Source organism: Staphylococcus sp. LKG3-1, from assembly GCF_048568385.1.
In the GTDB taxonomy this organism is placed as follows: Bacteria; Bacillota; Bacilli; order Staphylococcales; family Staphylococcaceae; genus Staphylococcus; species Staphylococcus saprophyticus.
Window position 1 is genome coordinate 1,268,773 of record NZ_CP183796.1, and the last position, 57,671, is coordinate 1,326,443.

53 protein-coding genes and 1 riboswitch (1 of these 54 running past the window's edge) are annotated in these 57,671 nt (G+C 33.5%); of the genes, 21 read left to right on the plus strand and 32 right to left on the minus strand.

Features of this window, described 5'->3' with window-relative positions; translation table 11 throughout:
* Positions 1-72: 72 nt before the first annotated feature.
* The 4 genes from ACM595_RS06425 to ACM595_RS06440 all read right to left on the minus strand — a co-directional run bounded on the left by ACM595_RS06425 (position 73) and on the right by ACM595_RS06440 (position 3,947).
* The gene (locus ACM595_RS06425; protein WP_002482566.1) at positions 73-420 is read right to left on the minus strand and encodes a transcriptional regulator, SarA/Rot family; all 348 of its coding nucleotides are present in this window, start codon (positions 418-420) and stop codon (positions 73-75) included.
* A 107-nt stretch (positions 421-527) separates the two neighbouring features.
* Positions 528-1,700 (minus strand): IS256-like element IS256 family transposase, encoded by a 1,173-nt coding sequence (locus tag ACM595_RS06430; protein WP_000195429.1) that lies wholly within the window; start codon positions 1,698-1,700, stop codon positions 528-530.
* Between the two features lie 820 nt (positions 1,701-2,520).
* Positions 2,521-2,880: a hypothetical protein gene (locus ACM595_RS06435; protein ID WP_011302556.1), complete on the minus strand. Its 360-nt coding sequence runs from the start codon at positions 2,878-2,880 to the stop codon at positions 2,521-2,523.
* Between the two features lie 14 nt (positions 2,881-2,894).
* On the minus strand, positions 2,895-3,947 hold the full coding sequence (locus tag ACM595_RS06440) for an LLM class flavin-dependent oxidoreductase (RefSeq protein ID WP_002482564.1): 1,053 nt from the start codon (positions 3,945-3,947) through the stop codon (positions 2,895-2,897).
* 514 nt (positions 3,948-4,461) lie between these two features.
* On the opposite strand from ACM595_RS06440, the gene ACM595_RS06445 reads away from it, so the two are divergent.
* Positions 4,462-5,187 (plus strand): CHAP domain-containing protein, encoded by a 726-nt coding sequence (locus ACM595_RS06445; RefSeq protein ID WP_002482563.1) that lies wholly within the window; start codon positions 4,462-4,464, stop codon positions 5,185-5,187.
* 816 nt (positions 5,188-6,003) lie between these two features.
* Here ACM595_RS06445 and nhaC read toward each other — a convergent pair.
* Both nhaC and ACM595_RS06455 read right to left on the minus strand, forming a co-directional pair.
* A complete protein-coding gene (gene nhaC, locus ACM595_RS06450; protein WP_041079138.1) occupies positions 6,004-7,401 on the minus strand; it encodes a Na+/H+ antiporter NhaC in 1,398 nt (465 codons plus the stop codon).
* Between the two features lie 28 nt (positions 7,402-7,429).
* Complete coding sequence (locus tag ACM595_RS06455; RefSeq protein ID WP_037537878.1) at positions 7,430-8,500, minus strand: NAD/NADP-dependent octopine/nopaline dehydrogenase family protein; 1,071 nt, start codon at positions 8,498-8,500, stop codon at positions 7,430-7,432.
* Positions 8,501-8,784: 284 nt separating this feature from the next.
* On the opposite strand from ACM595_RS06455, the gene ACM595_RS06460 reads away from it, so the two are divergent.
* The 5 genes from ACM595_RS06460 (at position 8,785) to ACM595_RS06480 (ending at position 12,031) form a co-directional block, all read left to right on the plus strand.
* On the plus strand, positions 8,785-9,156 hold the full coding sequence (locus ACM595_RS06460) for a DUF4870 domain-containing protein (protein WP_002482560.1): 372 nt from the start codon (positions 8,785-8,787) through the stop codon (positions 9,154-9,156).
* A gap of 331 nt (positions 9,157-9,487) precedes the next feature.
* Entirely contained in the window at positions 9,488-9,955 is a 468-nt protein-coding gene (locus tag ACM595_RS06465) for a CHAP domain-containing protein (RefSeq protein ID WP_002482559.1), read from the plus strand.
* Between the two features lie 224 nt (positions 9,956-10,179).
* The gene (locus ACM595_RS06470) at positions 10,180-10,500 is read left to right on the plus strand and encodes a DMT family transporter (protein WP_419744480.1); all 321 of its coding nucleotides are present in this window, start codon (positions 10,180-10,182) and stop codon (positions 10,498-10,500) included.
* On the plus strand, positions 10,500-10,814 hold the full coding sequence (locus ACM595_RS06475; RefSeq protein ID WP_002482557.1) for a DMT family transporter: 315 nt from the start codon (positions 10,500-10,502) through the stop codon (positions 10,812-10,814). Before ACM595_RS06470 ends, ACM595_RS06475 begins: the two co-directional genes overlap by 1 nt.
* 260 nt (positions 10,815-11,074) lie before the next feature.
* Positions 11,075-12,031, plus strand: a complete 957-nt coding sequence (locus ACM595_RS06480; protein WP_419744481.1) for a 2-hydroxyacid dehydrogenase family protein — start codon at positions 11,075-11,077, stop codon at positions 12,029-12,031.
* Between the two features lie 60 nt (positions 12,032-12,091).
* On the opposite strand, the gene ACM595_RS06485 is transcribed toward ACM595_RS06480, so the two are convergent.
* From ACM595_RS06485 to ACM595_RS06515, 7 genes are all read right to left on the minus strand, one after another.
* Positions 12,092-13,216 carry an FAD-dependent monooxygenase gene (locus tag ACM595_RS06485; protein ID WP_037537876.1) on the minus strand — a complete coding sequence of 375 codons (1,125 nt, stop codon included), beginning with the start codon at positions 13,214-13,216 and terminating at the stop codon, positions 12,092-12,094.
* Between the two features lie 77 nt (positions 13,217-13,293).
* On the minus strand, positions 13,294-14,070 hold the full coding sequence (locus ACM595_RS06490; protein ID WP_037537874.1) for an N-acetylglucosaminidase: 777 nt from the start codon (positions 14,068-14,070) through the stop codon (positions 13,294-13,296).
* Positions 14,071-14,096: 26 nt separating this feature from the next.
* Entirely contained in the window at positions 14,097-14,330 is a 234-nt protein-coding gene (locus ACM595_RS06495) for a hypothetical protein (RefSeq protein ID WP_011302547.1), read from the minus strand.
* Positions 14,331-14,568: 238 nt separating this feature from the next.
* A complete protein-coding gene (locus tag ACM595_RS06500) occupies positions 14,569-15,036 on the minus strand; it encodes a DUF1641 domain-containing protein (RefSeq protein ID WP_002482553.1) in 468 nt (155 codons plus the stop codon).
* Positions 15,036-17,990: a formate dehydrogenase subunit alpha gene (fdhF, locus tag ACM595_RS06505; protein WP_002482552.1), complete on the minus strand. Its 2,955-nt coding sequence runs from the start codon at positions 17,988-17,990 to the stop codon at positions 15,036-15,038. The genes ACM595_RS06500 and fdhF overlap by 1 nt, the downstream gene beginning before the upstream one ends.
* Positions 17,991-18,310: 320 nt before the next feature.
* A complete protein-coding gene (locus ACM595_RS06510) occupies positions 18,311-19,264 on the minus strand; it encodes an LCP family protein (RefSeq protein WP_037537872.1) in 954 nt (317 codons plus the stop codon).
* Positions 19,265-19,404: 140 nt separating this feature from the next.
* The gene (locus ACM595_RS06515; RefSeq protein WP_002482550.1) at positions 19,405-20,196 is read right to left on the minus strand and encodes an inositol monophosphatase family protein; all 792 of its coding nucleotides are present in this window, start codon (positions 20,194-20,196) and stop codon (positions 19,405-19,407) included.
* Positions 20,197-20,647: 451 nt separating this feature from the next.
* On the opposite strand from ACM595_RS06515, the gene ACM595_RS06520 reads away from it, so the two are divergent.
* The 6 genes from ACM595_RS06520 to ACM595_RS06545 all read left to right on the plus strand — a co-directional run bounded on the left by ACM595_RS06520 (position 20,648) and on the right by ACM595_RS06545 (position 26,315).
* Entirely contained in the window at positions 20,648-21,340 is a 693-nt protein-coding gene (locus ACM595_RS06520) for a helix-turn-helix transcriptional regulator (RefSeq protein WP_002482549.1), read from the plus strand.
* A 216-nt stretch (positions 21,341-21,556) separates the two neighbouring features.
* The gene (locus ACM595_RS06525; protein WP_011302542.1) at positions 21,557-21,886 is read left to right on the plus strand and encodes a hypothetical protein; all 330 of its coding nucleotides are present in this window, start codon (positions 21,557-21,559) and stop codon (positions 21,884-21,886) included.
* A 97-nt stretch (positions 21,887-21,983) separates the two neighbouring features.
* Positions 21,984-23,033: a MupG family TIM beta-alpha barrel fold protein gene (locus tag ACM595_RS06530; RefSeq protein WP_041079144.1), complete on the plus strand. Its 1,050-nt coding sequence runs from the start codon at positions 21,984-21,986 to the stop codon at positions 23,031-23,033.
* 5 nt (positions 23,034-23,038) lie between these two features.
* Positions 23,039-23,926 (plus strand): N-acetylmuramic acid 6-phosphate etherase, encoded by an 888-nt coding sequence (murQ, locus tag ACM595_RS06535; RefSeq protein ID WP_037537869.1) that lies wholly within the window; start codon positions 23,039-23,041, stop codon positions 23,924-23,926.
* Between the two features lie 72 nt (positions 23,927-23,998).
* On the plus strand, positions 23,999-25,438 hold the full coding sequence (locus tag ACM595_RS06540; protein WP_002482546.1) for a PTS transporter subunit EIIC: 1,440 nt from the start codon (positions 23,999-24,001) through the stop codon (positions 25,436-25,438).
* 1 nt (position 25,439) lies between these two features.
* On the plus strand, positions 25,440-26,315 hold the full coding sequence (locus tag ACM595_RS06545) for a MurR/RpiR family transcriptional regulator (RefSeq protein ID WP_041079145.1): 876 nt from the start codon (positions 25,440-25,442) through the stop codon (positions 26,313-26,315).
* Between the two features lie 95 nt (positions 26,316-26,410).
* Here ACM595_RS06545 and ACM595_RS06550 read toward each other — a convergent pair whose 3' ends face one another.
* Together ACM595_RS06550 and ACM595_RS06555 are read right to left on the minus strand one after the other, a co-directional pair.
* On the minus strand, positions 26,411-27,844 hold the full coding sequence (locus ACM595_RS06550; RefSeq protein WP_069821531.1) for an alkaline phosphatase: 1,434 nt from the start codon (positions 27,842-27,844) through the stop codon (positions 26,411-26,413).
* Between the two features lie 257 nt (positions 27,845-28,101).
* A complete protein-coding gene (locus ACM595_RS06555) occupies positions 28,102-29,490 on the minus strand; it encodes an amino acid permease (protein ID WP_037537857.1) in 1,389 nt (462 codons plus the stop codon).
* A gap of 431 nt (positions 29,491-29,921) precedes the next feature.
* Between ACM595_RS06555 and ACM595_RS06560 the strand changes: the two genes are divergently transcribed.
* The 3 genes from ACM595_RS06560 to ACM595_RS06570 are packed head-to-tail and all read left to right on the plus strand — an operon-like array spanning position 29,922 to position 31,365.
* Entirely contained in the window at positions 29,922-30,767 is an 846-nt protein-coding gene (locus ACM595_RS06560) for a formate/nitrite transporter family protein (RefSeq protein ID WP_069820435.1), read from the plus strand.
* A 56-nt stretch (positions 30,768-30,823) separates the two neighbouring features.
* The gene (locus tag ACM595_RS06565; RefSeq protein WP_002482541.1) at positions 30,824-31,183 is read left to right on the plus strand and encodes a hypothetical protein; all 360 of its coding nucleotides are present in this window, start codon (positions 30,824-30,826) and stop codon (positions 31,181-31,183) included.
* Positions 31,180-31,365 (plus strand): hypothetical protein, encoded by a 186-nt coding sequence (locus ACM595_RS06570; RefSeq protein ID WP_002482540.1) that lies wholly within the window; start codon positions 31,180-31,182, stop codon positions 31,363-31,365. Before ACM595_RS06565 ends, ACM595_RS06570 begins: the two co-directional genes overlap by 4 nt.
* Positions 31,366-31,412: 47 nt before the next feature.
* Here ACM595_RS06570 and ACM595_RS06575 read toward each other — a convergent pair whose 3' ends face one another.
* The 3 genes from ACM595_RS06575 to ACM595_RS06585 form a co-directional block, all read right to left on the minus strand.
* Positions 31,413-31,604 carry a hypothetical protein gene (locus tag ACM595_RS06575; RefSeq protein ID WP_002482539.1) on the minus strand — a complete coding sequence of 64 codons (192 nt, stop codon included), beginning with the start codon at positions 31,602-31,604 and terminating at the stop codon, positions 31,413-31,415.
* Between the two features lie 4 nt (positions 31,605-31,608).
* Positions 31,609-32,253: an HAD-IA family hydrolase gene (locus ACM595_RS06580; protein WP_002482538.1), complete on the minus strand. Its 645-nt coding sequence runs from the start codon at positions 32,251-32,253 to the stop codon at positions 31,609-31,611.
* A 186-nt stretch (positions 32,254-32,439) separates the two neighbouring features.
* Positions 32,440-33,354 (minus strand): bile acid:sodium symporter family protein, encoded by a 915-nt coding sequence (locus ACM595_RS06585; RefSeq protein ID WP_069821532.1) that lies wholly within the window; start codon positions 33,352-33,354, stop codon positions 32,440-32,442.
* Positions 33,355-33,612: 258 nt separating this feature from the next.
* Here ACM595_RS06585 and ACM595_RS06590 point away from each other — a divergent pair, with 258 nt between their 5' ends.
* The gene (locus tag ACM595_RS06590; RefSeq protein WP_002482536.1) at positions 33,613-34,143 is read left to right on the plus strand and encodes a hypothetical protein; all 531 of its coding nucleotides are present in this window, start codon (positions 33,613-33,615) and stop codon (positions 34,141-34,143) included.
* Positions 34,144-34,403: 260 nt separating this feature from the next.
* Here the strand turns inward: ACM595_RS06590 and ACM595_RS06595 are convergent, their stop codons facing one another.
* Positions 34,404-35,990, minus strand: a complete 1,587-nt coding sequence (locus ACM595_RS06595) for an alpha-glucoside-specific PTS transporter subunit IIBC (RefSeq protein ID WP_115338411.1) — start codon at positions 35,988-35,990, stop codon at positions 34,404-34,406.
* Between the two features lie 215 nt (positions 35,991-36,205).
* Between ACM595_RS06595 and ACM595_RS06600 the strand changes: the two genes are divergently transcribed.
* The gene (locus tag ACM595_RS06600; protein ID WP_002482534.1) at positions 36,206-36,973 is read left to right on the plus strand and encodes a MurR/RpiR family transcriptional regulator; all 768 of its coding nucleotides are present in this window, start codon (positions 36,206-36,208) and stop codon (positions 36,971-36,973) included.
* Positions 36,974-37,063: 90 nt separating this feature from the next.
* Here ACM595_RS06600 and ACM595_RS06605 read toward each other — a convergent pair whose 3' ends face one another.
* The 8 genes from ACM595_RS06605 to hutU all read right to left on the minus strand — a co-directional run bounded on the left by ACM595_RS06605 (position 37,064) and on the right by hutU (position 46,674).
* Entirely contained in the window at positions 37,064-37,570 is a 507-nt protein-coding gene (locus tag ACM595_RS06605) for an SRPBCC family protein (protein ID WP_037537852.1), read from the minus strand.
* Between the two features lie 363 nt (positions 37,571-37,933).
* Positions 37,934-39,226 carry a Na+/H+ antiporter NhaC family protein gene (locus ACM595_RS06610; RefSeq protein ID WP_041079151.1) on the minus strand — a complete coding sequence of 431 codons (1,293 nt, stop codon included), beginning with the start codon at positions 39,224-39,226 and terminating at the stop codon, positions 37,934-37,936.
* 115 nt (positions 39,227-39,341) lie between these two features.
* Positions 39,342-39,442: riboswitch (SAM riboswitch) on the minus strand.
* Between the two features lie 130 nt (positions 39,443-39,572).
* Positions 39,573-40,184 (minus strand): flavin reductase family protein, encoded by a 612-nt coding sequence (locus ACM595_RS06615; RefSeq protein ID WP_002482531.1) that lies wholly within the window; start codon positions 40,182-40,184, stop codon positions 39,573-39,575.
* 207 nt (positions 40,185-40,391) lie between these two features.
* Positions 40,392-41,273 carry an SDR family oxidoreductase gene (locus ACM595_RS06620; protein WP_002482530.1) on the minus strand — a complete coding sequence of 294 codons (882 nt, stop codon included), beginning with the start codon at positions 41,271-41,273 and terminating at the stop codon, positions 40,392-40,394.
* 80 nt (positions 41,274-41,353) lie between these two features.
* Positions 41,354-42,478 carry an amidohydrolase gene (locus ACM595_RS06625; protein ID WP_002482529.1) on the minus strand — a complete coding sequence of 375 codons (1,125 nt, stop codon included), beginning with the start codon at positions 42,476-42,478 and terminating at the stop codon, positions 41,354-41,356.
* Complete coding sequence (locus ACM595_RS06630) at positions 42,478-43,656, minus strand: SulP family inorganic anion transporter (protein WP_069821535.1); 1,179 nt, start codon at positions 43,654-43,656, stop codon at positions 42,478-42,480. The genes ACM595_RS06625 and ACM595_RS06630 overlap by 1 nt, the downstream gene beginning before the upstream one ends.
* A 118-nt stretch (positions 43,657-43,774) precedes the next feature.
* Positions 43,775-45,013, minus strand: coding sequence for an imidazolonepropionase (gene hutI, locus ACM595_RS06635; RefSeq protein WP_041079154.1), 1,239 nt, complete (start codon positions 45,011-45,013; stop codon positions 43,775-43,777).
* The gene (gene hutU, locus ACM595_RS06640) at positions 45,013-46,674 is read right to left on the minus strand and encodes a urocanate hydratase (RefSeq protein WP_069838156.1); all 1,662 of its coding nucleotides are present in this window, start codon (positions 46,672-46,674) and stop codon (positions 45,013-45,015) included. The genes hutI and hutU overlap by 1 nt, the downstream gene beginning before the upstream one ends.
* 226 nt (positions 46,675-46,900) lie before the next feature.
* On the opposite strand from hutU, the gene ACM595_RS06645 reads away from it, so the two are divergent.
* Entirely contained in the window at positions 46,901-47,776 is an 876-nt protein-coding gene (locus ACM595_RS06645) for a LysR family transcriptional regulator (protein WP_002482525.1), read from the plus strand.
* Here ACM595_RS06645 and hutG read toward each other — a convergent pair.
* Positions 47,766-48,695, minus strand: coding sequence for a formimidoylglutamase (gene hutG, locus ACM595_RS06650; protein WP_002482524.1), 930 nt, complete (start codon positions 48,693-48,695; stop codon positions 47,766-47,768). The two genes, ACM595_RS06645 and hutG, sit on opposite strands and share 11 nt — an antisense overlap.
* Before the next feature lie 255 nt (positions 48,696-48,950).
* Here hutG and ACM595_RS06655 point away from each other — a divergent pair, with 255 nt between their 5' ends.
* On the plus strand, positions 48,951-50,174 hold the full coding sequence (locus tag ACM595_RS06655; protein ID WP_002482523.1) for a type II CAAX prenyl endopeptidase Rce1 family protein: 1,224 nt from the start codon (positions 48,951-48,953) through the stop codon (positions 50,172-50,174).
* 375 nt (positions 50,175-50,549) lie between these two features.
* On the opposite strand, the gene ACM595_RS06660 is transcribed toward ACM595_RS06655, so the two are convergent.
* Complete coding sequence (locus tag ACM595_RS06660; RefSeq protein ID WP_002482522.1) at positions 50,550-51,251, minus strand: ribose 5-phosphate isomerase A; 702 nt, start codon at positions 51,249-51,251, stop codon at positions 50,550-50,552.
* A 159-nt stretch (positions 51,252-51,410) separates the two neighbouring features.
* Between ACM595_RS06660 and ACM595_RS06665 the strand changes: the two genes are divergently transcribed.
* Positions 51,411-52,067, plus strand: coding sequence for an MOSC domain-containing protein (locus ACM595_RS06665; protein WP_002482521.1), 657 nt, complete (start codon positions 51,411-51,413; stop codon positions 52,065-52,067).
* 129 nt (positions 52,068-52,196) lie between these two features.
* On the opposite strand, the gene ACM595_RS06670 is transcribed toward ACM595_RS06665, so the two are convergent.
* From ACM595_RS06670 to ACM595_RS06680, 3 genes are all read right to left on the minus strand, one after another.
* Complete coding sequence (locus ACM595_RS06670) at positions 52,197-53,213, minus strand: aldose epimerase family protein (protein ID WP_041079160.1); 1,017 nt, start codon at positions 53,211-53,213, stop codon at positions 52,197-52,199.
* Between the two features lie 600 nt (positions 53,214-53,813).
* Positions 53,814-55,052, minus strand: coding sequence for an ABC transporter permease (locus tag ACM595_RS06675; protein ID WP_037537849.1), 1,239 nt, complete (start codon positions 55,050-55,052; stop codon positions 53,814-53,816).
* Complete coding sequence (locus ACM595_RS06680; protein WP_037537848.1) at positions 55,045-55,944, minus strand: ABC transporter ATP-binding protein; 900 nt, start codon at positions 55,942-55,944, stop codon at positions 55,045-55,047. The genes ACM595_RS06675 and ACM595_RS06680 overlap by 8 nt, the downstream gene beginning before the upstream one ends.
* A gap of 229 nt (positions 55,945-56,173) precedes the next feature.
* On the opposite strand from ACM595_RS06680, the gene ACM595_RS06685 reads away from it, so the two are divergent.
* Positions 56,174-57,671 carry the 5' portion of a ribulokinase gene (locus ACM595_RS06685; protein WP_041079163.1) on the plus strand. Its footprint extends 119 nt past the window's final position, so 1,498 of the gene's 1,617 nt are visible here — the first part of the coding sequence; the start codon lies at positions 56,174-56,176; the stop codon falls past the right edge of the window.

The following is a 57,671-nucleotide window of genomic DNA, read 5'->3' on the forward strand; positions in this document are numbered from 1 at the left end:
ATTGCATTTTCAAAATATTAGTCTTGTTATGGCTTACGCAAAATTTTTCATTTTATAGGGATTCTATCATGATTATAATGAGCGTTGTAATGCTTCAATCATTTCATTAATGCTTTTACGTTGTTGCTCATTCACATAAACTACAACTGTTCTTTCGTCTATTTCACTTCTTTTTTTACTTAAGAAATTCATTTTTATTAATTTTTGCAAAGCTTTCGTTAAATAATACGGTTGTAGTTCTGAGTGTTTTGCAATATCTTTTGCAGTAATTTCATTATCTTCACAATTATAAATATAATTTAAGATAAATATTTCTTCATAATTTAATTTATACTCTCGTTTACTGAACTTAAAAAATTTTTTCCCCTGTTGATACGTAGATATAAGCTCATTTAATGATTTAAATGTTTGTGAATTCATACAACCACTCCTTATGTTTTTTCTTGATGTTAATATCTGTTTTAGTGATGCTTAACAAGTCAAGTCCAGACTCCTGTGTAAAATGCTATACAATGTTTTTACCATTTCTACTTATCAAAATTGATGTATTTTCTTGAAGAATAAATCCATTCATCATGTAGGTCCATAAGAACGGCTCCAATTAAGCGATTGGCTGATGTTTGATTGGGGAAGATGCGAATAATCTTTTCTCTTCTGCGTACTTCTTGATTCAGTCGTTCAATTAGATTGGTACTCTTTAGTCGATTGTGGGAATTTCCTTGTACGGTATATTGAAAGGCGTCTTCGAATCCATCATCCAATGATGCGCAAGCTTTTGAATATTTTGGTTGATCGATATAATCATGAATCAATCGATTTTTAGCCTCACGCGCTAAGTTAATATCTGTGAACTTAAAAATTCCTTTAACAGCTTCTCTGAAAGATTTTGAATTTTTTTTAGGAATGGTGGTAAAGATATTTCTTAGGAAGTGAACTTGGCATCTTTGCCAACTTACGTTGGTGAAGGATTTTCTAATGGCAGAGACTAATCCTTTGTGCGCATCAGAAATAACGAGTTCCGTACCTTGTAAACCGCGTTCTTTTAGGTATTCAAAAAATGTTGTCCAGGTCTCTTCGCTTTCGCCACTTTGAATCATGAAGCCGATAATTTCACGGTCGCCATCTTTGGTTATTCCAATCGCTATATGACAGCTTTTTGAGAGTACTCGATTTTCTTCTCGTACTTTTATATAGAGTACATCGGTCATTAAGTAAGGATAATTTTTTTCTGATAATAAACGATTCTGCCACTCGTTAACCATAGGTTCTAGCTGTTCTGTTAAGCTAGAAACGAAGGACTTAGAGACGGATTTACCACAAAGTTCTTCCACAATTTTTGATACTTTACGAGTTGAAACGCCTGATACATACATTTCCAACATTGAAGCCATGAGGGCTTTTTCGTTTCGTTGATAACGTTCAAACACTGTGGGTGAAAAATGGCCATCACGTGTTCTGGGTACTTTTAATTCTAGCGTGCCTACACGTGTCGTAAAGCTGCGCTCATAATAGCCATTTCGTTGACTTTGTCGGTTTTCTGTTCGTTCATATTCTTTTGCTTGAATATATTCTGTTCGTTGATTTTCCATTAGTTGATTAAATACCGTTGTTAAAATATTTTTAGAAACGTCATCCTTTACAGAATATTCAATAATGCTTTGAATCTCTTCGCTTTTCAGTGTAAAATGTACTTGGGTCATGTAAAAGTCCTCCTGGGTATGTTTTTGTCGTTAAAAACATTGTACCGTAAAAGGACTGTTATATGGCCTTTTTACTTTTACACAATTATACGGACTTTATCGCTTAACAATATTAATACATTAATTTTATCCCATTTTCTAAAACGAATTCAATATGACCAACTATGTGAAATATTAAAATTTCATACTATTTTTTTAATATTTACTTTTCATTTTCAAATTTTATTAAGCTATTCATTCTTTTTATTACTAAAAAAAGAATGTGTTATCCATTGTAAATATCAAATCTTCTAACTTACAAAATGCATAGTGTTTTTGTATGAAAATTTTTCAATAAAAAAAGGCTATTTACTTTTCGTTAAAAACGCAAATAGCCATTAGCATATAGAGAAAAACACTAAATAAATTTGTAGTGAATTTGCCTATTTTTATATTTTTCTTTATATGCATGTGTCATCAATAAACGATCTAAAAAATTTTTCTGTAATACTCAATATGCTTAACTCAAATTATAATTTATTAGCGACATACTAATGATGCGCTAAATGACTGAATTGCTTTTTAATTTATCAAACATCCTATTTTTCATATCCTATCGACAGCAATTTAAATTGACTCTAGTGAGAAAAGCATTAGCCGAAGACTGTTGGCTAAGACCGTACCTTCGGAAAATGGGCATAAAAAAACTGCCAACAAGGTCGGAGACTTTGTTGGCAGTCTTAGGTTATTTATCTTTCATTAAAAAAGTAAGTAACTTCTAGTATCTAGATATACCAATGTATGGTTACATCCTTCACTTTATAGTCAAAAATGAAGCAACTTATTTTTTCTTACAGTCAAATGTGTCTAAGAAGCTTAATGCTGCTAATCCAGTTAAATCTAAAGCATGTTTAGCGCCTGCTTTACCATGACCTGCTTCAAAGTGTTTATATGCTGCTACACCTAATACTGCGATTGTTAGCAATGAACCAAGACGTGATAATCTTTTACTTGCAAAACTTAATACGAAGAATACTGCACTTAACGCTTCAACAGCACCTGCTAATGGTACTGCATTTGCTGGTAAGTTGAATACTTCAACAAACGTATCTTTCATAGATTGGTCACCTTTTATTTTAGGTTTTGCCGCACCATATAATTCTTTAGCTAATTTTAAATTTGTTAAATAACGTAATATCATTACAAAATCTCCTTTTATTTGTTTTCAAAATATTTATCTACAATAGGTTTTACACGTTCAGCCAATAATTTAATCGTATTGATTGTTCTTTCATGAGGAATAGATCCCACTGGGGTATGCAACATAAAACGTGTAATGCCTAATGCTTCAACTGTTTCAATGATTTTATTTGCTACAGTTTCTGGACTGCCAACATACAATGCACCTTGTGATCCAGCCTCACGTTCAAAACTATTTTCATCATACATTGGCCAACCACGTTCTTTTGCCAATATATCATGACTTGCCTTTACTGATGGGAAGAATTCACGTTTAGCTTGTTCATCGGTTTCAGCAATATAACCCCATGAATGTGTTGCAATAGGTAAAGCTTTAATATCATGTCCATAAGATTCTGCTATAGATTTATACATATCTATATTTCTTTTGAACCTTTTTGGATCACCACCAATTATAGCATAAGTTATTGGTAAACCTAACGCTCCTGCTTTTAATGAAGATTCTGGTGTACCACCTGTTGCTATTGTAATTGGTAGGGGTCGATGTTCTGCCCTTGGATAAACACCTAGATTTTCTATAGACGGTCGGATTTGTCCTTCCCAATTAACAATTTCATTACGATTAATGTGCATTAATAAATCAATCTTCTCATTAAAGAGCTTTTCATAATCTTTCAAATTATAACCAAATAATGGAAAAGACTCTATAAATGAACCTCTACCTACCATTATTTCAGCACGTCCATTAGAAACTGCATCTAATGTAGAAAAACGTTCATATACACGTACTGGGTCATCCGATGACAATACAGTTACAGCACTACTCAGTTTAATATGATGTGTATTTGTTGCAGCAGCTGCTAACACAGTAACTGGATCTGATACAGCGTAATCTGGTCTATGATGCTCTCCTAAGCCATAAACATCAAGTCCATATTGATCAGCGGTTTCAACTTCTTCTATTATGTTACGAATTCTTTGCGCATTTGATATACCAGGTTGAGTACCTACTTCTGTGTGCAAATCCATATTATCTGCAAAAGAAGTTAAACCTAATTCTATTTTCATTCATTCACCTCTCAAATTAGTATAATTTTTATACTCAATATCATAATCTCTTCTCCATTAAGTGTCAATATCATTGCTCAAACAAAACTAAAACATTTATTTAGGTACAAATTACATTTAACTTAATATAATTAGTAAATCATAAAATGGTCGCAAAGTAATTTTTTGTTATTTTAAATATATAAATAGTCTCATATTCTCCCATTTGTAATTTTCTGTTATTTTACAGCTTTGTAATATAATAAAGTGCTATTTTACACTTTATTATACTAAAACATGATACCACCGGTCTTTAGTCCTATGTCACACCTCGATTTATTTGTTACATAAAGGGGTTAATTATTAGAACTAAATTACAAAATGATAACAACGCACACAAATCACTTATTTTTTGGTAAAGTAATTCTTGTCGTTGAAACAGCGAATAAAAATTATAAAAATTGTCGTTTAGAGACTGGGATAAAATTAAAACTAAATTTTAAATTATTTACTATTCTTAGGAGGATATTTAACAATGAAAAAAATCGCTACAGCTACTATCGCTACTGCAGGAATCGCTACTTTTGCTTTTGCACAACATGATGCAGATGCAGCAGAAAACAACAATAGTGGGTACAACCCAAATGACCCAAGTTCATATAGCTATTCTTATACTATAGATCAACAAGGTCAATACCACTACACTTGGCAAGGTAACTGGAACCCAAGCAACAGTGACCAAGGTCACACTAGCAACGGTTACAGCAATGCTAACTCAACTAACAATAATGCAACTCAATCATATACAACTAATAACCAAGGTACTGGTGGTAAAGGTGCAGTTTCTCACTCTACTTCAAACAGCAATGTTAAAGTAAGTACAACTAGCGCGCCATCAAATTCAAATGGTTCAAACTCAATTTCTAATACTTCAGGTTCTTCAAACAACTTATACACAGCTGGACAATGTACATATTATGTATATGACAAAGTTGGCGGTAAAATTGGTTCAACTTGGGGTAACGCTAACAACTGGGCAAGCGCAGCTGCTGCTTCAGGTTACACAGTAAACAACTCACCTGCTTCAGGTTCAATCTTACAATCAACTGCTGGTGGATATGGCCACGTAGCATACGTTGAAAATGTAAACAGCGACGGTTCAATCAACGTTTCTGAAATGAACTATGGCCAAGGTGCTGGAGTTGTTACTTCACGTACAATCTCTGCAAGCGAAGCTTCAGGTTACAACTACATTCACTAATTTTAGTGTCATCAAAAAGACAATCCATATGGATTGTCTTTTTTTGTTATCCATTAAACCTTGAACTTTAATTGTTTTTTATCTCAACCACATTCAACAGTACTTTTTTAATATAAAGTGAACAGAAATCAAATCTTCTAATAAAGATTTCGTAGTCCTACCTGCCCCTCAAGAATGACTAGGATTGAAAAAGAGTCTAAAACATCTATTTATGTCCCAGACTCTCGTTTTCATTATATTTTATTCAAGTCTTTATGTTGACGCAGTTGCCATCATATTTATAATAAATTAAAACTATATTTTCTATAATCATCAATCCATATTAACTAAATTTGAAATTAGGATTTCTAAACTAGAAACTTAAATATATGGTCGCGTTAATAAATCGGTTCTATAATGTAATATCGCTACAATATACAGAACAAAACCGATTATAAAATAGATAATAGAAGGATATTTAAAATCTTTATCTACATTAGTAGGATTAACGATGCCCTTTGTATATAAGTAATATCGCTACAATGATTACTATGTACAATTCGGACTCATCTCATCCTTATTTATGTATTGCCTAATTATATATTTTTAAACCTCTTATTTAAGATTCATATAAATAATTGTTCATGTTTTATTAAAAGCAGTCTTTTTATACCCTTCATTAATTTTTAATTAAATAACTTTATTTAAAAGTTATTACTTTCATACAGCAAGTATCATATGGCTACTTATTTATAATAAAAAAACAGCTCGATGACTCACAATATGACATCGAACTGCTTTAAATCATTGCATTTTAATTACCATACTCATATTACATTATTCATTTGGCTGTGCTTTTTTAATTCCTATTCCACTAAATCCATAGAATATCGCAAATACGATACATAGATAACATGGTACTGTCCATATAAAGAATTGATCAACTGTAACACCTAATTGTTGGGTATAATAAATACCTGATGTTCCCCATGGAATTAAAGGTATAATCATTGTACCTGAGTCCTCTAATGTTCTAGATAAATTAGATCTATCAAGTCCCATTTTATTATACATTTCCATCATTAATACACCGACCATGATAATCACTACAGATGCTACGCCTGCAGCAAGTACCATCATAAGTCCACCTAAAACAGTTGCAAGCACTAATTGGCCGACTGTATTAATATTTTTAGATATTTTTTGTAAAATGACATCTAAACAACCTGCCCTTTCGACAATACCAGCAAATGCATAACCACAAAATATGGTAACGATAATTTCGGTCATACTCATAATGCCGCCTTGTTCTATTAAACTCACTGCACTATTCGTTAAATCCCCACTATTCACTGACACCATTTCTTTATTAAACCCATCAAATGTTGCTTTGAAACCGTCGACAATTTTAAATCCATTGTTAAAAGCACCAACAATGATGGCACTTAATGCTGAAATGAGCATCGCTGGTACAGTTGACATTTTCATCAGCAAACAAATAATGATTACAATTAATGGAATCCATACAAAGAAATTAATATTGTATATTTGTGACAACTCTTTTAACAATGCGTTAACTTGAGCTTTGTTCGTATTACCTCCAAATTGTCTTCCAGCAAAGAACCATACGACAAGACCTATAATAGAAGCTGGTACAGTTGTCCAAATCATGGCTCTTATATGAGAAAAGATATTCACTTTCGTAACTAAAGCTGCCAGATTGGTTGTATCAGATAAAGGCGACATTTTGTCACCGAATACTGCGCCAGCAATAATTGCACCAGCTGCCATACCGGGTGTGATATGTAATTGTGTTGCGATGGCCATCAATGCAATACCCGCAGTAGAGGCAGAACCCCATGCTGTTCCAGTCGCAACTGAAGTAACAGCGCAAATAATAAATGCTGAAACTAAAAAGTAGTTAGGATTTAAAAACTCTAGACCATAATAAATTAATGCCGGAACAGTGCCAGAATACATCCATGTACCAACAATAATACCCACTGCTAAGATAATGAATAATGCTGGCATTGCAGTAGATAAACGCTTCGTTATTCCTTCTTCTAAATCCTGCCATTTTAATCCTACTCTTCTAGCTATTAAAGCAGCATAAGCAGATGAAAGTATCAATAGTGGTTGTATCGGTATATCAAATACTACAAAACCTGTAATAACGATAATAATCATTACTAGTATCGTTGAAATTGATTCCAAAAATGTTGGTTGTCTTTTCATACACAAGTCCCCTTTGTCATATGATTCATTATTCAAACCCTAGTTTATCTTTACCTAATTCATCGATTGTTAGACCTTCTTCAAAAAAGTCACGCTCTAATATTGTTGATGCAAGCACAATGATCGCATCAATATTAGGTGTTGCAACGTCAATTTCACGCCCTAGGCTAGACCACAATACTAATCCAAATGCAATGTCTTCAGTTAAATAACGATTTTTCACATGATTTGGGCCTTTAATCTGTGAAAATACAGGACTCGTATTAAATAACCTATTCAATGGTTCGTCTTCATCTTGTCTTTCTAGATAACCTCTTTCAATACGTGCCTCTTTTGCAGTAGATAATTCAAAACCTAGCTTACGCCCTAAAGTTAGTCTTTCTAATTCAACTGCATGTAATAATCTAACCGTATGCTTCGTAATACCTTCTTCATATAAAGCAAAACTATCCGCATAATCGATGCGACCAATATTTAATAAAGTTGGTCCCGGATGTACCTCTGGGTTACCATTCTCTAAATTTGTTTTCCATAAACTTTCTTCTTTGACGATATTTGGATATAATTTTTCAATTTTATCGAAACACTCACTCAAATACTCTTTATCATAGGTTGAAAAATGTACTTTTCTAACATTTAGTGATAAATCTACACGTGCTTCTTCAAAATTAACTCGCGTACCATAAGTTAATGTATTTACTTCTGCAAAATGAGGTAACACGTCTATATGCATATCTTCAAGTACATTCATAAATCGAATAGACCCCATAGAAGCTGCAATATTAAAGAAAATAAGTTGTTCTTTTTTAACAAAAGGTGCCATTGTTTGTGCATAGTGTTCAATGAATGAAGATGGAATAACAATTTGGATCACTTCAGCATCCTGAAGGACATATTCCATATCATCACTAATATCCGTAAATTCAACAAAGCTCTCTTCACCTTCATTATTAAAAGTGAATCCACCCTGTTCAAATGCTTTATCAAATTTATTGATTGATTGGTTTCTACAATATAGCTTAACTTCATGTCCCTTACTAATCATATCTAATGCAGCCGTCACTGCACCATTACCTGAACCCACGATAGCTATTTTCATAATTTACCTTCTTTCTTTTTATTTTTGAATACTGTCCATTTTAGTCATTACTTACAACTATAGCCTATAAGGAAATTTAATAAACACTGGTTTACAATTTAAATTTCCGGTTATAGTTAAATAAGGATGCGATAAATCACATTATCATATTTTAACAAGTATACACATTGCGTTACAGTCATATTTAAAATTAAATGAAAAACTCAAGCGATATACTATTATTTTTCAAAATTTGATATAGTTAATCTATCTATAAGTCTTAGGATAAAGGAGGTTTAACTAATATGGCAGAAACAGATTATAATCAACAAACTTATACAAATGTAAACCAAGAGCCTAATTCAGATGCGAGATTAATGGCAACATTAATTTATGTATTAAGTTTCTTTACTTCTTTAATCGCACCATTAATTATTTGGTTAATTAAACGCGAGGATTCACCGTTTGTCGATAGAGCAGGTAAAAATTATTTCAACTTCTTACTTTCATACGTTATTTGGTCAATAATTGGAACTATCACGATGTTGATATTAATAGGCTTTGTATTACTACCAATTATTGTAATACTGAACTTTATTTTTACAATTGTAGCTGCAGTAAAAGCGTATAATGGAGAAGATTATTTACCGCCACTATCTATAAGATTCTTTAAATAATCTAAACACAATTTTGTGATTCTTTACAGCTACTGTAATAATGATAGCTTTTTGAAATACAAAAAATTTGTAAAAACCTTATATTAACGCGTTTTATTTCGTATTACGACTTGATACGATTCTGTAACCTTACATCTCGTTTATTACAACGATATGTGAGGTTTTTTTAATTGTTTTACAAAAGCGTAACAATCCACACAAAGCTTGATTCATCTGTTAGAGTATTACTTGTCGTTGAAAGCAAACCGCAAAATTAATCAACATTCAAATTCAACACAAATGAATTGAATCACATATAACTATTTATAATCTTTGGGAGGATTTTTTAATTATGAAAAAATTAGTAACAGCAACAACTTTAACAGCAGGTATTGGCGCAGCAATCGTAGGTTTAGATCACGGAAATGAAGCAGACGCAGCAGAACAAACACAACCAACTAACCAAAGCACAACACAATCTACTTCAGGTTCAAGTGCTAACTTATATACAGCTGGTCAATGTACTTGGTACGTATACGATAAAGTAGGCGGAAACATTGGTTCAACTTGGGGCAATGCGAACAACTGGGCTTCAGCAGCATCTTCAGCAGGTTACACTGTAAACAACTCACCTGAAGCTGGTTCAATTTTACAATCTACTGCTGGTGGTTATGGTCACGTAGCATACGTTGAAAATGTAAATAGCGACGGTTCTGTAGAAGTTTCAGAAATGAACTACAACGGTGGACCATTCTCAGTTAGTGAACGTACTATTTCTGCTGGTGAAGCAAGTTCTTACAACTATATCCACTTAAACTAAGTCTTTAAATGACTTTAAAATATAATATTGAATGATGTAAGAGCCCGGGACATTTTGTTTCGGGCTCTTATTTTAGTATTGCGGATAAATGCGTCAATTCAAGAAATATATTTTTCTAATAATATGATTGTAATACAATTCTGCTTTCACATCTTATAACATTGAACTCTATCCAAATATTTGAGAAAATATAATAATTTAGTGATTATAAGGAGGCACATCAAATGCAGTGGTTCAAAGTGATCTTAGCTGGACTCATTGAAATTGTATGGGTGACTGGTTTAAATACTGCCGACTCATTACTTAGTTGGACAGGAACGTTTATTGTAATTATTATCAGTTTCTTTCTTGTTATATCTGCTTGTAAATACTTACCCGTTGGTACCGTATACGCTGTATTCGTTGGTATCGGTGCAGTAGGTACAGTAATTGTAGACATGATCTTTTATGGTGATCCATTCGATTTAGTAAAAATCAGCTTAATTATCATATTAATTATTGGCATCATAGGGTTGAAATTAACTACAGAGGAGGCTGATGGCTAATGGCATGGATTATTTTATTAATCGCCGGACTATTAGAAGTTGTTGGCGTAGTTATATTAAATGAAATTTCACGCACCAAAAAGAAATGGCTTGTCATTCTATTAGCAGTTGCATTTATCTGTAGTTTCAGTACTTTGAAGCTTGCTATGAATGATATACCTATGGGCACCGCTTATGCTATTTGGAGCGGCATTGGTACTGGTGGCGGTACTTTGGTAGGGATGTTTTTATATAATGAGTCAAAAAACGCAAAAAGAATCTTCTTTATTGCTTTAATCATCCTATCTATTGTCGGTTTAAAAATCGTTAGTTAAATCTTTCAACAACCGTGGTATAGCACTATTCTCAGTCCTGTACAATTTGACAGTTTTTAACTATTTAGAGTGGTAAGTTAAGGTCTAATTATATTTTAGTCCTAACTGACACTCTTTTTTATTTATTAAAATGTACTTTAACACCCCTATTATTAAGCGATTTTTTCTATTTAAAGTCGACTTTTTTATAATTCACAATATTATTATTTGTTTGCACAATAGAATTTTACTATACTTGAGTGTAAAGGAAGTGATTATACATGGTAAAAGTTTATATTGCAGGTCCAATACCTGAAGTGGGTCTTAACTTATTGAAAGACCAAGGCTTTGAGGTAGATATGTATGAAGGAACAGGTATCATTGATAAAGAAACACTTAAACAAGGTGTTAAAGATGCTGACGCATTAATTAGCTTGCTGTCTACTTCTGTAGACAAAGAAGTGATTGATGCAGCTAACAACCTAAAAATCATCACAAATTATGGTGCGGGTTTCAATAATGTTGATATTGATTATGCACGACAACAAAATATCGATGTTACCAATACACCTAAAGCATCTACCAATTCTACAGCCGAGTTAACTTTTGCACTTGTACTCGCAGTGGCAAGAAGAATTCCAGAAGGCGACAAGTTATGTCGAACAACTGGTTTTGATGGATGGGCGCCACTATTTTTCCGCGGTAGAGAAGTTTCTGGAAAAACAATTGGTATCATCGGTCTAGGTGAAATAGGTAGTGCTGTTGCTAGACGTGCCAAAGCTTTCGACATGAACATTTTATATACTGGACCACATCAAAAAGTTGATAAAGAGCGAAAGATTGGTGCTAAATATGTTGATTTAGAAACATTATTAAAAAATGCAGACTTTGTTACAATTAATGCTGCTTATAATCCAAGCCTTCATCACCAAATTGACAAAGCGCAATTTGAAATGATGAAACCAACGAGTTACCTAATTAATGCTTCAAGAGGACCTATTGTTCACGAAAAAGCTTTAGTACAAGCATTGAAAGATAAAGAAATTGAAGGTGCCGCTTTAGATGTCTTCGAATTCGAACCGGAGATTAATGATGAACTTAAAACATTAGATAATGTCGTTATCACTCCGCACATAGGTAATGCTACATTTGAATCACGTGATATGATGTCTAAAATCGTAGCTAATGATACAATTAGTAAATTGAACAATGACCAACCTAAATTTATTGTGAACTAAAATACTTCAATCACAAAAAACCCCGAAACAACAGTCAAACTGTGTTTCGGGGTTTTATTTTTATTTGTTTTTCGATTTGTATATAAACTTAGTTTGCGCTGCAACAAGACGATTAGGCATGATTTTAGCTATGCTATTTCTTAATGAAATAACGATTTTATTGCTTCTTTGAGCTAATTTGCCAATTTTTCTAGATCGCTTAATGACTTTTTTGGTATGCTCCACACGGATTTTATCGTATCTTTGTAATGCTGCTTCAAATGGATAAGCTTGTAAACAATTAGCTAGTACGATAGCATCTTCCATTGCTTGACCAGCGCCTTGTCCCATATTTGGCGTTGTTGCATGTGCCGCATCGCCTAATAAAATCACGCGCTGATAGACGAAAGTTTTTAGTGGTTGTAAATCATAAATATCATGTAATAGAATATCTGTTTCACTTTGTTTATCTAACACTTTTCTAACTTCATTTGGAAAATGATTAAATCTAGCTTGTAAATGTGGCTTACCATAGGATTGCATTGTCGCATCATTTTCTTTCGCATTGATTGAAATAAACCAATAAGCTTGATTATTTATTAACGGTACGACACCTACTCTACCTTTTGCAGACCAATACTCTTTTGCAACATTATCAGACTTAATATCGATATCTTCTACAAGACCTCTAAACACCGTATATCCTTGATACTGTGTTTTACTATTAGGTGCTACAGTATGTCTTATGTTCGAATGAAGTCCATCAGCACCAATACATAAATCAAATGCTTCTGCTTCTTGTGCTTCAAAATGCATCACAACTTTTAAAGCATTATTATCAACATGCGTAACATGGTGATTAGTATAAATAGCAGATTCAGGAACGTATGATTTAATTACATCAATTAAACTTTGACGCGTCATTGTTAAATTCACTGTGTTTTTCTTCAATTTTGCTTTACTTAACACATTATCTTTATCATCTAATATTTCCATAACATTGATAACTTGACCTATGTTTTTAATACCTTTTGCTAAATCATGTTTCCCAAGTTTGTCAATGACATTACCACCGATACCAATGCCTGCACCGACTTCTGTAATAGTGCTATTTTTTTCAAAAACTTTAACTTCGTGTCCTTGTTCACACAATAATGCTGCAGCTGTTAATCCACCGATTCCAGCACCCACTATAGCTATTTTCATCTTTTAATTCACTCCAAATTTCCCAATTTCTTCATTATTAATATGACTCTCTTTCAAATGTTTTGTTATATCTTCATTTATAGATAGTAGTCTTTATTAATATGATCTTTTTTTATACCTAGTTGATGATAATAATGTTTCATAAACGTAGCAATGTTCTCATCCCATTCAATATCACTTGCATATTGATGTTCTCCTGGTGACTTAGGATTCCAGCGCATTTGGTACAAGGAGAGTTGATTATTTTCAAAGTAGTTACCTCTCACAAAGCGCGCACCACCCATAATTGCCTTTTCAGGTGATGTCCATTTTTGTTTTTTTGCAAAACTGCTACCTGTATGAACTGCATTCTCATCAAAAGCACCAATGCCGTAAAAATTAAAATATGTTTTACCATCATCTTCAATGCCCTTAGCAAGCTCTGATTTGCCATTTCCTGTCTCAACAAGTGCATGACTTACAAGGTACAAGACATTCACTTCATATTTATCTTGAGCATCTAAAAATGCTTGCCCTTTATTTTTTAAAATACCTTTATCTTTTAAAATACTATTGAGTTCTTCTTCAGACATGGACACTTTTTCAGAAATATCCATATGATTTAAGTTATCTTTGTCACTATTTACATCCATTGCTTTTTCTACATCTTTTTTAGACGCTTCAACAAATCGCCCATTTTTCTCTGTCATATTTAATGTACCAGCACCTACTTGTTTTTCAACCGCTTCATCAAAAGTATGTGTTTTTTCGTCATCAAATAAACGGGTTTCATTAACAATAAATAAGATTGCAAAAACAACTAATATTAAAATTATAATAAACATAGGTATTTTACCCTTTATGTTGTCATTCATTTCGTGAAAAACTCCTCATCTTGCACTTATTTTGTTAATGTAACATAAGCAAATATAATAGCAATTAAAACTATTACAAATGAAATATTGATTATAATTTTCATCGCTGTTCGCTCTCTAAATAATGTATTAAATATGGTTAAGCTTATTGCAAGAGACGCAACAAACATGGTTATTGCCATTGCTATATTTAAAGTGATCAAAAATACTATACCAATCACTAATAATACATTTGAAATAATAGCTAAGATTTTTACCATTTTCGGGCTGATAAGACTTCCACTCCTTGCTATAAATAATTGATTAAAAATTAATACCGACATTAGAAATTGTATCACATTTAGCTTTGTTTCAATATGTCATTTTATAAAACAAAAAAAGGAACGTGCTAGAAACCAAAATGATTATTTGATCTCTTATGCACATTCCTCATTATTGAACTTATAAATTGTAACGCTCATTAAATATCTAATGAATTATGCTTTACAAGGCCCATGGTTAATCTCTAGACATACCTCTTAACATATTTAACATATACGTTAAACTACGGTTCATTTCATCGTCTTTCAAGATACCCATCAATCCAGTAATTGACGTTTTTTGATTTGGATTTGCCTTATTAGCAACACTTAATCCTTTGTTTACTTTATTTAACATTGTTGTTAAATCATCCACATTTAAATCACCAAGTAAAAATACAAGTGATGCCATGTTTGAAATTAAACCAGTGTATTGCTCTTTATTTAATTCTACAGCGAATTTATTGGCAATCACACCTCTACTCTTAACCGCACCAGACATTGCATCTAATAGCTTAGCATCGTCTAGTGTACTAATGATATTGATTGCTTTTAAAATACTATCCTTATTAGCAACAATTGCATCTGTCACTTCAGTTAAACTTTCTTCCTTGAGTTCTGCTTCTGATTTTTGCATGCGTTTAATCTGTGTGATTCTCTCAGCCATTATCTATCCACCTGACTTCCTGGGAAAGTATAATCTTCACGCTTCCATTTATCTTGAACACGAACACTATATTGCGGTTGACGTTGCTTATTAACACGGAAGTTCGTAGGATTCAATGGTGATTTACCTCTACGTGTCTTCACTTCCATACGACAACTTGTACGTTTATATGATGGTGTATCTGTATCTTTATCAACATCACTATTAGTTAATAGATTAATCGCACCATGATCACCATGTGCCATTGCATTGTTATTTAACGGAATATAAATTTCTTTGCCTTTTACTCTATCTGTGACATGTGCTACAAGCTCAACTTCACCCGTTTCAGAAATCAATTTAATTTCTGCACCTTCATGGATACCTCTATCCTCTGCAAGCTCTGGTGAGACTTCAACGAAAGCATTAGGTACTTTATATTCAAGTCCAGGTACTTTATAAGTCATATTACCTTCATGGAAATGTTCTAATAATCTACCATTATTTACATGCAAATCATATTCTTCATTCACTTTAAAGAAATTATCAAATGTTAATGGATAGAAATTAGCTTTCTTATCTTCAAAATTAAACCCTTCAAGATAAAGTATTGGCTCATCCGTACCATCTTCAGCTACTGGCCATTGTAAACTATTGTATCCTTCTAATCTATCATAATTCACACCAGAATAAAGTGGTGTTAGACGTGCAATCTCGTCCATGATTTGACTTGGATGTGTATAATTCCAATCATATCCCATTGCCTTAGCAACTGCTTGTATAATTTGCCAATCTGGTTTTGAATCACCTTTTTGTTCTAGTGCTTGGAACAAACGTTGGATACGGCGTTCCGTATTCGTAAAAGTACCTGTTTTTTCTAATGATGGGCTTGCTGGTAATACGACATCTGCATAAGTAGCAGTGAATGTAAAGAACTCATCTTGTACAACTAGGAAACCAACTTTCTCTAAAGCAGCTTGTACAAAGTTAATATTAGAATCAACAATACCCGTATCTTCACCATATAAATATAATGAATCAATTTCGCCATTGTGGATACCTTCCATCATTTGATGGTTATCTTTTCCTACTTGTTTTGGTAATGTTTCACCATATTCACGTTCGAATTTAGCTCTAATTTCATCATCAGTCACTTTTTGATAGCCAGGGAATTGGTCTGGCATGCTTCCCATATCACTACATCCTTGTACGTTATTATGTCCACGTAAAGGATACGCACCTGAACCTGGTTTTCTGTAGTTACCTGTCGCTAATAACAAGTTAGAAATCGCAGTCGATGTATCACTACCGATATCTTGTTGTGTAACACCCATAGCCCATGCTATAGAGACAGATTTAGCATCTGCAACTTGATGTGCAAAATCAATTAACGCATCTTTAGAGATACCTGTTGTTTCTTCCGCAAATTCCATTGTGTATGGCGCTAATGATTTGTAATATTCATCAAAATGATTTACCCATTCATTAATGAATGCTTTGTCATGTAAATCTTCATCGATAATATATTTTGTCACTGCTGATAACCATACTAAGTCTGTACCTGGTTTTGGTTGATAGAAATTATCAGCACGTTCCGCCATTTCATGCTTACGAATATCAAATACATTTAATGTATTATTATAAAGTTTATGACCACGTTTAATTCGTGACGCGATAACTGGATGTGCTTCAGCTGTATTTGTACCTATCAAGACGACCATATCAGCTATTTCAAGATCTTCAATTGAACCAGAGTCACCACCATGACCGACTGTTCTAAATAAACCTTTAGTAGCAGGCGCTTGGCAATAACGTGAACAGTTATCCACATTATTCGTACCAATGACTTGTCTAGCTAATTTTTGCATTAAATATGACTCTTCGTTCGTTGCTTTGGATGATGAAATAAATGCTAAACCATCTGAACCATGAGTTCCTTTTACTTTATTAAAGTTTTCAGCTACTACTGCGAGTGCTTCTTCCCATTCCACTTCTTCAAACTGACCATTTTTACGCACTAATGGCTTTGTTAAACGTTCATCAGAATCAACATAATCCCAACCAAATTTACCTTTAACACAAGAAGAGATTTTATTTGCTGGTGATTCATGTTGTGGTTGCACTTTTAATACTTCACGATCTTTTGTCCAAACATCGAAAGAACAACCTACACCGCAATATGTACATACAGTTTTAGTTTTTTCGATGCGTTCCTCACGCATTGCCGCTTCTGAATCTGAAACAGCAAATAATGGACCGTATCCTGGTTCTGCTTTTTTCGTTAAATCAATCATTGCCGCTAATGAACCAGGTTCTAGGTCAGTCATATAACCTGCATTACCTTCCATATTAACTTCCAACATCGCGTTACATGGACAAACTGTTGCACATTGTCCACATCCCACGCAAGAAGAATCATTTATAGAAGTATCGTTATCCCATATAACGCGCGGTTGTTGACGTTCCCAGTCAATTGTTAAAGTTTCATTTACTTGTACGTCTTGACATACTTCCACACAACGTCCACACAGGATACATTGATTTGGATCATAACGGTAGAATGGGCCATAATCTTTTTCGTATGGCTTCTCTTTATATTCATATGTTTGATGTTCAAGACCCCATTGGTCCATCGTATTATGAATTTCACAATCACCATTGTTGTAATCACACACCGTACAATAAAGCATATGTTTTTCTAAAATGCGATCTAATGCTTCTTTTTGGCTGGCTTGTACTTTGTCATTTTGCGTATTAACAATCATTGGTCTATCAATTGTGGTACTACAAGCACGTTCCATTTTACCGTCGATTTCTACAGTACAGGTATCACATGTTTGGATAGGACCTAATGATTCGTTGTAACATATTGAAGGCACAAATGTATCTTGTGATTTAATAAACTGTAGTAAATTGGTTCCAGGTTCAACAAGATAATCTTTGCCGTCTAACGAGACAATCAAATGTTCTTGCATAGTCTTCACCCCTATTATATATTTTCGCCCATGTATTTAACTTCATAAGATGTTTTGTAACATTACATCTAAAAGCCCCACACTTTTTAAAATAATGTTAATACTATTGTATAGGTATTTTTCTCAATTGTTAAGGTATTTCATTATATTCTTTATTTTTTTATTAAATAGCACAATGTTTAACAGCGCTATGCATCAGATTCTATTCAATCTACAATCTCATTGATTATTAAAATAGCTTTTTTGTACTCAATTAAAAACGCGTGAAAAACCACTCTGATTTTTAAATCAGATTTGATTTCTCACGCGCTATTCTTATATTAAATACCTAAATTATCTTTTATGTTTGTCTCAATTTCATTTAATGAATTTTCACTAGGTACAAAGTAATATAGTCCGTCATCTTGAATGCCACCTTGGCCTTCTAATTGATGTCTATTTACATTGTCATTTGCATCTTTATAATTACTTCTTACTTTATTTAATTCACCGACTGATAAATCTGTCTTCACATTATCTTCAACATGATTCATTAAAGAATTAAAATGCGTAATAGAACTCACACTTGTAAGTTTATTGGCAAGGCCTTGAATAACGAGTTGTTGACGTTCTTGACGTCCAAAATCGCCACCAGCTCCATCTTCTTTACGACTTCTGATAAACGCCATGGCTTCTTTACCATCCATTTTAGACCGTTCACCTTCAGTAAATTGATAACCGTCATAAGAGAAAGTTGCGTTACTTGTTACTGTAATACCACCAACAGTGTCAATCATATCTTGCATACCATCCATATCAATTGTTGCGTAATGGTCAATCGGTACATTTAATAATTTTTCTAGAGACTTCACTGCCATGTCAGGCCCACCATATGCATATGCGTGGTTAATTTTTTCAGTTGTCCCTTTACCAACAATATCTGCTTGTGTATCTCTAGGTATACTAACGATTTCAGTTGTTTTCTTTTCTGGATTAACGGATAGTACCATAATCGTGTCACTACGTTGTCCACCGCCGTTAGCATTTCTTTCGGCATTAGAATCTACGCCAAATAATGCAATAGTAAATGGATCTCCATCATCCAAATTCACATTTTTATCTCTTAATGATGATTTATCTCTATCAAGAGGGTTATGGATAGATCCTCCAACAGAAAATATTTTATAGCCAAGATATATGACTGCAATTAATGCTAGCATCACTAATATGCCTATAAACCACAAGAAAACTTTTGTCGGTAAGCCCATTTTTTTATTTTTTTCAGAACGATTCACTCTTATCATTCTCCATTTCTATGTCAATTTTCTACTCTATTTAATAATACATTATATAGTAATATAATAAATAAGACATAGTTCTTTAGACCTATTATTTATTTAATAAATAATAAAACTAAAACATTTTTTGTGATTTCCTAATTTTTATATCCATTACCTGAATTAAGTACATCTAACATATGTGTATGACAAGCTTTATTACTAATAATAAACGGACCTGCTGTTGAAAAATCTAACTTTGTATTATCCAATGTGGTCATTTTCAAGCCAAGTTCACTTGCAAATAAAAATTGTGCTGCTATGTCCCATGGCTTCGGATTCGTGTTGACATGTGCACCAAACTGACCTTTAATTACACGTATTGAATCTAGTCCACATGAGCCAATACAACGGTATCCAAATGATGCCTCGTTCAAATCTTGAATCGTTTCATCATTAATTACTAATGGATTATAAGAAATAATCGCATCTTTTAACTCGATATCTTCTGGCGATGATAATGGCTCGCTATTTACATAAGCTCCGAATCCTTTGACTGCTTTATAAAGTTTGCCATGTGGATAATCATAAATATATGACAGCATAGGCTCACCTTCTACAAAATACCCTAAGATAATACAATAATCTTCTTGTTGCTTAACTAAGTTGGTTGTACCATCGATTGGATCCATAATCCAAACATGACCTTCTTTAGCATTGATTTCACTATTAGACTTCTCTTCTGCAAATAACTGATGACTAGGATAATGTTCTTTTAAAAATGACTCGAACTTTTGTTGAATGGATTTATCTACATTGGTCACTAAATCAAACCTGTTTTTTTTAGTACTTGTAACCATATCATTGATTAACTTTGGAATAATGTCATCTAACGTATTAAACCAAGCATGAATTGAATCATCTATTTTAATAAGTTGTTCTTTTTCCATATGAGATACACCTCTTCATTTAAATAATATAAACCGAACCTATATACGCTATATAATTGTTTTATTTTATCACAGAATCCGCATTGAAATACATGTTATTTGGCTACGATTAAAATACAGTTAATCAAAATACCATTTATATACTCAATAATTACAAAATAAAACCGACTAGCGTCGCTAGCCGGTTAAATAGAAAGGAAAGTAAGTAATAAATATTGAAGATGTTTGATTAGTAACTCGAACAAATAGATGTTAACAAAACTATATGTAATAGCCTACCCCTTTGCCATCTATTCGCTACCCCTTTGTTACTAATTATATACTAACATAACCTCCTCATAAATGTAAGCGTTTTCTTTAAATTTCTCGAAAAAATTTTTCTAAATGTCGTCATTGTCACTTTTGTGATATAATAAATGTAATATGTAATCATTTGGGAGGTAACTTTCTAATGAATAAACGCGAAAGACAAAATAAACTTGTTCTAGCTATTCAAGAGAATAGACAGATTACTGCTTCAGAATTAGCGACGGATTTAAATGTATCTAAAAGGACGATTTTAAGAGACATTCAAGATTTAGAAGATCAAGGTGTTAAGATTTTGGCAAAACATGGTAAGTTGGGTGGTTACCAATTGCAAGAAACACCAAATAGTTATGAAATTGAGCTAACTGAAAACCAATTATCTGCTTTATTCCTAGTTTTGAATGAAAGTCAATCTTATTCAACACTGCCTTATAAAGAAGAAATAAATGCAATTATTAAAAAATGCTTAAATTTACCTTATACAAAAATGAGACGTTATTTAAAAAAATTAGATCGTTATATTAAATTTGATCATAGTGAACATCTCAATTTACCCCATATATTCTCAGAGGTACTCATCTACTGTACAGAAAGAAATGTGATGGCCGTGGAATATAATAATCGTACTGATATTGTAACTGAAAATGTTATTTTCATTGGATTACTTTGTGATGAAGGACTTTGGAAGGCTGTCATTTTTGAAATTGGACTTGGTAAAACAAATGAAATACCGATTGTTGATATTCATGATATTTCGTATTCTTTTGGCAAAACAATCAAAACACAAGATATTACCGTCAATAATTATCAACAATTTTTAAATCCAACTGAGTCCTAATGTTCAGTTGGATTTTCTTTATCCATATATTTAATAAAATATAATTATCTATACCTCCACTACTCAGTTAATTCTGTACTCTACTTCTTCTAATTAACCTACTTTTAGACACTACTAAAAACTTCATCTATAATTCTGCCATCGCATTGTAAAATTTTAAAAACCCTTCGCTTATTTATTGTTTATTATGCCACAATTTAACGAAAGGATGATTCTATGTATCACCTAGAATTTCACAACTTAGAAAAACGTATAACCAAGTTACTCAATTTAATCGAGATATATAAATTTGCTTATGTTACCAATCATAAAAAGAAACTTCAATATAAACAGGATGTTCATGATTTTATAGAGCAAGAATATACTGAATTTAAACAAGATGCTTTGTATCAATTATCCCTTTTTCATTATAATTACTTTACTTTTTTAAGCAATCAAATGGAACAACCGCTCGACGAATTAACGATCGGCAATACCACGAAACATATCGAACTTATCCAACAACGTTTAATGCATATCCATCAAGTACTTTCCTATTATTTGTAATAAAATTTCATTTTAAATAAAAATAGAAATTCAAATTGTAATACTTTTTCATATGTTGTACAATGAAACCGATTACAGCATTAAAGGAGTGGTAAAAATGCATGGTTTTTCTATTTATCTTGGTCAATCCATCGATAAATCATATATAAGACGCATGGTTGATTTAGGATACACGACTATTTTCACTTCAGTTCAAATTCCTGAAGACAATGAGAATACTAAATATCGCTATTTGGGAGAACTTTTAGACTATCTATCAAACGATCAGCTGACTTATATGATTGATATCAATCCTTCATTGCTGAATCAATCTTTCTATCAATTCTTGAAGCAATATCAGCAGGCGCATTTTATTATTCGCGTAGATCATAGTACTTCTATTGATATTGTTAATGAAATTATTGAAAATGGATTCCAATGTTGTCTCAATGCCAGTATTGTATCCGAACAATTGTTGCAACAGTTATATACTCAGTTAAATGATTTTAGTTATATATGCTATTGTCATAACTATTATCCTCGTCCAGATACTGGATTAACGACAGATTTTGTTAACGCTCAAAATAAATTAATTTTGAAATTTAATCCTAATGCCAATATCTATGGCTTTATAGTTGGAACTACAAAACGTGGCCCACTTTATAGAGGATTACCAACACTCGAATGCTCGAGATATATGCACCCCCTTAAAAGTGCTCAACTATTACTAGATCAATCAGTAAACCATATCATGGTTGGCGATACACAAATAACACAACGATACGCTCATAAACTCATATCACTTTTAACACAAAGACATTTCACTTTATCTATCACATTAAAAGACTTACAAGTTGAATCCATATTATCAAAACGACATAGCGTCCGTATCGATAACCCAGCAAATGTACTGCGCTCACAAGAAGCACGTCATTATTGTCAATCAGATATAAAACCTCAATTTAATCATATCCGAAAAACAGGCGCTATTACCGTAGACAACCAACTCAATGGTCGCTATCAAGGAGAACTGCAAATTATCAAGACAGATTTACAACCTCACGAACATATCAATGTTGTTGGTCAAATTATTGACGATGATATACCGCTCATTGATTGCTTACGTCCTAATGATACCTTTGAATTTATTATACAAACAAGGAGCTGAAATTTATGAATAATTCTATGACTGAAGCAAGAAATGAAGCAACCATGCATTTAGATGAAATGTCCATTATACAAGCCTTAGAAACTATGAATGCTGAAGATCAAAAAGTACCCCAACAAATTCATGATATATTACCAAAATTAGCAGAAGTAATTAAAGTTACAACGGAACAATTTAAACAAGGTGGTCGCATCATTTATATCGGGGCTGGAACCAGTGGTCGTTTAGGTGTCCTCGATGCAGCAGAATGTGTACCGACTTTTAATACTTCAACTAATGAAGTTATTGGACTCATAGCTGGTGGACAACGTGCAATGACAGTAGCAGTTGAAGGTGCAGAAGATAGTGAGTCGCTTGCGCGTGAAGACTTAAAACATATACATCTAAATGAAAAAGATGTTGTTATTGGTATTGCAGCTAGCGGCAGCACGCCCTATGTTATGGGCGGACTCAAATGTGCTACAGAGATTGGAGCACACACAGTCGCTATATCTTGTAACACAAACACCAAAATAAGTGACCTAGCACAATATCCAATCGAAGTGAATGTAGGACCAGAAGTGTTAACTGGCTCAACAAGATTGAAATCTGGAACAGCGCAAAAGTTAATATTGAATATGATTTCCACAATTACAATGGTAGGTGTTGGTAAAGTTTACGATAACCTCATGGTAGATGTAAAAGCAACAAACCAAAAGTTAATAGATCGTTCCATACGGATTATTCAAGACATATGTGACATTTCATATGATCAAGCGCAATCACTTTATGAATCCGCTGATCAAAACTTAAAAGTAGCCGTCGTCATGCATCTCTGCGATATTAATAAATCTGAAGCCGTTACTCGACTTAACGATAATAATCATATCATTAAAAAAGCAATACAGAATTAATTCACCACGATATCACTAAGCAAATTTATTCAAGAATGATTACCTGTATTCAATATAAGAGGAGGTTATATTATGACAAAAGAGCAAATATTAGCAGAACATATCATTGACGCGGTTGGTGGCATCGATAATATGGATAATATCATTAATTGTATGACTCGCGTTAGAATTAAAGTACTCGATGAAGATAAAATTGATTACGAACAACTAAAATCAATTAAAGGTGTTATGGGCGTAGTTAAAGATGACCGTGTACAAGTCGTTGTAGGGCCAGGAACGGTTAATAAAGTGGCATCTCACATGTCCGAATTAAGCGGTGCCCCTTTAGGAGAAACAATCAAACATAAATCGAAAGACTACCGTGCAAATGCCGAAGCACAAGCCCAAGCAAATAAATCTGAATTCCAAAGTAAACAAAAACGTGGTAAATTCAATAAATTATTAAAGACCATAGCTAATATTTTCATACCTTTAATTCCTGCATTTATTGGTGCGGGTTTAATTGGTGGTATCGCCGCTGTATTAAGTAACTTATTAGCAGCAGGACAAATTTCTGGCGAGTGGGTAACTCAACTTGTTACGGTATTTAACGTTATCAAAGATGGTATGTTAGCTTACCTCGCTATCTTCACTGGCATCAATGCTGCAAAAGAATTTGGTGCTACACCTGGTTTAGGTGGCGTCATCGGTGGTACAACATTATTGACGGGATTAACAGACAAAAATATGATTACTAATATTTTTACTGGTGAACCCCTTCAACCTGGCCAAGGTGGTATTATTGGCGTAATCTTTGCAGTTTGGTTACTCAGTATTATAGAGAAACGTCTACATAAAATCGTCCCTAATTCAATCGACATTATTGTTACGCCTACAATCACTTTATTTATCATTGGTTTGTTAACAATCTTTATATTTATGCCTTTAGCTGGGTTCGTTTCTGACGGACTTGTTACTGTGATTAACGGCATCATCGATATTGGCGGCGTCTTTAGCGGCTTTATTATCGGTGCATTCTTCCTACCATTAGTTATGTTAGGATTACATCATATGTTTACGCCTATTCACATTGAAATGATTAATCAAACAGGTGCTACTTATTTACTTCCTATTGCAGCAATGGCAGGTGCTGGACAAGTTGGTGCAGCGCTTGCACTTTGGGTAAGATGTCGTAAAAATACAACCTTAAGAGACACACTGAAAGGTGCTTTGCCAGTAGGATTTTTAGGCATTGGAGAGCCATTAATTTATGGTGTGACATTACCACTAGGCAAGCCATTCATTACTGCTTGTATTGGTGGCGGTATTGGCGGTGCAGTCATAGGTGGTATTGGTCACATAGGCGCAACTGCAATTGGACCAAGTGGTATTTCTTTATTACCTTTGATTTCAGATCATATGTATTTAGGTTACATTGCAGGACTACTCGCAGCATATGCAGGTGGTTTCATATTCACCTATTTCTTTGGTACAACGAAAGCTATGCGAGAATCTGATACACTAGGTGATTAAAATGACCAACGTACTTTATAAAATTGATAGCAATTATAATCAATTAACTAAAAGCGAGAAAAAAATCGCTGACTTCATACTAAATACACCGCATAAAATGATAAATATGTCTGTCCAAGATTTATCAAATGAAATTGATACAAGTACAGCATCCATTGTTAGATTTAGTAAGAAAATAACTGGAAAAGGATTTCAAGAGCTTAAAATCGCTATATCTCGTTATTTACCTAATAATGCAATTAACAATAATCATCTAGAACTTGTAGATAATGAATCTGTAGATACACTTAAAAACAAAATGTTATCTCGTGTCACTGATACGATGAATTATGTATCTAATCATATTGATGACCAAATGATAGATTACATATGTGATACGATGAAGCGTGCACGTACAATCTTTCTATTTGGCTATGGTGCCTCTCTCGTGATAGTGACTGACCTTTTCCAAAAATTATCGCGCATAGGACTTAATGTTCGTCTACTTCAAGAGACGCATTTATTCATGTCGACGCTAGCTACCCATGATGAACGTGACTGTATTATTTTTGTTACGAATCAAGGTAGTCATAGCGAAATGCAATCCATGGCAAAAGTCGCTAAAGATTATACGATACCTATTATTACAATTTCTAGTTCAAATGATAATCCAGTTGCTAAAATATCAGATTACACCATTATTTATGGTCAAACAGATGAAAATGAATTGCGCATGGCTGCCACGACATCTCTATTCGCACAATTGTTTACTGTTGATATTTTATATTATCGCTATATTGCCTTAAATTACCAAAGTGCACTGGATTCAATTACACAATCTAAAATGGCTTTAGATAATTATCGTAAGCATTTATCTACCATTCGGTTTAAACACTAATTACTTTTTACAAATAAAACACTTTCCCTAATGATCACATTGTATTGTGAACTTAGAGAAAGTGTTTTATTTGTTTTCTTAGTTATGAAATTGAATTAAGATGATTGATCATTTTTGAAAAAATCAAAGATGTTTTTGGCATTATCTGTATTATCAATGTTACCTTGGAATCGGTCACTACCTGCACCAAATGCATAAGTATTTACATCTTCACCAGTATGACCATACGTTGTCCATCCAGTGTTAGACTTATCGTTAATTGGTTTTTGTACTGCATCTTGTAGTTTTTGTAATTGATCTTTATATTTTTCGTCATCTTCATCAAGATCTTTTAATTTTTTAGCTTCTTCATTAATTTTATCAATTTGACTTTGTTTTACATCAAATCCATAACCCTCTTTAATGACTTTCGCAGCGTCTTTACCACTAGCAATTTGCTTTGTCATATAAGAACCTGAATGTTTCATTGAGTGAATGGCATCTGGATTCCAAACGTAGTCTTTACCCTTAGCAATGGATAAACCACCTGTTGAATGGTCAGCAGTCGCAACGACTAGCGTATCTGGATTTGCTTTAGCGTATTGTGTTGCATAGTCAAATGCTTTTTCAAAACCTTGCATTTCAGACATTACGCCAGTAACATCATTAGGATGACCAGATTTATCAATTGAAGCACCCTCTACCATTAAGAAGAATCCTTTATCATTTTGTTTCAATTTATTAACAGCAGTATCTGTCATATCAACAAGTTTTGGATTTTGTTTTGATGCATCAATTTGTAAAGGCATATCATTATCTGCAAATAAACCTAGTATTTGCTTGCTATTAGAGTTTTGCATTTGCGATTTATTCTTCACAATATCATAACCATCTTTTTTGAATTTATCTGTGAGGTTACCATTCTCTTTTCCGAAATATTCAGCACCGCCACCAAGTAGCACGTCCACTTTGTGTTGGCCATTTATTTTATCATTATAAAATTGTTGCGCAATTTCGTCTTTTTTATCACGATCATCAACATGTGCCGCATAAGCTGCTGGTGTAGCATCCGTAAGTTCAGCAGTAGACACAAGTCCAGTTGACTTACCATTTTCTTTAGCTTGTTCTAAAACAGTTTTAACATCCTTTTTATTTTCATCAACACCAATTGCACCATTAAATGTTTTATGACCAGAACTAAAAGCAGTTGCCCCTGCAGCTGAATCCGTTACATTTTCTTTTGGATCATCTGAATTTGTACGTTGGTTGCCTGCTAAATAATGATCAAATGCTGTTTTATCCATTTCTTTTGTTTCAGGATTATCTGCAAAATAACGGTATGCAGAGTTATATGAAGGTCCCATACCATCGCCCACAAGGAAAATCACACTTTTAGGATTTTTAGTATTTCCCATATATGAAACTTCATCATTTTGATTTGAATCTTGTCCTCCGCTTGATGCATAAGTTGGTTGTGCACTCCCCAATGCTGTACTAGCCACAATTGCACTTGCTACAGAAATAGTTGCTAACCTATTGAAGATTTTCATAAATTAATAACTCCTTTAATATGTATTATCGTGCTACACATTCAGTTTAAAACACTAGTTTTGAGTGAACATTTTAATATAGTTAATTTTCTGTAAATTAACTATATTATGAATATAAATAGCTTATTAATAAATATGAAACCTTTTATGTTGAAATTATTTTAATAAAAAAACAAACAGAGCCTGAGACATCTATTTTTGTCTCAGACTCGTTATACTTCAATAAGCATTCAAGCTATTTCTGATATTTACTTTACTTATATCAGTTTGTCTTTACTCAATTTATGATAGCCTTTTAAGAAAAAGAATAATGTCATAAATAATAAGAATATAATACCAATTACAACTGAAACGACGGTTTCTTTATTAAACAACATACCGATCAATACCATTATAAAGAATGCCATCGTAATATAGTTTGTTATAGCACCACCAGGCATCTTGAACGGGTGACCATCTAATTCGTCAGGATGATTTTTTCTAAATCTTAAATGACTAATTAAAATCATAAACCACGGTACCATACCAGGTAAGATTGACGCACTATATACGTAAACAAAAATACTGTCTGCACCTTTAATGAATAAAGGTAAGATAACATTTAATAATGCACCAATTAAAATACCCATTGCAATGGCAAGTACAGTCCAAATTGGAACACCATTTTTCATAACTTTACCAAAGAATTTAGGTAACATGCCTTTTTGAGATAAGTTCAATGTCATACGACTAGCACTGAATATACCTGAGTTACAACCTGACATTGCTGCAGTCAATACAACAAAGTTAATTAAACCAGCTGCAAAGGTAATACCTACTTTCGCAAATGTTGCTACAAAAGGACTACCTATGTTTCCTAATTCATCCCATGGATAAACAGTAACAATCACAAAAATTGCACCAATATAGAAAATTAATATACGCCAGATAACACCATTAACCGCACTTTTAATATTTTTCTGCGGATCTTTCGTCTCACCAGCTGTAATACCAATTAATTCCACACCTTGATATGAACCAATAACAATTGATAGCGCAAAGAAGAATCCAATCCAACCATTAGGCATGAAACCACCATGTGACCATAAATTAGATAAGCCGATCGCTTCTCCACCATTACCAAGTCCAAAGAAAATTAATCCAAAGCCAGCAACAATCATTAATATAATTGTTACAACTTTAATCATTGCAAACCAGAATTCAAATTCACCGAACGCCTTAACAGATACAAGGTTTGCACCTGCTAATAGCGCAACCACAATAACACCAGGAATCCACTGTGGTAAATCTGGGAACCAGTAGTTCATATATTCTCCAACGGCAATGACCTCACTCATTCCTACAACAACCCATTGGAATATATTACTCCAAGCTGTTAAGTACCCTGCCACTGGATGTATGTAATCACTTGCAAAGTTAGCAAAAGAACCAGAAGTTGGATGTAAGTAAACCATTTCTCCCATTGCTCTCATTACTAAGAATAAAAAGATACCTGCAATTAAATATGCGAATATCACAGAAGGACCTGTCCATTTTATAGTGCTGGTTGCCCCCATAAACAATCCAACACCGATTGTTCCGCCAAGAGCGATCATACGCATTTGACGAGCACCTAATCCCCTTTGTAATTCATTATTTTCTTCCATCATTCAAACCCCATCTCTTTCAAATATAAGTAAATTTCATTTCACTTATTATGTCGCTATTATACTATAAATTCAAAAAATTTAAACAATTATTTTGAATTATGTAAGGGCTTACATTTACCGTCATTAATTGTATGCGATTTTAGTAAAAAAAGCAAAGTCTTTTTTTATTATTTTATTACTTCAATCCTACATTTTTTAAATATAGGTTTTAAACACCTATATAAATAGGTTTTAAAGAAAGCACCATATCACTATCCATCAGTACTTTGCGCATGATATTCAATGATTGAGGTTCATAAGGAAAATTCATTTTATTCAAACATCGCTTAAATACTTTATAGCTTATCAAAATATATTTTGTGAAAATATTCACAATTTAATCACTTCGTAGTATACTATGCTTAATTAAAGAAAGTGAGGATAATAAAGTGAACGAAAAAAATGTTAAATGGGATAAAGTCTTTTACGGTAAATCTTGGATAAATCATGTAGTAGATACAATAAGAACAAAGGATATACTTCAAAGTTTTTATTTCAAACGTTATTTACTTCGCGCCATCATGGCTGGATTTATATTAGGTGTCATCACAGTATTTGTATTACTTATTAAAGCTTCTCTTGATACACATGTTCCTACAGGTGTTATCAATTTAGTGGCTGCTGTCGCATTTAGTTTTGCGCTTGTTTTAATACTATTTACAAATTCAGAGCTACTGACAAGCAACTTTATGTATTTTACTGTTGGTTTATATTATCGCGTTATCAGTCCAACTCGTGTTTTAAAAATCTTCATGCTTTGCTTCATTGGGAATGCCTTAGGTGGCCTAGTTTTCTTTCTTATATTAAAAGGCTCTGATGTTATGACAGTTGATATGTTTACGCAATTAGAGGCAACCATTGAACATAAAACATTATCTTCAAGTTTGATAGCGATATTAATTAAAGGTATTTTTGCAAATTTCTTCATTAATATTTCTTTAGTCATTGCGATGCAAATAGATGATATTTTAGCTAAAATGTTTGTCATGATGTTTGGTGTGTCAATTTTTGCATTTATGGGTTATGAACATGTCGTATACAATACTGTCCTTTTCGCAGGCGGTCTCATTTATCATAGTAACGTATTAGCTTTAACTCCTGCAGTTATCAATCTGATTGGTGCAGGTATTGGGAATTATATCGGGGGTGGTTTAATTATAGGTTTATTCTATGCATATTTAAATGATCACCATCAATATGATCACGAAGTATCAACTAAACCAGTGAAACATTAACTTAAATACGTTGTATGGTATACTCTTTATTAGATTTGATTACAAAGGAGTTTTATATGAATCAACACTTACTGAAACGTACAATTACGATTTCCATCATTTTTGGTGTGTTATTTTTCGTATTAAATTATTTTAGTGGTTCCGATAGTTCCATTGGGCAACTCATATTAAAAAGTATACTTGTCATCGTTGTCTTTGGCATTTTATATTTTGTGCTTTTCTCTATAGTAAATTCACCTGAAAGAAAATATAAATTTGGAATAACCATTCCAATCGCATTACTTATTGCAATACTCATTAGTGCGATATTCTCCGCTCTGAAAGTAGGTATTGTCATTGGCTTAATTCTCGGGATTATTGCTGGTTATGTATGGGAATTTATTGCAAAAAATAAAAATGGTGGTGACAAATCATGAGTATTATCTTAGGCGTTGTTGTTATGATTTTGTTAATCGTAAGTTTGATACCCAACCTTAAAGCTGTTAAAAAATCAAAAGAAACAGGTGAAAAGAATCCTCGTTTTGCCATTATGGTGGGAATCGATGCGATTCTACTTATTCTTGTTATCGTAACACTTCTATTTAAATTTTTATCATAGAAACATAAAAAGGCTGCCGTGTTTTAACACGACAGCCTTTTTTAATATCAAAATTGATTTTGTAAGACAAAATAATAAAGCGCTGCTGCGCCTAATAAATAAACTAAAGTACCCACCATAAACGAACGGAAATGAATATGAAACGGTATCTTTTTATTAAAAATAGGTCCTAGTACTAAATTACCAATCGCTAATACGATAGGTCCACCTAAGAAAAACAATATCAAATAACCATTCATAGTATTAACCCCTATTATTTTCAAAACATAATTTTATAATCTCTTCTGCAGATAAATCTTTTCCTATATAAGCAACCTCATTAAAATCTTGTAATTCTGTCATCTCGTTTGTATTAACAATGACATCTAATCCTGCGGTAACAGCAGCCGTGGCACCATTAACAGAGTCTTCTAACGCAAGACAATTCGTAGGATTGTAATTTAGTTTTTGCACTGCTGTTAAATATGGATCTGGATTCGGTTTAATTGCTGCAACATCCTCACGTCCTACAATAATATCTATATAAGCATCTAAACCTAAGTTTTTAAATGTTGGCAGAATATCTTCTCGATAACTACTTGTTGCGATTGCCATTGATATATGGCGTTGTTTACAATAATCCATTAACTTTTGTACAGATTCAATAATCGGTAAATCCACACTTGTTTCATGATGCTCTTCATAAATTTTATTTTTATTGTCAATACCAAGTACTTCCTCTAAATAATTATGTAATGCGGTTGCAGCACCACCAATTGATTGTCGATAATAGTCTAAGCTAATTTCATTTTGCTTATGCTGTTTTAAATGTTTATTGATGATTTCAAATAGATGCTTTTCTGTATCAATCATCGTACCATCAAAATCAAATACCACTGCTTTATACATGAATATGCCTCCAATAATTGCTTCACAATTCAATAATTTAATCGTTTCTATTTAGTACTAGCTTATCATAATTTCAAGTGTAATTAATTTTCTTTATCTTATCAATTTCACACCAAAAAAAGCGGGTACCTAAATTCACTACTTAAAGTCGTAGTGTCATTTGTGTATCCACTGTTGATTAAGATTTTAACGTTTATTCCAGTATTTTGCTAAAATTGGACCTGTAATATTATGTACTAAACTAAATACTGCACCCGGAACAGCTGCTAGCGGACTAAAATGCACAGTCGCTAACGATACTGCCAGACCAGAATTTTGCATCCCAACTTCAATAGATACTGCTTTCTTGTCTGCTCTCTCTAGTTTAAATATACGTGCTAGCGTATAACCAAGTGTATAACCTACTATATTATGCAAGATAACAACAGCAAAGATTAATAAACCAGTTTCAAGAATCTGTGATTTACTCCCTCCAACGACTGATGCTAAAATTAATGAAATAGCAACTACAGATACAATTGGCAATGCCGTAGCAGATTTGGCCGCAAAATTCTTGAATACCTTTTGTAATATAAAACCAATCAATATCGGTATCAATATAACTTGAATGACTGACCAAAACATACTCATGAATGAAACTTGTAGCCATTCATGCGCAAATAAATATATTAATGCTGGTGTCATAATTGGCGCAAGTAAAGTTGAAACACTTGTGATGGCAACTGATAGCGCAACATTCGCATTAGCTAAGTAACTCATAACGTTACTTGATGTCCCTCCTGGACAACAGCCTACTAATATAACACCAATTGCAACTTCTGGTGGTAAATGAAATAATTTTGCTATTAAAAATGCCGTTAATGGCATAATCGTATATTGTAAAATGACGCCAATAATAACTGAACGTGGCGACTGAAATACAATTTTAAAGTCTTTGGGATTAATTGTTAACCCCATCCCCAACATCACAATACCCAATAAATATGGTACCCATCCGCTCAATGTAGCTAACTGTGCTGGAAAAATAAATCCAATAATTGCAGCAATTAACATCCATACTAAGAATGTGTTGGTGGCAAATCTACTAACTTTTGATAACATCCTAAACACTTCCCTCTATGTATTAACAAAGAAAAATGTATCATACTTTAAGCCCTTAAACAACTGAATTTTCTAAATATTCTAATTTTTAAAATACTAGTGTTTAAATTTTTTTCAACTTCATTCTATAGACCTAGTGCTTACTGTAAAAAAGAGTGGTACAATCTAATAGAAATATAAATATGTAAAAATTTAAGTGTAATAGAATATTATGATTAATAACGATAAAACACTTTATATAGATATTGGGGGTATAATATGTTTTTAGATAAAACTGAAACGTTTGTGTTAAATATTGAAGGTCTTGGTAAGCGCGTGACGAGAAAGCACTTAACAAAACTTTTAAAACAAATTCACTTTTGTAATTCTTTTAAATTCACTATTTTTAAGAAAAATAATTTATATGCTTTAGAGATAAATTTACCGAAACAACAGCTACCATATTTGATTAGCTTTTTAAGTTTTCATAATTATGCCATCTATCAAATACTAGAAAGTGCACATTCAGATGAACTGTTAGCATTAGATCACTTATTATTATCATCGAAACGTTTTGAATTAGTCGTAGATGGTCTACATGATGCATTTATAAAAGATAAAGTCATCGACATCATGAATTTAATCAATCAAACTGACTATATCTCTTATACCTTCAATAGAAACAAGATAAATGTTTCATGTTCACCTTCTATATTTGCAAAATTAATATATTTAGTTGCAACGCATAATATAGATGTACTCGGAGCAGTATACCAACCAAGACTGATGCATAAAGTAAGAATTTCATAAACTTCACATAAATTTGGAATAAGGATGACATATCGTTTTTTCTAAAATAGCATTGACATGAAATAATTCCAATATAACTAAGTAGAGTCTGAGACAAAAATAGATGTCTCAGACTCTTTTTAATTAGGCAGTAGATGACTGAAGTGAAAATGCGCTTATATCAAGCTATTTTCAATCCTAGTCATCCTTGCCGGGGTGGGACCACGAAATCTCTATTAGAAAATATGATTTCTGTCCCACTCCCTAAAATCCACTATACTTTACTGCGATTCATTGACTATATTTTCAAAAGCCTCTCTTACTTGTGGCACAGACATACCCACAACGACTTGTACGTTCTTACCACTCTTAACTAATCCATGCGACATTTGGTTATGCGTAAAATACCCACTATCTTCTACTTTCTCTGGATCATTAACAGTCAATCTCAAACGTGTCGTACAATTAGTAACATCTTTAATATTTTCCGTACCACCTAAGCCCTCTAAATAATAAATTGCTTTATCTTCATACTCATTTCCAGTAGATGCAGTTGTTTTTGTTTCTCCTTTTTTATCTTTATAATCATGTTTACTATACAATTTCACATCTTCTTCATCTTTTTTACGACCAGGAAGTGGAATATTGAATTTTAAAATTAAAAATCTAAATAAGAAGTAATATATTGCTGTAAATATAAGACCAATAATTATTTGGAATACGTATGTTAGCCAATGGTTTTGTGCTAAAGGAATCCAGTTTGTTGCGAAGAAGTCTAAAAGTCCCCCGCCAAAATTACCGACAAGACCAAATCCATACATTAATGTATCCATTGTAGCAGCTAATAATGCATGTAATACAAATAAATAAGGTGCAATAAATAAGAATGTAAATTCTAATGGTTCCGTAATACCTACAACGACTGCAGTTAATGTTGCTGGTATAAGTAATGCTGCAATTTTCTTTTTATTTTCTTTAGGTGTCGTAGAGTACATTGCTAAAGCAATACCAATAGCACCAAATACTTTACCATTACCTTGTAGCATAAAGCCATAAGGAAATTGTTCTTTTAATGGTTTCGTACTCTTAGCAAACTCATTGACATGTTCGAACCATTCGGCTTTCAAACCGTGATTAACCACTACTGGGCCGACTTCAATTGGTGCATAAATGAAATGATGTAGGCCAGTTGGAATAAGCACTCTCTCTAAGAAATGGTACAACCATACACCAATATAACCTGAACCTATGATAAATCCTTGTAATGATGAAATGCCTCCTTGTACAGTTGGCCAAATAATACAAGTAATTAATGCAAATGGCAACATAACAAAGAATGAAATCGTAACAACAAATGTCAATCCTTGGAATACACCTAACATTTCAGGAAGACGTTTACTGTAATAGCGATTATGTATCCAAGTTATGATACTGGAGATGATAATACCGCCTAATATGTTTGTATCGAGCGTTTCAATACCAGCAATCGCTTTAAGGCCTGTTACATTTTCAACACCTTTTTCCAAATTTGCGCCAAATGTATGTGGCCATTGCGTAAGTATTGCATTGATAAATGTATTAAACATTAAGTAACCCATTAAGGCAGCTAAGGCAGCGTGTCCTGGTGCTTTCTTAGCTAATGATAAAGGTAAACCTACTACAAAGACGATTTCCATGTGATTAAATATCGTCCAACCACCTGATTCAATCACAGACCAAATCTTAAACCAATTCGTTCCTTCTTCTGCAATACTCCCCATAATTGATGGATTTTTAAATAGTGTTGCAAACCCAAGTACAATACCGAAGAAAGCAAACATTAATACAGGTACGATCATTGCACTGCCAAACCTTTTAATTGCGTTCATAACTGTGTTCCCTCATTTCCTATCAGTTCAATTTTCAAAAATTTAAAACATCTATACTTTATTATTATATTCAATCGTATTCATTGCTTATGCTTAATATTAAAGGAAACGCTTACATAAAAACAATAGTTTGACGTCATTTGGAATAATTTTGTATAATCAGATTATATTTTCAAAAGTCGAAAATATTTTCATGAAGTGTGAGGTGATTACCATTGTTTTTAGATGAACGCGTCAATAATAACTTTAATAAATTAAACGAAAATGATTTACATATAGCACATTTTATTAATACACATATTAATCAATGTAAAACGATGAAAATACAAGAATTAGCTGCGAATACCCATGCATCCAATGCGACGATCCATCGTTTTACACGTAAGCTTGGGTTTGACGGATACAGTGATTTTAAATCTTATTTAAAATTTGAAACAGAACAATCACATCAGCTGCCTTCCGACTCTATTGAAGGATTTAAACAAGAAATTGAAAATACGTTCACTTATTTAGAGCGCATTGATTATGAACTGATTACCGATAAAATTAACCAAGCCGAAACGGTCTATCTATACGGTACAGGTTTAGCTCAGATGAATGTTGCTCAAGAAGCACAACGGATTTTATTAACAATTCATAAGAATATTATTGTCCTACATGATGTTCATGAATTTAAAATGGTCTTAAATAAAGCAACACCGAAAGATATCTTTTTTATCATTTCGCTTTCCGGAGAAACAACGCAACTTTCAGATATCACTAATTTACTGCAACTGCGTCAAAAATACTTTTTCTCAGTAACTACATTGAAAGATAACACGCTAGCACAAAAAGCAAATTATAATATCTATGTTTCGAGTAATACGTTTTATCTCGTAGATGGTATAGATTACTCTAGCTTTATCAGTTATCATATCTTTTTCGAAACATTGCTACGGAAATATAATGAACGCCAAGAAAAAGGCGAACTCAACACACACTAAAAAAAGGACTTACAAGCAATCAATTCATTTAGCATGCTTGTAAGTCCTTTTTTTATTTGTATTAAAATGATATTTTGTCGTTTTTTATAATTATAATTCCGCTTCAAATGTTTCTAATGCAATTTGTAGTTTATCAAATAACATTTCAAAACCATGTGCAGTAGAATCATGGTATTCTTTTTTCTTTTGCTTATATTCTAATGTTGTAAGTCTACGTTCTCTAGGAACATACGCAATATAATTGAAAATCATTTGTGTGATGCCAGGTGCTCTTTCGAATATTTCAACTTCTATCGTATCTTCAGAATCACTTAGCTCTGGCATACCTATGGTCATTACAATATATTCAAAAGGCGTTAACGTACGATATGATCCTTGAATTTTATTTTCTTTGCCTTTTCTTACATCAATAATCGTATAGTTTCCATTTTGTTCAGCATCTACTTGTATTGATTTATTTGTTCTTTCTGTTGTCATAAACCATTGTTTAAGAAAACGTTCATCTGTCCACGCTTGATATAACAATTCTGGTTCAACTTTAAATAATCGTTCAAGACGTATCTCAACATTTTCATTCTCTACATTATATTTAGCCACGATGGATTGTTCACCTACTTTCACTCTTATTTCTATTCTAACGCATTATACAAGACTTCTAAACTATAATCATACGAAATATGAGTGGTTTGTATGATTTTATCAAACTTTCAACAACTTTATTTTATCGTTAATAGTCAGTAAACGTCAAAATTTTGCATTCTTAAATCTTTAACAATTAGGATTAAACTTAATAAAGCATCCTGTACTACGCCGTTAGTCTATACTTAAAAAAGAGAGTCAGAAATCAAATAATACATAAGATTCCGCACTCTCTCAATTTATATTAAACTTAACAATTTTGCATGACGACTGTTAATCATCCATACATATGAAATATTCACTTCACATGATTGTTAGGGTTTATTTCTTGTCCAATCTCGGCAATCTAAAGGCGATAGCAATCAGACCACAAATCCCTAATATCATCGGATAAATCGCATACGGTACCAATTCAAACGGTGATATAGATGCCACACCTGCTGCTGCAATAAGCTGTGGACTATACGGTAATAGTCCTTGGAAACAGCTTGCAAACATATCTAGAATACTTGCTGATTTACGCGGATCTACACCATATTCATCTGAAATGTCTTTAGCTAATGACCCTGCCATTAATATAGAAATCGTATTATTAGCAGTTGAAATATCGGCCACACTCACTAAGCCAGCAATTCCTAGTTCTGCGCCACGCTTAGATTTCACTCTATTACGCACAAAATTAAGTAACCATGTAATACCACCATTGTGTTGTATCAATGCCACTAGACCACCAATTAATAGTGCAATAATGGCAATATCCTCCATGCCAATAATCCCTTTAGAAATAGAGCTTAATAACCCAATCCAATCAAAGGTACCATAAAATAAACCTATAATTGCCGAAAGTATAATACCGCCAATAAGTACAATAATAACGTTGACGCCGAATAATGCGAGTATGAGTACAAATAAATAAGGTACTACTTTTATAAGATCATAATCGTAGCTCTTAGATGCATCAATTTGTGCTCCATTTGTTAAAAACCAAAGTACAATGACAGTAAATATGGCACCAGGTAACACGATTTTGATATTCACCTTAAACTTATCACTCATTTTTGTTTTTTGAGTTCTTACCGCAGCTATCGTTGTATCTGAAATCATTGATAAATTATCACCAAACATCGCCCCACCTACGACCGTCGCCATAGTGATGGCTGCAGAGACATCCGTTGCTTGGCTTAGTCCAAAGCCAACAGGCGCTATAGCTGCTACAGTGCCCACGGATGTACCCATAGAAAGTGACACGAACATACATATCACGAATAAACCTACAATGATTAAATTCTCAGGAATCAAAGATAGTCCCAAATTCACTGTAGATTTTACGCCACCCATATCTTCAGTTGTTTGCGAAAACGCTCCTGCTAATAAGAAAATGAGCATCATTAGTATAATATTGGAATGTCCTGCACCCTTAGTAAAAATTTCAACTTTCTTTTGAAATGATTCTTTTCTATTTAATACAAGTCCCACAATTGTCGCTACTAGTATCGCAACATTTAGGGGCATTGTAGTGAAATCGCCGGTAATGATACCAACACCTAAAAACATACCCACAAAAATAATTAAAGGTATCAGTGCCCATGCATTACCTTTCTTTGTCTCCTCCATACAAAACCAACTTTCCTTTAAGTTCAAACAGAACATCAATTTTTCTACCATTAAATAAACTTACTCAAATAAAAAACTCTTTCCAATTGAAGAAAGAGTAAACTTTGTACATTTATTCTTATCTTCTAGCATAAATGATGCTACTGGAATTGGCACACGCATAATCATGTTGCCGAAGTATCCACAGGCCAGTCCCTCCACTTCTCTTGATAAGTTATTTAATTTATTTTTCACAGTACAATATTAAATTAGTTTCGTCAATTACTGTTTTAAATTCTTGCTTAAACTTTAACAAATCTTAACAATTAGCTGATGAGCTAATGACTTCAGTCTTATCATTTATAAATTACTCTGTTGGTCGATTAATCGTAAATGATTGTCCTAATGCAGCATAATCATTTCCAGCTAAACGTGCCACAGGCGCTAATGCTTGTGCATCTATTTTACTATCATCAAAGTAAACTGCCTCATCAATGTGATACATCACAACCTCACCAATGATTAAATCTGATCCTTCTTGAGCATCGCCTAATGTAATGATTTGATTTAGTTTGCATTCCATTCGAATTTTGGCTTGTTCCACACCTGGTACAGGCACGACTTCTGATTTCACACATGTCAACTGCGTTCTTTCTAATTCATTTAGTGTTCTGTCTATAGGTGCAGCCGTTTTATTTATTTGTTCTACAGTCATTTCATCTGTAATATGAACTACAAATGAGCCTGTTTCTTCAATATTTAACGATGTATCTTTGCGCTTTCCTTGTGAACGTGCAGTAGAAATCATAATCATAGGAGGTGCGCTGCATACAACATTAAAAAAACTGAACGGTGCAGCATTTAAATTCCCATCTTTATCCTGTGTTGTCACAAATGCAACTGGTCTTGGAATAACACTACCACTTAGTAATTTATAATTCTGTTGTTTCGTTAATGTGTTTGCGTTATATTGTTTCATCCACATTTATACTCCTTTTAAAAATAATAAAAAAGCGAGACAGAAACCAAACATTGAATTTGATTTCTCAATCTCGCCCATATAACGTCGGCTATATGACTCATTGTAATATTCGCTTATCAATCTAGAAGTCACAGCTAATGTGGAGATGATACAACTTTAATGTGATTGAATCATCTCCACATTAGCTGTGACGTTTCATATAACCTAGTCTAACTGAGTACCACCTGTCACACCATATACTTGACCTGTTGTATAACTGGATTCTTCAGCTGCCAAGTGTACATATGTGCCTGATAATTCTACAGGTTGACCTGCTCTGCCCAAGACTTCCTTTTGTCCAAAGCTCGGAATTTTAGATTGCGGTTGACCACCAGAAATTTGTAATGGTGACCAAAATGGTCCTGGCGCAACACAATTCACACGAATGCCTTTCGCACCGAGTTCTTCGGATAGACTTTTCGTTAATGAAATAATCGCAGCTTTTGAAGCAGCATAATCATGTAAAATTGGGCTTGGATTGTAACCTTGAACTGAAGAGGTCAGCGTAATGGTTGCACCAGCTTGTAAATAATCTACTGCTTTTTGAACTGTCCAAAATATTGGATAAACATTCGTCTCAAATGTTTCTGAAAACGAAGCTGTGTCAAAACCTTTTATGCTTTCTCTATATTGTTGATGACCGGCGACGATGGTTACATTGTCTAACCCGCCAAGTTCGTTGTAAGCTGTTTCAACTAAATCGTAATTAAATTGTTCATCTCTAATGTCACCTGGAATTAAGACAGCTTTTCTTCCTGCTGCTTCAATGACTTGTTGTACTTCTTCTGCATCTTGTTGTTCTGCTGGAAGATAATTGATTGCTACATCAGCGCCTTCCTTAGCGTAAGCAATAGCTGCTGCTCTGCCTATAGCTGAGTCTCCACCAGTAACTAACATTTTATAATCATTTAAACGACCATAACCAGTATAGGATGTTTCACCACAATCAGGCTTTGGATCTAACTTACTTTGTAAACCTGGAACTGGTTGTTCTTGTTTTGGAAAATCTTTATTTGAAAATTTAGTTCTTGGATCTTGACCTGCCATTAAGAACACTCCTTAAATTATGAACTAGTTATTAAATACCCAACATTTCTATTGTCTAATCATAATTTAAGTATATTGCCTTAATTTTCATTCAATAATTTTTGTACAAAAGTAACAAAATAGTCAGGTACTTTTTCTAAAATACGTTCATCTGGGTCATATTTTGGATGGTGCAAATCATATTCACTATTAGAACCAATAAAGACAAATACACTTGGATACTTATTAGAAAAACCAGAAAAATCTTCGCCAATCGTCAACGGTTTATCCATAACACTGACATTGTATCCAACTTCTTTGGCAATTGCTATTGCATCATTTGTTAATTGCTCATCATTAACCACAGCACCAGGCAAGCGGTGATAAGACGTTTCAATGTCTACGCCAAATACTTCAGCAAGTCCGCTTCCAATGGCTCTTAATCTTTCTTCAATAAGTACACGTTTATCTTCATCAAAACTTCTCACAGTACCTTGCACATAGGCTTCGTCTGCAATAACATTCCATGTATTCCCACATGATACTTCTCCAATTGTAACAACTGCATTATCAAATGCTGATAAATTTCTACTCACAATAGACTGAACACTATTAATCAACTGTCCCAATACAATCATTGGGTCGTTACCTTGTTCTGGTTTAGCAGCATGCGCACCTTTACCTTTAATTTTAAATTCGAAACGGTCTACAGAAGATGTGATAACCCCCGATTTAACCGCAAATTCTCCAATATCTAACGTTGGATAATTATGATAACCTAACACGGCTTTCGCACCGTCAATTGCACCTGTATTAGCAACTTTCACTGCGCCATAGCCCAATTCTTCTGCAGCTTGAAAAATAATGCGCACGCGTCCGTTGAGTTGATTTTCTATTTCTTTTAATCTCACTGCGACCCCTAGCACACTAGCCATATGAATATCATGTCCACATGCATGCATCGCACCTTCATTGGTCGAAGTGAATTCATGTTTCACTTGCTCATCTATTGGTAGTGCATCAATATCTGTTCTAACTGCAACGAATTGATCACCTTGTCCAACCTCTGCAACTAGTCCTGTTTCTAATGGTAAATCTAAAACTTTAATATCATATGATGCTAAGATGCGTTTGATACGTTTTGTTGTTTCATATTCTGCATCTGATAGCTCTGGATATTGATGAAATGTTCTTCTCCAATTTATGTAGTCTTCGTATTGTGGCATTATATGTCACGTCCTTTCCTTTTATTAAACCCTTGAATCAAATAGTATAGTAAACTAACAAGCACAACCCCGGCCGCTAGGTTATTCGTACTTAAAATAATCAACATTGTAAGTACAACGATCGCCCCATGCTTTATTGGAGATACCTTAACAAATGAAATCGTTCTCCTATCAAATGTATTAAGGGAAATCGTTATTAATACAGTTGCTAGCACTGCCATTGGTATTTGACCGATAATATCTCCAAAAACGAATAAGCTAATGAGTAAAAAAGCACCCGTGATCAATGTTGATACCCTCGATGTAGCTCCCATCGTTGCATTAAATCGCGATTGACCCACAAGTGCGCTACCACCATAGCCACCAAATAAAGCGACAATTGTATTGGCAACACCTTGCCCTATCGTTTCTTTATTTTTATCACTTTTAGTGGCAGTAACTGCATCCATCATCCGCGCTGTTAATGTCGTTTGTACAACAGCAACAATTGCCATTGTCACTCCATACATGCTTGAAATACCAACGATATGCATATCATACATTGCATCTGGAAATGACAGCATCGGTACATGAATATGCAATGATGCTAAATGGTGTACATAGACAATATCTGGTTTAAGCCACCATGCACATATCGTTAAAATAATAATCGCAATCAATGGTGCCGGCATAAATCTGATATATCTTTGTGCTAACCAAATAATTAAAAAAGATGCGACCGCTATGACATAGGTCGCGTTTGAAATATTTAGTATATTTTTTAGTTGCGATGTAAATAACAATACACCTAATGCATTCATAAAACCTATAACAACACCTGTGGGAATATAATCTAATAATTTATTGATTCGGCAAATACCCATCAAAATTTGTATTATTCCCATAATTAACGTAGCCAATATTACAGCGGGCATACCGTGGCTAGACATAAGCGGTGCGACAACTAAAGAAACACCACTACTTGGTGCTGACACCATTAATGTTCGATTGCCGGTCAAACTTATAACTAACATCATAAGTCCAGTACTTAGCATACCTATGGTTGGACTTACACCTGCAATAAAGGAAAAAGCAATTGCACCGGGTAGTAACGCGAGTGCCAACAAAATACCTGCAAGCATATTGGTGACTAATGCCCCGTGCCACTGATTAAAATAACTTATGTGACGCACATTCATTGTCACCTCCAAATTGCTTTAACCATATGGTATCATAATTGTCGAAATATTTAATCAACTCTGCCTAAAATAATACAAAAAAAGCCAAGTCAATTTGACTCAGCTTTAACTATTCAAATTATTGTTCTAATTTGATACGATTATCAATCAACACTTTACCATCTTTAATGACTTTTTCAGCGTGGTTAATACCATAGTGATATGGAATATATTCATGGTTAGGCGCATCCCAAATAACAATATTAGCTTTATCTCCTTGATTAATGGTACCAGCATCAATGTCAATGGCTTTAGCCGCATTAACAGTCACTGCGTTCCAAATTTCATTTGGAGATAATTTCAATTTCAAGGCAGCAATCGACATCACAAGTTGTAAGTTGTTTGTGACACAACTACCTGGGTTAAAATCTGTCGCAATCGCGATTGCGCCATCATTGTCTAACATACCTCGCGCATCTGCATAAGATTCCTTGCCTAAATAGAAAGTCGTACCAGGCAATAACACCGCGACAGTGTCACTATTTTTTAGTTTTTCTTTACCTTCTGTACTTGATGCTACAAGATGATCTGCAGAGATTGCATTTTCGTCGATAGCTAACTCTAAACCACCCAATGGATCAATTTCATCTGCATGGATTTTCACATCAAAACCTAATGCTTTTGCCGCTTCCATATATTTTTTCGATTCTTCAACCGTAAACACACCAGTTTCACAGAATATATCTGCAAAATCAGCATACGGCTTAACTTCTGGTAACAAATCAATCATCTCTTGAAGAAAAGCTTGATTAGACTCAGCATCTTTAGGTACGGCATGCGGACCAAGGAATGTGTGTTTCATGTCTAAGTTATATTTTTCAGCCAAACGATTAGATACACGTAATTGTTTTAGTTCATTTTCTTTATCTAGACCATAGCCACTTTTACTCTCAACAGCTAAAACGCCATGTTCCATCATCGTCAACAAATTCTTTTCTGCCTTTTTAAATAATGCTTCTTCAGTAGCTTTACGTGTAGCTTCAACTGTAGATAAAATGCCGCCACCTTGTTCAAGAATTTCTAAATAAGAAACACCTTGTCTTTTAAGTGACATTTCATGTTCACGTGAACCACCATGAACAAGATGTGTATGTGCTTCAACCAAAGCTGGTGAAACCACTTTATCTGTTACATCAATTGTTTCAGTTGCTTCATAGGCATCTGAGTGCTCTCCTGCGTAGACAATTTTGCCGTTTTTAACGACAACCGTTCCATTTTCAATAATGTTAAGTTCGTCTAACTCTTTTCCTTTTAATGGACGTTCAGTAGATTTTGGTAAAATTAGTTCTTTAATGTTTTGAATAATTAAATCGTTCATTATTTGTCTCCTTTACCTGTAATCATTGGGATTTTGATACCTTTTTCTTTTGCAACTTTAATCGCAGATTCATATCCAGCATCCGCATGTCTCACAACACCCATACCCGGATCTGTCGTTAATACACGTCCTAATCTTCTATCAGCACGTTCTGATCCATCTGCTACAACAACCATACCTGCATGTAAAGAGTAACCCATACCAACGCCGCCGCCATGGTGGAATGAAATCCATGAACCGCCTGCTGCTGTATTAATTAATGCGTTTAAGATTGGCCAATCACCAACAGCATCAGAACCATCTTTCATACCTTCAGTTTCACGGTTTGGACTAGCGACAGAACCAGAATCAAGATGATCACGACCAATGACAATTGGTGCAGAAATTTCACCATCTCTTACTAATTTATTCAATGCTAAGCCCATTTTCGCACGCTCTTCATAACCTAACCACGCAATACGTGACGGTAAACCTTGGAAGGCGATTTTTTCTTGCGCTAAATCTAACCAACGAATTAATTTTTCATTATCTGGGAAAATCTTTCTCATTTCTTCATCTGCACGCTCAATATCTTTCGGATCTCCACTTAATGCTGCAAAACGGAATGGGCCTTTACCTTCACAGAACAATGGACGAATATAAGCAGGCACAAATCCAGGGAAATCAAATGCATTTTCTAATCCATCATTAAATGCAACCTGTCTGATATTATTACCATAATCAAATGCAACAGCACCATTTTTCTGAAATTCAAGCATGAGTTCTACATGTTTTCTCATAGAAGTTTGTGCTTCTTTAACATATTGTTTTGGATCTTTTTGGCGTATTGCTTTCGCTTCTTCTAACGAATACCCTTGAGGTACATAACCATTTAGCGGATCATGTGCACTTGTTTGGTCTGTCACAATATCAATTTTAAAACCTTTATCTAAGATTGCTTTATGTGTGTCAACCGCATTACCGACTAAACCAATTGATAATGGTTCACCCTTTTCACGAGCTTCATCAGCCAAACGTAACGCTTCGTCTAATTCGTGTGTTTTAACGTCACAATAACGCGTCTCAATACGTTTATCAATGCGTGTTTCATCGACGTCTACGCCGATAACAACGCCACCGTTCATTGTAACGGCTAGTGGTTGCGCACCACCCATACCACCTAGACCAGCTGTCAAAGTGACCGTGCCATTTAATTTGCCATTAAAATGTTGATTCGCAAGTTCTCCAAATGTTTCATAAGTACCTTGAACAATACCTTGTGAACCAATATATATCCAACTACCAGCTGTCATTTGACCATACATCATTAAACCTTTTTTATCTAATTCATTGAAATGATCCCAATTTGCCCATTCTGGAACTAATACTGAATTAGATATTAATACACGTGGCGCTTCTTCATGTGTTTTAAATACAGCAATGGGTTTACCAGACTGAACTAACATTGTTTCATCAGCTTCTAATGAACGTAATGTATCTTCAATGGCTTCAAATGCTTCCCAATTACGTGCAGCTTTACCTATACCTCCATAAACAACTAAGTCTTCAGGGCGTTCAGCTACTTCCGGGTCAAGGTTGTTATATAACATTCTCAGTACTGCTTCTTGTTCCCAACCTTTACATTCAATGTCTAACCCTCTTTTTGCTTCTATTTTTCTCATGAAAAATCACTCCTTGTTTTTAATAAACTTATCCTTTGTTTAACAATAACTAAAAAATCCATAGTACAAATGGTATGGTAATAAGCAATGTAAGCACGATACTTACACAAAAGCACACCTTTCTCTATATGGACCAGTATAATATGTTATTATATAGACTACCAATATAAATAAACTAATTATTGATAGCTTTAAACTATAAATAACTAATTAAAGGAGCTTTCCTATGAAAATTATACAATTAGAATACTTTGTTGCTGTTGTTAAATATAATAGTTTTACTAAAGCCGCTAACTTTTTACATATTAGTCAACCTTCTCTGACGACAACAATTAAAAAAATGGAAGCTGATCTAGGTTATGATCTATTTATGCGTACGACTAAAGATATTAAAATTACTGAAAAAGGCATTCATTTTTACAATTACGCACGACAACTGATACATCAATATCATCAAACTATCGAAAAAATGTACGATCTCAATATGGGACATGTACCTAAAATTAAAATATCTATTTTAGAATCGACAAACCAATGGCTTTCTCAAGTATTATCGACACATGCTAAACAATTTCCAGATCAAACTTACCTTGTATCTGAAATTCATGATCAAAATAAAATTTTTGAATTGCTCGTTAACTTTGAGAATCATGTTGCTTTCACTAACGAACAAATGAAGCATGATGATATTGAATCTATACCGCTCTATGAGGAGTCCTATGTGTTGATCACTCCTAAAAATGCTTTTCCACATTCACATACTACTTCTATTGCATCCTTGCCATTAATATTGCCAACCAAAAGATCCCAAGTTCGCAAACATCTAGATGACTACTTTAACCGTATGAACTTGCATCCTAATATCATTATTGAAGCGGATCGATTTGAAGCTGCCACGAACTTTGTGCATAGAGGTTTGGGATATGCTGTAATACCTAGAGTTTATTATCAATCATTTAATGCTAAGGATTTAGATGTCTTAGATATTCAACCTAAGTTAGGTCGTTCTATATATATTAACTACCTAAAAAAAAGAAAGCACTCATCACGTGTGCTTTCTTTCATCGAACAATGTGTTAACTATTGGAATTTTAAAGAATAAAATGATATAAGAAATTAGCTGATAATTTTGCAGTTCTGTTATCTACATCATACTTAGGATTTGTTTCAGCAATGCTAATTGTTGGGACTTTTTCATTCGGAATGATGCGTTTAGCTAATTCAAGTACGATGTGTGGTGATAATCCAAGCACACCATTAGCACTCACACCTGGTGCAAACGCGCTGTCAATAACATCCATACATATTGTAAACATGATGACATCATGATCATGTACAAAACGTTCCACCTTATCTTTGATTGGAGGAGAAATTTGGTGAAGCAATTCTTCTGAATAAACATAACCGATGCCTTTAGTTTCTGCATAGTCAAATAGTGCTCGAGTATTGCCACCCTGTTGTATACCTAATACAAGATAATCTGTGTTTTCATCTTCTTCTAGTATTTGTCTAAAACTCGTGCCAGATGTTGAACCTGATTCTTCTCGTGTATCAAAGTGTGCATCAATATTAATGACACCAATAGAAGCGTCAGGATATGCCTCTCTCGTGCCTAGATATTGTGCATATGCAATATCGTGACCACCACCAAGTAAGAATGTTTGATTATGTTTTTTTATAGATTTGGCAACGTAATGCGCAAATTCTTGTTGCGTTTCTTCTAATCTATCATGATTGTGTTCAACGTTGCCATAGTCATATACATTACATTGTCTAATAACTGGTAAATTGGCAAACGTTTTTTTAATTGCATTCGGGCCTTCTTTTGCACCAATACGCCCTTTATTCAATTCAACACCTTTATCTACCGCGTACCCTAGTATACCTACACCATGACGTGATTCATTGTTATCATCTTCAATATTGCGAAAATTTATAGTTTGAAAGTGCCTAAATTGTGATTCATCTGTTTCACTATCAATTCTTCCAGTCCAAAGATCACGTTGTGCTAATTTATACATAATTCTCCTCCTTTAAATACTTACGGTCATTTAAAAGTATACGCTTACATTTTCCTCAATTCAATTTATAATAATATTTACCCAATTCGCATCATTATAAATTCAAAAATTCGTAATAAATATTTCAATTTCATGTTAGATTAACTCAAACTATTACATTTCAATGATAAATCGGGAATTTAATTTATTTCTATCTCATAAATATGTATAATTAGGTACAAATGATTTTTTTGAACCCTATTGGAGGTTACATAAATGAATACAAAACGTATACCAGGTTTTCAATGGGCAATGATGATTTTTATCTTCTTTATTGTTGCTTATGCATTACCTATTATACTTAAAGATTTACAGAGTTCCGTTCCATTTAAAGATTTCGTCTTTGATATGAGTACACTTGCACCATTCATAGCAGCTTTTATCTGTATTGCTATATTTTCACACAGAGGTACTCAATTAGCTAGTTTAAAATTGACTATTAGCTTAAAAGTGATTGAGCGTGCAATTTTAGCGCTTATTTTACCATTAATTATTTTTATTATAGCTATGGTATGCTTTAATATTTTTTCTGATAGTTTTGTTCTTTTACAAACAAAAGATTTATCTGTTTCAATTTCATCTATTATTATAGGACAAATTGTCATGGCTTTTTTAGTAGAACTCGGTTTCCGTTCTTATCTACAACATATTGTTGAAACTAAGATGAACACGTTCTTCGCGTCTATTATTGTTGGTTTTATGTATGCAATATGGAATGTAAACATCGCCTTTAGTTTTGACTTTGCAATATATAGTTTCCTATATTCATTTGCTTTTTCAATGATTATTGGGGAATTAATACGTGCAACGAAAGGCCGTACAATATACATTGCAACTTTATTCCATTTCGCAATGTCATTTGGACTTGTATTCTTATTTAATGAAGAATTAGGCGAAGTATTTGCTATGAAAGTCATCGCCTTATCAACTGCAGCCGTTGCTATACTTTATATTTTAATTAGTTTAATTATTCGTACAATCCTTTATTTCTTTACAAAACGTAATTTAGACGAAGTAGAGGAAAATAATTATCTTGATCACGTTAATGATACTGATGAAGATCAGACAGATGCTGGTGATGAATATAACGCGTCAGAAACAGACGAAACGCATCATTCAGCGAATGTAAATGCCGCTACAGCTGAGACGTCTTCAGAAGTTCAAGATGAACAAGATGTAACTGATCGTCAGCATGAATCAAGTGCATCAGACCAAGCTAATCAATACAATTCGACAGAAGATACTGCACATGAGGACGACAGTCGAGCGAATATAATCTCAGAGAATACACCAAGTCCATCATCAAATGATTCAACGAAAGTGGACACTACACACTCAGATTCACGTGCGAATAGTGCAGTAGAAGCATCTACTGAGAAGGCACATCCAGAATCAGACCAAGATGAATTGAAAGCAAGTTCTCGCTATTCTTCAAATTGACAGTCATCTGTCGTATCTGATGCACGTACATCAATCGATGAAGAAAGTGATGAATCGTCAAGTCATTTAAGTTCAGAAAGTAACGATGTAACGCAACAAGATGATCAAGCTTTAGATACAGCTGATTCATCTAATAATGATTACGAACGCTCACCTTTTGATTTGAAAAGTAAACGTGGACACCGTCGCTAATCATACTCACCATAAAATGATTCAACTGATTTTATGAATTTTAAAAACCAATGCTAAGCTATGTTTCATGACTGATAGCTTTAGTATTGGTTTTTTGTTTTATTACTGTAGCATGTAGCGATATGATATTTTCAAACGATACAAAAAGACATTGTGCTCCAATGAATAAGCACAATGCCTTTTTTAATCTATCAATGATGCTTTATTTTTAATCTTTACTCCATTCGTTGTACCAATAATGGCTTGGTCTGCAACATTTAAAAAATAACCTGTTTCTAGTACACCGATAAGGTGAATCAAAAATTCATGCATATCTGCTGCGTTGATACCTTCATTTAATACAACATCTAAGATATAATTACCGTTATCTGTAATAAATGGCACATCATCAACCATGCGACGTGTTACTTTTAAATCATCGTATGCTTTAATTCGTTTAGCTACAAGTAACCAATTAAATTTGTCCACTTCAACAGGCAACTTAAACGTTTGTCCAAGATAGTCTACACATTTACTATCGTCAGCTAAGACAACAAATCTTTCGGCCATGGCATCTATTACTTTTTCTCTAAATAGCGCGCCACCACCGCCTTTAATTAAGTTTAAGTCGTTATCAATTTCATCTGCGCCATCTATTGCAATATCGATATGATCCACATCATTCACATCAATGATATGGATACCTAACTCTTTGGCTATAAATGCCGTTTTATTAGAGGTACAGACACCTGTGATTTTTATTTGTTCTTGTTCCAGTTTCTCTGCTATTTTTGGGACAAGCAATTCAATCGTTGAGCCAGAGCCAATACCAACAATCATACCATCTTTAATCTGGTCTAATGCATCATTAAATGTTCTCATTTTTAACTGTTTCTTATCCATCATGCTTCCCCTTTTATACTGTACTTTTATCTTTATTGTACATGAGATTTATTAAAATACCTAGACAGAAAACTGATTTTCAAAATGAATTTATACATATACTTGCATAATTAACACATTGTTTTAAAATAATAATCAATCTATTGTTGGAGGTACAAAAATATGATTTATAAATTAGAAGCCATTTCTACTGGCAAAATACAAGATTTACCATATAGTACCAAAAGACCTATGCGTTCTGCATTAAATAAAGAAAAATATTCAGGAAAAATGTGGCTTACACATACTGGATTTGCTGAAGATGAACAAGAATATAAAGGACATGGCGGGCCAAATAAAGCCGTTTGCCTGTACAGTAAGAAAAATTACGAACTTTGGAAACATGACCTACCAGCGTTACCACCCTATGCGATGTTTGGTGAAAATTTAACAGCAACTGATTTAGATGAAGCGCATGTCTATTTTGGTGATCAATTCCAGCTTGGTGAAGCTATTTTAGAAGTTTCAGAAATCAGAGAACCTTGTTGGAAAATACAAGAAAAGTATAAAATCCCTGATTTGATTAAGAGAATGTCATCTTCTTGTAAAACTGGCTTCTATTTTCGTGTGTTACAAGAAGGCTACGTACACGACTCCAATCATTTAAAACTTATCAAATCTGCGGATGCATCAACACGTCTTTCTGTGTATGAGCTCAATGACATCTATTACAATGATAATAAAAATATTAATCGCTTAACCTATGTTTTAAAAAATCCATATTTAACAAGCGACAGGATTAGCAAATTTGAACGCTTCTTAAAACGTGCTCAAAAATAATAGCGTTTGCTGTAATTAAATTAAAATGAAAGGCGGGTATCTCATTTAAGATACCCGCCTTTCATATAGTCTATACTTAATAACTAACCACTCTCCCAAATGGTGTCATAAGTATTGATTCGTTCATTTTTATAATTGCTTTTCAGAAATTTTATATGACGTTTTAGAGTAAAAAGGCTCGTTAGCTTTTAAAATGGATGGTGCTTGATTGCCTAATAAATTAATATCGTTTGGAATACATTGCGTTTCTAATGTAAAACCTGAGTGAGCTTTATAAATATTGAAATCACTTTTCCAACCAGTTGTATCATTAAATGTGTAAATGACAATGTTTGGCATGTCTGTGTTTACTTTTAATATAAAATGTTTATTTTCCACAGTCATTTCATTACCACCAATATCAAATGGATGATCAATACCACCAAAGCGTTGCATTTGTTCTTTAACAATTGCGTCTTCACTATCAAAAATATCTTTGAACTGGATATTTTGTTCTTGGAAGGTATTTACCAAACTTAAAGGTTCCATACTTTTCACGATATTGTCTTCCCCTAATAAATACATATCCAATTTTGAACTTGAAATGCTGTGATTATCAATCACATTGTTGTCTCTGTTCAAGTTAAAATATACATGATTCATCGGATTAAACAATGTTTTTTCAGTTGATTTCGCTTTATATTCTATCGTCCACTTATGGTCGACATTATAAGTGTGAATCACTTCTAAATCAATATCACCTGGAAAGTGATCATCTGCACTTTGAATTGTAGTAGTAAAAATAACTTTCACTTGTCCGACTTGTTCTTCAATTTTATAATCAAAGAAACGTCTGTCTATACCATTGGGTCCACCATGAATATTATGTACACCATTATTGGCATCTAACTCATATTTTTTACCATCTAACTCAAATGTTGCATTTGCAATTCTTCCGCCATATCGACCTACGGTTGCACCAAAATTATAAGGATTCGATTCATAAAACTCATCTGCTTCAACGACATTACCCAGTACAATATTATTATCGTCGTATTTCCACGATACAATTCTCGCACCATAATTTGTAAAAACAATTTTTGTTTCTTCATTATCAATTTTAATCAAATCGATACCATTGCTTTGACTTTCTACTTTTGCAAACATCATTAATGACTCCCTTTCAAACCTACACTTTAATAATAGGTTTTTCCATGAATAAAATTCAATCATAAATGTCGCCTTCGTTATACTTGATTCAAGGGGTTTTGAATAAGTGTGAAGGCAATTATCTAATATAGATTTCGTTTACGAATATAAGATAATCATAATTTCATCATTAAAACACTGAATTGGTGCACACAAATGATCTCTAAAACATATATTTATGGTCCCTCAATCATAAAATATGCTTAGATGTTTAATTAAAAATAATTATGTAACATTTGAATACATTCAATCATTTTTTATATCTTCATATTACTCACTTATATTGTAACAATTTATTCAAATATTTATCTATACTAATCATAAATTCTATCAAACTATATAGAAAATTGTTATACATTTTTCTATTTTTACCTAATTCCCAACAAATTCATCATCTTCCAATCAATAATTATATGAATTAATAACAAAAAAACGAGCTGAGACGTCTATCATGCCTCAGCCCATTTCACAATCTAGTCATGTTATCTAGAGATCACGCAACGACATTTGCTTAGAAAAAAATAATTTTCTATCTCACTCTATTAGGTATTCATGCGTTTAACTTCTTTTAAAAATACGTTTCATTGCATTCATAAAGCCTTTATCAAAACTCAAAATCGTATTTTTGTAACTTCTTACAGCAATCCATAATAAAATAAAAATGGTAATAATGGATAAAATAACACTCACAACAATCTCCCAAACTGCAACATCAGGTGACGCTGAACGTACAAACATTACGAACGGAGACAATAGCGGGATAAAACTAGTGATTTTTGTAAGCATTGTATCTGGATTCATCACACTGAATAACGAGATATAAAATGCAATCATACTGAATAGTGTCATCGGCATCAACGCTTGGTTGATATCTTCAATACGTGCCGTAATGGATCCCAAAATAGCTGCTAATATAATATATGAAAGGATACCAATAATTAGTGAAACGATACCTACAATAGATATTTGCATCGTTAACTCGTTTGGTTCAATTTTAAATCCTTTCAACATATCACTTATATCAAATACGAAGAAACATATTAAGCCTGCCGCTACAAATATGATAATCTGTGTAAATGCCACAGCAATCACACCGGAAATCTTAGCTAAAATATGTGTGACTGGACTCACACTCGTAATAATCATTTCGATAACGCGTGACGTTTTTTCTGTAGCAATTTCCATCGCTACTTGACTTGCATAATTAAAGACAATAAAGAATATCAACATCAGTCCTGCGTATACCATTATTGTGTTAAAGCCTTTTTGCGCTTCACTTAAATTTGAATTGCTTGCTTTATCAGCAATGACTTCTGACGTAACTTTACTTTGTGATTGCAATTGTTTCAGTTCCCCTTGGGACAAATTCAAGTTCGCTGCGACGAGTTGTGTTTGAATTGTTGATAAAGAAGCTTTTAATTTTTGTTTTTGTTGTTCTGAAACTGTATCTTTACTTAAAATTTTTCCAGAAAGTTTATTATCATCTGTCATTTTGATAATGTATGCTTTATCTAATTTTTCGTTTTGAACTTGCGTTTTAGCTTGCTTCTCTGAAACTTTTTTAAATGTAGCCCCCTCGTCCAGTTGATCACCTTGACTTTTTATTACTTTATAAATTTCATTGTCAGATGAAACAACGCCGACTTTATCAGGACCATCATCAAACAAATCAATAATCTTATTCATATTAGCTGCTAAGAGCATTAAGACAATAACCAATCCAGTAAAAATCATAAATGATTTCGTCTTGACTTTGTTCTTGTACGTCAGTGAAAATGTTGCTAAAAATTTATCCATTAACGTCACCTACTTTGTCTATAAATATTTCATTTAGTGAAGGTTCTACTACCTGGAATCGTTTCACAAAGCCATATTGCTTCACTATGTCATAAATTTGTTCTGCGACGGATTCTGTCTCTATCATTGCTTTAATCTCTCTCTTATTTCTGTCTACCTCTAGGACCCCATCTACTTTATCAATTTCTGGCATTTCGTGATCTGTTTCAATGACTACACGTTTGTTGCCATGATTCGTTTTCACTTCATCAATTGGCCCCGATACAACAAGCTCCCCCTTATTTAAAATACATACGTTATCGCATAGTTCCTCAACATGTTCCATTCTATGAGAGCTATATATAATTGTCGTACCTGCATTGTTTAAGTCTTGAACCGCCGACTTTAGCAATTCAACATTCACTGGATCCAAACCACTAAATGGTTCATCAAGAATAAGCAACTCAGGATCATGTAGCATACTTGCTAGTAATTGAATTTTCTGTTGATTCCCTTTAGAAAGTGATTCGATTTTCTTTTCTCTATTTTCTGTAATATCAAATCGTTTTAACCAGTAATCAATTGCTTTTGTAATATCTTTAGATGCCATGCCTTTTAATGTAGCTAAATAACGTAATTCGTCTTCTACTTTCATCTTAGGATGTAAGCCACGTTCTTCTGGTAAATAACCAATACGATTATATAACGAGCGATCGATTACTTTATCATTATATGTGATGCTTCCCTTTGTAATGGGTGTCAATCCTAATATCATTCTAAATGTGGTTGTTTTCCCAGCGCCATTTCTTCCTAAAAATCCTAGCATCTTTCCTTTTTCTAAGGAAAGTGACATATCGTTTACAGCAGTAAAATTTTTATACTTTTTTGTTACATGGTCAATTATTAATGACATACCATTTCGCCACCCTTCTTATATAAATCCTCTATTCTGATGATACCATTTGTCTTTTGAAATATACATTTTTAAATAAATCACACATATTTATATTAATATGACTGTATTTCTCAATAATCCAATATCACAATGATCTTAACTTTACATTATAATATGTAAGCACTATCATAAAGATAAATGAAGTCTCTAGGCTTATTCCACAAACTGATTAGGGGGCAATGCAATCATGACATATAGTATCGGCATCGACTATGGTACTGCTTCAGGGCGCGTATTTTTAGTAGATACAACAAATGGTGAAATTATTTCTACATATATAAAAGAATATCCACATGGCACCATTTCAGAATCATTAAATGGTGCCGAATTACCGCACAATTATTTTTTACAACATGCAGCAGACTACACTTCTATATTGGAGGAAGGCGTTCAGTACGTCTTAAAAGATAGTCAAGTCGATCCTAAGTCCATCATCGGCATTGGTATAGATTTCACCAGTTGTACCATCGTGTTCTTAGATGATGACTTCAAACCTTTACATTTACATCCAGATTTAGAAGATCAACCGCATGCTTATGTGAAACTGTGGAAGCATCATGGCGCTCAAGATGAAGCAACCTACATGAAACAAGTAAGTGATAAGGTAAACCCATCCTGGTTAAATTTTTATGGTCATAACGTAAACAGTGAATGGATGATTCCTAAAATATTAGAAGTTAAAAACAAAGCACCAGAAGTTTTAGAACGTAGTGCCTATATCATGGAAGCTGGAGATTATTTAGTCAGTTTATTAACTGATAAAAATATTCGCTCTAATTGTGGCATTGGATTTAAAGGCTTTTATAACGAAACAGATGGCTTTAATTATTCCTTTTTTGAAGCTATCGATCAGAAATTACCAGAAATTGTTAAAACAAAATGCGAAGCACCCGTAGTCAATATCGGTGAAAGCGCTGGTAGTTTGAGCCCATATTATCAAAATCTATGGGGCCTTACAGAACAAGTACAAATTTCTCCGTATATCATTGATGCGCACTCCGGTGTACTCGGTGTCGGCGCAATTGAACAAGGTGAATTCACGCCTGTTATCGGTACAAGTACATGCCATCTGATGCTCGATCCAAAACAAGAACCCATACCTGCAATTACTGGTTCAGTTAAAGATGCTATCATTCCAGGTCTTTATGCATATGAAGCTGGACAAGCTGCTGTTGGTGATTTATTTAATTATTCTGCCAGCCTCGCACCAAAATCTTATGTAGACCAAGCTGAAAAACAAGGCCTTTCTATCCTTGAATACTTAGAGAAACTGGCTGCTGATATATCAATAGATAAACAGCATGTAACCGTACTCGATTGGCATAATGGTAACCGTAGTATCTTAAGTGATAGTAAGCTAACAGGTAGTATCTTTGGTTTAACACTGCAAACACCATTTGAAATGATACACAAAGCTTATTTAGAGTCTACAGCGTTCGGAACAAAAATGATTATGCAACAATTTGAAAACAACCACATTCCCGTAGAAACAGTATATGCTGCCGGTGGTATTCCTATAAAAAGTGAACTTTTAGTTGATATTTATGCTAATGTGCTAAATAAAGAAGTGGTCGTTATTGATTCAAGTAACGCTACAGCGCTTGGTGCAGCTATGTTGGGTGCAAATGTTGGTGGCGCTTATCCAACCTTAAAAGAAACTGTCAAACATATGAAGCAACCTGTTT

What these genes read in the sequence shown, in the direction of transcription:
- ACM595_RS06425 (WP_002482566.1), bottom strand. Translation starts at nt 420, where the DNA reads ATGAATTCACAAACATTTAAATCATTAAATGAGCTTATATCTACGTAT.
- ACM595_RS06430 (WP_000195429.1), bottom strand. Translation starts at nt 1,700, where the DNA reads ATGACCCAAGTACATTTTACACTGAAAAGCGAAGAGATTCAAAGCATT.
- ACM595_RS06435 (WP_011302556.1), bottom strand. Translation starts at nt 2,880, where the DNA reads ATGATATTACGTTATTTAACAAATTTAAAATTAGCTAAAGAATTATAT.
- ACM595_RS06440 (WP_002482564.1), bottom strand. Translation starts at nt 3,947, where the DNA reads ATGAAAATAGAATTAGGTTTAACTTCTTTTGCAGATAATATGGATTTG.
- ACM595_RS06445 (WP_002482563.1), top strand. Translation starts at nt 4,462, where the DNA reads ATGAAAAAAATCGCTACAGCTACTATCGCTACTGCAGGAATCGCTACT.
- nhaC (WP_041079138.1), bottom strand. Translation starts at nt 7,401, where the DNA reads ATGAAAAGACAACCAACATTTTTGGAATCAATTTCAACGATACTAGTA.
- ACM595_RS06455 (WP_037537878.1), bottom strand. Translation starts at nt 8,500, where the DNA reads ATGAAAATAGCTATCGTGGGTTCAGGTAATGGTGCAGTGACGGCTGCA.
- ACM595_RS06460 (WP_002482560.1), top strand. Translation starts at nt 8,785, where the DNA reads ATGGCAGAAACAGATTATAATCAACAAACTTATACAAATGTAAACCAA.
- ACM595_RS06465 (WP_002482559.1), top strand. Translation starts at nt 9,488, where the DNA reads ATGAAAAAATTAGTAACAGCAACAACTTTAACAGCAGGTATTGGCGCA.
- ACM595_RS06470 (WP_419744480.1), top strand. Translation starts at nt 10,180, where the DNA reads ATGCAGTGGTTCAAAGTGATCTTAGCTGGACTCATTGAAATTGTATGG.
- ACM595_RS06475 (WP_002482557.1), top strand. Translation starts at nt 10,500, where the DNA reads ATGGCATGGATTATTTTATTAATCGCCGGACTATTAGAAGTTGTTGGC.
- ACM595_RS06480 (WP_419744481.1), top strand. Translation starts at nt 11,075, where the DNA reads ATGGTAAAAGTTTATATTGCAGGTCCAATACCTGAAGTGGGTCTTAAC.
- ACM595_RS06485 (WP_037537876.1), bottom strand. Translation starts at nt 13,216, where the DNA reads ATGAAAATAGCTATAGTGGGTGCTGGAATCGGTGGATTAACAGCTGCA.
- ACM595_RS06490 (WP_037537874.1), bottom strand. Translation starts at nt 14,070, where the DNA reads ATGAATGACAACATAAAGGGTAAAATACCTATGTTTATTATAATTTTA.
- ACM595_RS06495 (WP_011302547.1), bottom strand. Translation starts at nt 14,330, where the DNA reads ATGGTAAAAATCTTAGCTATTATTTCAAATGTATTATTAGTGATTGGT.
- ACM595_RS06500 (WP_002482553.1), bottom strand. Translation starts at nt 15,036, where the DNA reads ATGGCTGAGAGAATCACACAGATTAAACGCATGCAAAAATCAGAAGCA.
- fdhF (WP_002482552.1), bottom strand. Translation starts at nt 17,990, where the DNA reads ATGCAAGAACATTTGATTGTCTCGTTAGACGGCAAAGATTATCTTGTT.
- ACM595_RS06515 (WP_002482550.1), bottom strand. Translation starts at nt 20,196, where the DNA reads ATGGAAAAAGAACAACTTATTAAAATAGATGATTCAATTCATGCTTGG.
- ACM595_RS06520 (WP_002482549.1), top strand. Translation starts at nt 20,648, where the DNA reads ATGAATAAACGCGAAAGACAAAATAAACTTGTTCTAGCTATTCAAGAG.
- ACM595_RS06525 (WP_011302542.1), top strand. Translation starts at nt 21,557, where the DNA reads ATGTATCACCTAGAATTTCACAACTTAGAAAAACGTATAACCAAGTTA.
- ACM595_RS06530 (WP_041079144.1), top strand. Translation starts at nt 21,984, where the DNA reads ATGCATGGTTTTTCTATTTATCTTGGTCAATCCATCGATAAATCATAT.
- murQ (WP_037537869.1), top strand. Translation starts at nt 23,039, where the DNA reads ATGAATAATTCTATGACTGAAGCAAGAAATGAAGCAACCATGCATTTA.
- ACM595_RS06540 (WP_002482546.1), top strand. Translation starts at nt 23,999, where the DNA reads ATGACAAAAGAGCAAATATTAGCAGAACATATCATTGACGCGGTTGGT.
- ACM595_RS06545 (WP_041079145.1), top strand. Translation starts at nt 25,440, where the DNA reads ATGACCAACGTACTTTATAAAATTGATAGCAATTATAATCAATTAACT.
- ACM595_RS06550 (WP_069821531.1), bottom strand. Translation starts at nt 27,844, where the DNA reads ATGAAAATCTTCAATAGGTTAGCAACTATTTCTGTAGCAAGTGCAATT.
- ACM595_RS06555 (WP_037537857.1), bottom strand. Translation starts at nt 29,490, where the DNA reads ATGGAAGAAAATAATGAATTACAAAGGGGATTAGGTGCTCGTCAAATG.
- ACM595_RS06565 (WP_002482541.1), top strand. Translation starts at nt 30,824, where the DNA reads ATGAATCAACACTTACTGAAACGTACAATTACGATTTCCATCATTTTT.
- ACM595_RS06570 (WP_002482540.1), top strand. Translation starts at nt 31,180, where the DNA reads ATGAGTATTATCTTAGGCGTTGTTGTTATGATTTTGTTAATCGTAAGT.
- ACM595_RS06575 (WP_002482539.1), bottom strand. Translation starts at nt 31,604, where the DNA reads ATGAATGGTTATTTGATATTGTTTTTCTTAGGTGGACCTATCGTATTA.
- ACM595_RS06580 (WP_002482538.1), bottom strand. Translation starts at nt 32,253, where the DNA reads ATGTATAAAGCAGTGGTATTTGATTTTGATGGTACGATGATTGATACA.
- ACM595_RS06585 (WP_069821532.1), bottom strand. Translation starts at nt 33,354, where the DNA reads ATGTTATCAAAAGTTAGTAGATTTGCCACCAACACATTCTTAGTATGG.
- ACM595_RS06590 (WP_002482536.1), top strand. Translation starts at nt 33,613, where the DNA reads ATGTTTTTAGATAAAACTGAAACGTTTGTGTTAAATATTGAAGGTCTT.
- ACM595_RS06595 (WP_115338411.1), bottom strand. Translation starts at nt 35,990, where the DNA reads ATGAACGCAATTAAAAGGTTTGGCAGTGCAATGATCGTACCTGTATTA.
- ACM595_RS06610 (WP_041079151.1), bottom strand. Translation starts at nt 39,226, where the DNA reads ATGGAGGAGACAAAGAAAGGTAATGCATGGGCACTGATACCTTTAATT.
- ACM595_RS06615 (WP_002482531.1), bottom strand. Translation starts at nt 40,184, where the DNA reads ATGAAACAATATAACGCAAACACATTAACGAAACAACAGAATTATAAA.
- ACM595_RS06620 (WP_002482530.1), bottom strand. Translation starts at nt 41,273, where the DNA reads ATGGCAGGTCAAGATCCAAGAACTAAATTTTCAAATAAAGATTTTCCA.
- ACM595_RS06625 (WP_002482529.1), bottom strand. Translation starts at nt 42,478, where the DNA reads ATGCCACAATACGAAGACTACATAAATTGGAGAAGAACATTTCATCAA.
- ACM595_RS06630 (WP_069821535.1), bottom strand. Translation starts at nt 43,656, where the DNA reads ATGAATGTGCGTCACATAAGTTATTTTAATCAGTGGCACGGGGCATTA.
- hutI (WP_041079154.1), bottom strand. Translation starts at nt 45,013, where the DNA reads ATGAACGATTTAATTATTCAAAACATTAAAGAACTAATTTTACCAAAA.
- hutU (WP_069838156.1), bottom strand. Translation starts at nt 46,674, where the DNA reads ATGAGAAAAATAGAAGCAAAAAGAGGGTTAGACATTGAATGTAAAGGT.
- ACM595_RS06645 (WP_002482525.1), top strand. Translation starts at nt 46,901, where the DNA reads ATGAAAATTATACAATTAGAATACTTTGTTGCTGTTGTTAAATATAAT.
- hutG (WP_002482524.1), bottom strand. Translation starts at nt 48,695, where the DNA reads ATGTATAAATTAGCACAACGTGATCTTTGGACTGGAAGAATTGATAGT.
- ACM595_RS06655 (WP_002482523.1), top strand. Translation starts at nt 48,951, where the DNA reads ATGAATACAAAACGTATACCAGGTTTTCAATGGGCAATGATGATTTTT.
- ACM595_RS06660 (WP_002482522.1), bottom strand. Translation starts at nt 51,251, where the DNA reads ATGATGGATAAGAAACAGTTAAAAATGAGAACATTTAATGATGCATTA.
- ACM595_RS06665 (WP_002482521.1), top strand. Translation starts at nt 51,411, where the DNA reads ATGATTTATAAATTAGAAGCCATTTCTACTGGCAAAATACAAGATTTA.
- ACM595_RS06670 (WP_041079160.1), bottom strand. Translation starts at nt 53,213, where the DNA reads ATGTTTGCAAAAGTAGAAAGTCAAAGCAATGGTATCGATTTGATTAAA.
- ACM595_RS06675 (WP_037537849.1), bottom strand. Translation starts at nt 55,052, where the DNA reads ATGGATAAATTTTTAGCAACATTTTCACTGACGTACAAGAACAAAGTC.
- ACM595_RS06680 (WP_037537848.1), bottom strand. Translation starts at nt 55,944, where the DNA reads ATGTCATTAATAATTGACCATGTAACAAAAAAGTATAAAAATTTTACT.